Source organism: Aestuariispira insulae, assembly GCF_003385955.1.
Lineage (GTDB): Bacteria > Pseudomonadota > Alphaproteobacteria > UBA8366 > Aestuariispiraceae > Aestuariispira > Aestuariispira insulae.
The window spans coordinates 57,672-115,342 of sequence record NZ_QRDW01000004.1 but is presented as its reverse complement, the minus strand read 5'-3'; the positions used below and the strand labels follow the sequence as shown (position 1 = coordinate 115,342).

Genomic DNA, 57,671 nt, shown 5'->3' with positions numbered 1-57,671 from the left:
AACAGAATGGTCGGAATCTGGGACGGGTCTGCGAACGGTTCATCATAAACGGAAGAAAGGGAGGCCACACAGGCAAGCGCATCTTGCTCCGTCACCGTCAGTTCATGATGGTCGGTCTCCAGATGACGGGCCACGGCCATTGCATGATCAGCTTCATTGAAGCGGCTGTCTTCAAACCGAATGGTATAGGTCTTGAGACCAGGATCCAATTGTCGGGCCAGTGCAACGGTGAGGGAGGAATCGATTCCGCCTGACAAAAAGGCACCTAGTGGAACATCAGAATTCAAACGGCCCTCAACAGACGTTTTCAACAGATTTTCAACCGTCTCGCTATCGGCAGGATTTTTTCTCGTCGCAACAGCTGACGCCTCACACGTGGAACGCCAATAGAATTCCAACTCGGTATCAAGCCCCTCTTCCGTCCATCGAGCCTTCAACACCTCGCCAGCGCGCAGTTTATTAACGCCTTTGAAAATGGTTTGTGGTGCCGGAATATATCGATAGCGGAAAAACTGAGCGATTGCCTTTTCATCCAAATCACCGGAACAAAGGCCCAGCTCCGGCATAGCTTTCAATTCCGAACCGAAATATAGGCATCCACCCTGTAAGCCCCAATAAAGCGGTTTTTCTCCAAACCGATCACGCGCAAAGAACATCGTCCTGTCCCGCCGATCCCACAGCGCAAATGCGAACATCCCGTCAAGGCGCGTCAAGGCGACATCCGGTCCCCAGCAGGCGATCGCCGTTAACAACGTCTCAGTATCCGAATGGCCACGCCATTTCACCTGCACGGTCTGTTCCAATTCCCGGCGGAGGTCCTCATGATTGTAAATCTCTCCATTGAACGCGATCACATAACGTTCACAATGGGATTCCATTGGCTGTCGACCACTTTCAGACAAATCACGAATCGCAAGACGCCGAAAACTCAGCCCCGCCCTTAAATCGGGTTCAAGCCATAAATCCTGGTCATCAGGCCCCCGATGAGCCATTGCCATGCCAGCAGAAGACAAACGGTCAATCCACTCTTCACGGCCGATTTTTGAAGAAGAAGTGACAAAACCAGCGAAACCACACATTTCATTATTCAATCTGTTAAGAAAGGGTCCAAAGGTTGTGCCTCAGATCGGTTAAAATGACAATGACAGGGTTGAGAACTCAACGAGTAGCGACTAAATAGGCAGCTCCCTCTTTGTGGAAGCATATTCATGTCCCGAAAAGCCATCTTCACCGTGATTGTTAACGGCTATGATAAATTGCTGGAGCAGCCTCAATATCCAGGATGGGATTATATCTGCTTCACGGACGGCAAAAGACTTCCCATTTTGGGCAAACTGGGGCTGTCAAACTGGAAGATCGTGAAATATGACGATTGGGGATATGATGGTTTTCGTTATTCGCGTCTGCCAAAAATACTTCCTCACTTATTCCTGCCCGATTATGATTACTCGCTTTACATTGACGGGAATGCCTATCTCGTCAGCAATCCTGACCAGATCCTTAATCGCATTGGATGGCCGGATTTCGTAACTGCACAGCATCCGAAACATCCTTACATGGACACAGAATTTCAGGAATGTATCCGGCATGGGAAATCCGATCCTGTGCTTTTAAGCACGCAACAAAGATCTTATGAAAATCTCGGCTTCCCGGAACAAAGTCCACTGATGGAAAACAATCTGCTTATCCGAAGGCACAATCATCCCGAGGTGGTTGCGCTTTCCAATGCCTGGTGGCAGGAGATAAATCGGGTCTCGCATCGCGACCAGCTCAGCCTACCCTATATTGTTTGGAAAACGGGATTCACGCCCCATATTCTGAGCCAGGAAGAAAAAAGAACTTTCTTTCGGACCAAGAGCCATTTTCGATCTCATCTTTACCGAATTGTCCGGTCACTAGAAAAGCGTTTCAGCCAGTCTTGACGCCCCTACCCCCGGCCGATATTACCCATAGTATCATTCGAACCATTCGAAGAGGCATTGGCGATTTCCCATGACAAAAAACATCCTGATCAACGGCAACATGGGTTATATCGGGCCCCCTCTGACAAAGCATCTGATGTCTTCCAAGGAAGACTATTGTCTCCATGGGTTTGACACCGGTTATTTTGCCCACTGCCTGACGACCAAGGACGGCCTGCCGGAGCGCCAGTTAAAAGCACAGTATTTTGGCGATATTCGTAACTATCCGAATCAAATCATGGATGGCATTGATGCCGTCGTGCATCTTGCCGCGATTTCCAATGATCCGATTGGAAATGCATATGAACAGGTGACGGCCGAGATCAATATTGAAGCCTCGGTCGAGATTGCAAGAGCTGCGAAAGCCGCAGGCGTCAAAAGGTTCGTCTTTGCTTCCAGCTGCAGCGTATATGGAGCCGGACCGGACAAGGCATGCGACGAAAAAGCACCGTTAAACCCGGTTACAGCTTATGCCCGGTCCAAAATCGCCATGGAAGAAGCCCTGGCCGAGCTTGCTGATGATGATTTCAAAGTCACTTGCCTTCGCTTTGCAACAGCCTGCGGCTGGAGTGACCGCCTGCGCCTCGATTTGGTCTTAAACGATTTTGTGGCCTCCGCGATCGCCACGGGCACCATCACCATTCTAAGTGACGGCACCCCCTGGCGACCGCTCATCCATGTTGATGACATGGCACGTGCGATTGAATGGGCCATTCAGTCGGATGCCGATACGCCCTTCCTGGCACTCAATACTGGTTCTGACCGCTGGAACTACCAGATCCGGGATCTCGCCCATGCGGTCGCGGATATCATTCCTGGCGTTGATGTTTCCATTAACCAGGATGCCATGCCGGATAAGCGTACCTACAAGGTGGATTTTTCGAAATTCTCTGAGTTGGCCCAAGGATACACGCCCCAGGTTTCCCTGGAAGATGCAATCCGAGGTTTGCAGGCCGGGCTGACAGCTGTCGGATTTAAGGATGCTGAGTTCCGGGCATCCAATCTCATGCGCCTCAACATGCTGAACAGTCACCAAAACTCAGGCATGCTGAATAAAGAACTCTTTTGGGTCTAAGGCAGGATTGCCAGAGATGACGACAGCCTCTCCGGACTGGTCCCGTGTCACGATCGTCACCGTTACCCATAACGGCGGCCATGTCATCGGCGATTGCCTGCAACAATTCCGTTCCGCCGAGAATCTCATCGTTGTCGACAATGCCAGCCAGGATGACACGTTGGCAATCGTTGCCCGGCAAACGCCCCAGGCGAGGGTCATCCGCAATAGCAAGGGTGTCGGCTATGGAAATGCGGCCAATCAGGGATTGGCCGCCGCCAAAACCGAATTCACTCTTATGGTGAATCCTGATTCGATTGTTACTCCTGCCGATGTTGCCGCCCTGCTGGACGCCGCCGACCGTTACCCGGAGGCAGGCATCATAAGCCCGCAACACAAGAATGCGGATGGCAGTCTGGAATTGACCCATGATGTGGCAATGTTTCACCGAAGGAAATTCCCGGAACCCTTTGATCAGCGCAGCGAAGAACCTGCGCCAGGCGGTGAACTTTGTGCCGAATTCATCTCCGGAGCGGTTAATCTGATCCGCAAGACGGCCTACCAAAAAGTCGGCGGTTTCGATCCTGAGATATTCCTCTATTTCGATGATGATGACATTTGCCTGCGCATGCGACACGCAGGATTCAGTCTGATCCTTGTCCCACAGGCGCAAATTACGCATCTAAATGGCGGATCGGTCCGCCCCAGTCTGCATTACAAATGGGAAAAATTCTGGAATTATGGCTGGGCTAGGCTCTATATCGAAAATAAATACAGGGGTTCCGGTGCCGCCTGGTCACTTGGGCTGCGTCACGCCTTGCGCTTCCTGCCCAAGGCGATAGGATACGGCCTGATTCTAAAAAAGGAAAAAGCGCTGCGCGATATGGCCCGTTTCGCCGGTACAATCGCCTATCTTGCCGGCGCTAAGGCCCTAGACCAGGAACAGCGCTCCGTAGCAAACGGATCAAATGAAATTTTAGCTGGAGACTTAAAACCATGAAGGCGGTTATTCTTGCAGGCGGTCTTGGCACCAGGCTCGCGGAAGAAACATCCCTGCGCCCCAAGCCGATGGTAGAGATCGGCGATCGCCCCATTCTCTGGCATATCATGAAAATATATGCTGCCCACGGCATCAATGATTTCGTTATCTGCCTTGGTTATAAGGGCTATATGATCAAGGAGTATTTCGCCAATTACTTCCTTCATTCCTCCGATCTGCGGGTGGATATGGCGAATAATTCGATCGAATATCTCAACAGTCAGTCGGAACCCTGGAACGTCACGCTGGTTGATACGGGCGCGGAATCGCAAACTGGTGGCCGCCTCGGTCGTGTAGCACGCTATCTGGACAAAGATGAACCGTTCCTTTTCACCTATGGGGATGGTGTCGGCGATATCGATGTTTCGGCCAGCATTGAGTTCCATAAACGTGAAGGTCGGAAATGCACAATGACCGCCGTCTCTCCGCCGGGCCGATTTGGCGCCCTGAAGCTTGAAGGGAACCAGATCACGGATTTCATGGAGAAACCCCAGGGGGATAACGCGGTTATCAATGGCGGTTATTTTGTTTGCGATCCGTCCGTGATTGACCTCATTGACGCCGATGATTGCATCTGGGAACGCAAGCCGTTGGAAACGCTGGCCCGCGAAGGAGAATTATCCGCCTTCACCCATAAGGGCTTCTGGCAGCCAATGGATACCTTGCGTGAAAAACGCTACTTACAATCCCTGTGGGATTCCGGCGAAGCCCCCTGGAAAATCTGGAAAGACTAAGACCGAGTATGTCCGACGTAAAACAGCTTTGCCGTGCTTGCGGCACCGAACTCATCCATGACTTTGCTGACTTGGGGCCCATGCCGCTGGCCAACAGCTATCCAAAAAGCCTGGATGACGCAAAGAATCAGAATTCTTATCCCCTGCATGCACGGGTCTGCTCGCACTGTTTCCTAGTGCAGGTCGAGGATTCGGTTCCGGCTGAGGATATTTTCTCGGACTATGCTTATTTTTCCTCCTATTCGCCAAGCTGGGTCGAACATGCGCGGAAATTCACCGAATATGCCAGGGACCGTTTCGACTTAGGTGCCGAAAGCCATGTCGTTGAGATCGCCTCTAACGACGGTTACTTGCTTCAGCATTTCGTGGCCGCGGGCGTGCCGGTCCGCGGTGTAGAGCCTGCCGCCAATATCGCCAAAGTCGCCGAGGAAAAGGGTATTCCGACCCTGAACGCCTTTTTTGGTGACGAAACCGCCAACGCCATGGTCCAGGACGAAGGCAAGGCTGATCTCATCGTCGGCAATAATGTCCTGGCCCACACACCCTTCATCCGGGATTTTGTCAAAGGCCTCAAAACCCTGCTCAAACCCGAAGGGGTCATCTCCATTGAGTTTCCGCATCTCCTCAAACTGATGGAGGAAGTGCAGTTCGATACCATCTATCACGAACATTTTTCCTACTTGTCCTTAGAGGCAGTGGAACGTCTTTTTGCGGAATTCGGCTTGCGTCTGTTCGATGTCCAGGAAGTCCCAACTCACGGTGGAAGCCTGCGCATCCATGGTTGCCACCGGGAATCCGATCGGGAAGAATGCCTGGGCCTGATCGACGTGCGCACCAAAGAGAAAGCCGCCGGCCTGGACCGGATCGAAACCTATTCGGATTTCTTCCCAAAAATTGAGCACATTCGGAAACAAGTTATTGGTTTCCTCGAAAAAGCCAAACAGGATGGCAAGAAAGTCGTGGCTTATGGGGCTGCTGCCAAAGGATCCACATTGCTGAATTACTTTGACGTTGGTCGGGATGATATTGATTATGCCGTTGATGCAAATCCGCATAAACAGGATCATTTTATGCCCGGTTCCATGCTCGATATTCGCGCTCCGCAAGCTATTCGGGAGACCAAACCCGACTATATCCTGATTCTGCCGTGGAATTTGAAACGGGAAATCACCGAGCAACTATCCTTCATCCGCGAGTGGGATGGAAAATGCTATGCGCCTATTCCGGAGTTGCATGAGGTTCCATGGACATAAAAGAAACCGCCATTGAAGGATGTTTCATTTTGGAGCCATCCCCGTTGCGGGATGATCGCGGTTTTTTTGCGCGCAGCTATTGTCCAAATCTCCTCGCGCAAGCGGGCCTGAGCTATCCCTTTCAGGTCTGTCAGGAGAACATTTCCTTCAATGAACGGCGAGGAACATTGCGCGGCATGCACTGGCAGGCCGCCCCCGTCCCGGACCCGAAGATTATCCGCGCTGTCAAGGGCGCGCTGTTTGATGTGGTCATTGATATTCGGCCGCAATCCAAAAGCTATGGCAAATGGGTCAGTGCGGAGTTAACCGCAGACAATAGGAAATCCTTGATTGTCCCTCCCGAATGCGCCCATGGTTTCCTGACTTTGGAAGACCAGACAGAGGCTCATTATCTGATGGGGGCCTTTTACGAGGCGGATCTAGCACGGGGACTGCGTTGGAATGACCCAGCCTTTGGCGTTAAATGGCCTTTTGAACCATCGGTCATTTCTGAACGGGATGCATCTTACCCCGATCATGCACAGAAGGTATGAGCAATGGGTAGAATTCTTGTCACAGGTGGCTCCGGCATTGTCGGTCGGCATGCGGTTAATGCACTCGCTAGCCAGGGTCATGACCTGCATTTGATCAGCCGTCACCCCGTACAAAATCCGGATCATGAAACCCATCAAGCTGATATTCTCGATATCCCGGCCATGGAACAGCTGCTGAAAGCAGTCCGCCCTGAGAGCATTCTGCATTTAGCATGGGAAACCGAGCATGGCGAATATTGGCACAGCCCGAACAACCTAAATCACGTTGCCGCCAGCCTTCATTTAGCAAAACAGTTTCGGGAGTTGGGTGGAGGGCGATTTGTCGCTGCAGGTACTTGCGCGGAATATAGTTGGGCAGAAAAGGACCTCTCCGCCCCCCTGGATGAGAAAACGGCGCTCTGCCACCCCCATACGCTCTATGGACAAAGCAAGCTGTCTACATTTCGGCTTCTCGGCAAATATGCAGAAACCAGTGGACTCAGCTTTGCCTGGGGTAGGTTGTTCCTGTTATATGGGCCGGGTGAGCAAGCGCGCCGACTATGCCCGGATGTCATCCTCAATCTGACCAATAACCAACCGGTAAAATGTTCATCGGGCAAACAGATCCGTGATTTCATGCATACCGAGGATGCAGGAAGGGCTTTCGCAGCCCTTTTGGACAGTGACGTCCAAGGACCGGTCAACATGGCCACCGGTAGCGCCCTCCCGCTTTCCGGCTTTGTGCAGGAACTGGCCGAACAGCTTGGCCGACCCGACCTTGTCAAGCTAGGCGCCCTTCCCGACCGTCCCGATGATCCGAAGCAGTTGATTGCAAAGACGGACCGCCTTAAGCATGAAGTCGGATATCATCCAGTACATACCTTAGAAAGTGGATTGCGCGACACCATTGCCTGGTGGCGGGCCAATCGATCAGAAAAGAACTGAAAACGCCATGGGCCTCTTCTCCAGATCAAAGAACACTGATGTGCATTTGCCGACCAAAGCCTTGGTTAAAAGGCTGGTTAGTCAATATATGATCCATCACAAGAAAGATATCACGATCGCCGCCTTCTTTCTTGTCTTGTCCGCCTTATTGCAAGGGGCCCAGGCCTTGATCATTCAACCTGCTATGGATGATGCCTTGTTGGGCGGGGAAGAAAACAAAGTGTTTCTGATTACTGGCGTGATTGTCCTGCTCGGCGTTGTCATGGGCATATCAAAATATATCCAGACCGTCCGCATGAATACGATGGGATCCAATGTGATCTCGCATCTCCAATCGGACATGATGAGCAGTATCATCAATGCCGACATCTCCCACATGTTCAAAGACGGCAGCAGTAAGATGGTGGCCCGCTTCATCAGCGACACCTATCAGGTACGCGAAGCCGTGGTTAAGTCCATCACAGGCATCGCCCGCGACCTGGTCCTGGTGATAGTCATGATTGGCGTTATGATCTATCAGGACTGGGAGCTGACCCTAGTGGTCTTCACCATTTTCCCCATAACCGCATTGCCCATTGTTGCAATTGGTAAAAAACTCCGAAGGATTGCCCGGACATCTCAGGAACGCGTTGGCGATATGACGTCCCTGCTGGACGATAAATTCAAGGGTGTTCGACTGGTTAAATCCTTCTGTGCCGAAGAATTTGCCCAGGAAAAGGCCCGGGTAATCTTTGACTGGATCGCGAAACTAGGCGTGAAGGCCATTGAGGTCCGTTCACGTATGTATCCCATGATGGAATTGCTGGGTGGCGCTTCCGTTGCCTTGCTCATCCTCTACGGCAGCTTCAAGATTGCGGAAGGTGAGGCTTCGGTCGGCTCCATCATGTCCTTCATGGGGGCGCTCATGATGGCCTATCAGCCAATGCGTAGCCTTGCCAATCTCAATTCAAACCTTCAGCAGGGATTGGCGGCGGCCCAGCGATCCTTCGAGGTCATCGACATCAAACCCATGATCGTCGAAGCGCCAGATGCTTCGGAGCTGCAACTGAACGAGGGTACGATCCGCTTCAAAGACGTGTCTTTCAGCTACGACAATGAAATCGAAGTCTTAAAAGGGATCAGTCTCGATATTCCTGCTGGCAGCAAAGTTGCCCTTGTCGGTCCTTCAGGCGCAGGAAAATCGACCATTTTCAACCTGCTTCTGCGTTTTTACGATACCACAAAAGGTTCAATAGAGATTGATGGCCAGGACATCAGTGGCCTGACCTTTAGGTCGCTGCGCGATAATATCGCGCTTGTCAGCCAGGAAACCGGGATCTTCAACGATACGGTCCTGGCTAATATCGCTTATGCCGACACCGCTCCAGACCGGGAAAAGGCCATCGCCGCGGCCAAAGCGGCCGAAGCGCATGATTTCATCATGATGCTGGAAGACGGCTATGATTCTGAACTGGGTGAAATGGGCACAAAGCTTTCCGGCGGCCAGCGCCAGCGGCTGGCCATTGCACGCGCAATCTATAAAGACGCTCCCATCCTGTTGCTTGATGAAGCCACATCAGCGCTTGATTCCGAAACGGAGAAACTTGTCCAGAAAGCCTTGAAACGCCTGATCGAAGGCAGGACAGTGCTGATGATTGCCCATCGCCTATCGACCATTGTCGATTCAGATGTGATTTATGCATTGCAGGCTGGAAAGGTTGCTGAATCTGGTACCCATACAGAACTTCTCGCGAGAAATGGGCTTTATGCCAAATTGCATGCCCATCAATCTGAAAATGAGACGTCAGTCAGTTGAGGTTAGGTCATAGACTTCCTCGACATACCCCTGCTCCATCCAATGCCTGAAACGGTGCGTGCGTTTAAATCCGCCAACGGTTTTCACTAATTCCGGCACAATTGTCTGGACCTGATTTATGTGCTGTTTCCGGGCTTCCTGGTTCATGGATAGAAACTGTCCGCGGCAGACCCTCTTGATCTCTTTTAAGTAATCTGCGCCAACATCCACCGGCATCTCGGGGATTGAATCCACATTCACCACAAGGTCGATGGATCTGTCCGGAATCGCGCTGATCGCGACAGGCGGCCCCAGAGCAATATCATATTGCTCCCGTCTTAAGCCCTCGCCCTTTTCGCCATAGACCTGAATTTTATCACTACCGATTACAGCCCCGAGATATCCCAGTTGAAAAGACGAGACATAAGGCAAATCAATAATCGTATAGTTCCGAAGCCCCGCCCGGTGAGACATTAAAGCTGTCATGCCATACCCCCCGCCGATTTCCAGTATGGTTGGGTTCGCCTTATTGCCAAGCAGCTGTTGTATCCGGTGCGCGGTATAGGCATGTTGAACCGGGTCGGGATTCAGACGGTGATCACCAATACGAACAATCGGCGGGTTCCCAACCTGCGGCATATCAAGAGAAAAACCAATTTCCTGCTCAATATCAGCCACGAGTTTTTCGAGATTGGGGTTAAGGTGGTCGATATAGCGTTGCAGATCCATCTGCGCGAAGGAATGCACCGGATAGGTGCCCATAGCCTCTGCAAGGCTGAGCAGCGTATCCGCCAATCTTAGGGTAAAATAGTCAGCCGTATAGGGATTCCTTCCTGCATCAATGACTATGCCATTTGCATGGGCCATGCCCTCTAACAAATCGCCTTTGAGGATCTCGAGAAAGAAAGACCTGACCTCTGCGTAGTCATCCCTCAGCAGGGCATCCGTATAGGGCCTTCTTCTGGCTTCAATTTCCTGCCAGATATCCCCCGCTGTTTCATATGTGTGGGAGAAGCTCTGGTACAGTCTGCAAACGCGTTCCATCAGGGCATCGTTGAAAACATCAACCGGCCCTTCATTCTCAATTACCCGCTTGGGAATGTTAATCAGCGGATGATTGAAGCAGGCATGGGTGAACAAGTGGCGATCCCGGTGCCTAAAGTATTTCGCTTGCAGCTTTTTATAGCGATACCTGAAATAGGACGGATTGGTTTTCCGCAAGATCTCAAGCAGTTTCATGAGCTAGCCTGCCCCGCTATCTGGCACCGGGGATACGCAAACGAGCCCCCTGCTGAAAAACCGTGCTTTCCTTACGGATGTGATCAGGAGAAATCCCAAAGGGAAAATAGACCCTCAGATAAGCCCGATGTACTTTACTAAAGGGTGTTTTTTGCCCTTTTTGGCGTCGTGCCCAGGCCCAGCAACGGCGCAACGCCCGTCGATAGGCTAGGAATTTCTGCGTCAATGGCAGCGGGTTTTCGTCCAGAAAGCTTGCCAAAGCCATGTTCAGGTCATGAAGGATCTGCGCTTCATTACCGGATAGCCGTTCCGGCGCTTCCTTCGGTGGTACAAAGATATTTCTGGAAGTAAACGCAGCTTTTCCCGCTAAATGCATCAAGCGCAATTCAATGGAATAATCCTGGATAAAAATATCCGGGTCGCAGCCCCCCGACCTTTTAACCAGATCCGCCGTCGCCAACCAGGATGTTGGATTGGTTCTTGATCTTTGCAGAGATCGAACCAGTGCGTTTTTATAGAGAATCGGTGCCCCCCCTGGATCCACCTGACGCTCCAGGAACGCTTCTGCTGGTTCTTTTCCCGTCGGGTCAAAAGTCTCCGGTGATACCAATCCATGCGCAATCTCTGTACCGAATTGCTCCATAGCTTCCAACAGGGCTGCAGTGCACCATGGATTAAGCATATCATCGCCATCCACCGGCTTGATCAAATCGCCGGTCGCAACTGCAAATCCATTGTTTGAGGCCATGGATGGCCCTTGGTTTTCCTGCTCCACGATCGTGACGGGATCGGTCCAGTCTTCCGTCAGTTCTTTCAGCAACGCGACCGTGTTATCAGTCGAGCCATCATCAACAAAGACAAACTCCCGCTCAAACGGTCCGGTCTGTGCCTTCAGACCCGCCAGGACAAACGGCAGGAAAACCGCCTTGTTATAAAGTGTGGTTACAAAACTGACGCAGCGGGTCATTGATTTTCCACCATTCCCCACCATCCGTCTTTCAACATGGCATCAAAATAGGAAATGGTCTTTGCCAAACCGTCTTCCCAGGTGGTCTGCGGCTGCCAGTCCAGCAGATTCTGCGCCCTGGTGATATCAGGGCGGCGGCGCACCGGATCATCTGATGGCAAGGGCTTAAAGGAAAGCTCAGAGCTGCTGCCGGTCTGTTCAATCACGGTCTCAGCCATTTCCCGGATGGTAATCTCAACGGGATTGCCCAGGTTGACCGGCTGACCATTGGCCTCATCACAGGCCATTAAACGCAGAAAACCTTCAACCAAATCATCCACATAACAGAATGAACGGGTCTGCTCCCCATCACCATAAATGGTGATAGGCTCATTGCGCAGAGCCTGGAGGATGAAGTTGGAGACAACCCGGCCATCATGCGGATGCATGCGCGGTCCAAAAGTGTTGAAAATCCGAGCAACCCGAATATCCAATCCATATTGGCGATGATAGTCAAAGAACAGCGTTTCGGCGCAACGCTTGCCTTCGTCATAGCAGGAACGTAGCCCAATCGGGTTGGTATTGCCCCAGTAATCCTCCTGCTGAGGATGCACTTCCGGATCACCGTAAATCTCACTGGTCGAAGCCTGGAAGATTTTCGCGCCAACCCGCTTTGCCAGACCCAGCACATTGATCGCGCCATGGACAGAAGTCTTCACCGTTTGCACCGGGTGGCGCTGGTAATGCACTGGTGATGCGGGGCATGCAAGATTGAAGATCTCGTCCACTTCCACATAAACCGGGAAGGTCACATCATGGCGCATCACTTCAAAACGCGGATGGGATTCCAGATGATGGATATTCCGTCGGCTACCGGTATAAAAATTATCCAGGCAGATGACTTCATGCCCCTGGTCGAGAAGCCTCTCACACAGATGGGTGCCAAGAAAACCGGCCCCGCCGGTGACAAGAATATGTTTGGGCAATGAAACCATTGATAGACGTACCTTTCCCGTAATCCGAAGAGGTTATTACCATTGCCCCACGGCCCCTTCAAGGATCATCGCCTTTTCAACGGCCACCAAAAAAGAACCCCGGCCCACAATGGGTCCGGGGTTCGATTTTCTTCATTTTGCAATCCGTCAGGATTGTTTCGCCGCAGCGCGCATTTCCTCGCTATAATCAACGGCAACGCCATATTCGGGATCTTCAATCACCGATACTTCAACAAGCTTGCCCGCTTTTTTCAGCAGAACCTTACAATCCTCACTCAAATGACGGATATGCAGTTTTTTACCGGCCGATTCATACTTATCCGCCAGTGCATCAATGGCCTGCAGCCCGGAATGATCCCAGACCCGAGATTCAAGGAAATCAATGACCACATCATCGGGATCCTGTTTCGGGTCAAACAGCTCATTAAAGCTGCTGATCGAACCAAAAAAGAGCGGGCCGGACAGATGATAGATCTTGGAGCCGTTGGCATCGATTTCCTCTCGGGCAAAAATCCGTTGGGAACTTTTCCAGGCATAAACCAATGCAGAGACAATCACCCCAACCACCACAGCAACGGCAAGATCACTATAAACGGTCACACCGGATACCAGCACCAACACGAATGCATCGGTCAACGGAATCTTGTGAATGATCCGGAAACTGGACCAGGCAAATGTGCCGATCACCACCATGAACATCACACCGACCAAGGCCGCCAGCGGGATAACCTCGATCCAGGGGGCCGCAAACAGAATGAAGGACAGCAGGAACAATGCCGCAGAGATCCCTGAAAGCCTTGTGCGCCCGCCGGAGCTGACATTGATCATGCTCTGGCCGATCATGGCACAGCCGCCCATGCCGCCGAAGAAACCGGTCACCGTATTGGCAACGCCTTGCGCAAAACATTCCTTACTGGCACCGCCCTTGGTGTCGGTGATTTCGGCCACCAGGTTCAGGGTCAACAGGGATTCAATCAGGCCGATTGCCGCCAGGATGATGGAATAGGGTAGGATGATTTCCAGCGTTTTCAGGTTCAAATCAACGTCGGGAATAGAAAACTGCGGCAAACCACCCATGATCTGGGCCAAATCTCCAACACGCGGGACATCAAGATCAAAGGCGATCACCAACCCAGTAACTGCGGCGATGCCGACCAGCGGTGCTGGAACCGCTTTGGTTACTTTGGACATGCCGAAAATAATCAACATGGTCAGCCCCACCAGACCCAGCATGGTGTAGAGCTGCATGCCCTGCATCCAGACCTTCACACCCTCATCATTGGGTACTTTGAACTGACCCAACTGCGCCAGGAAGATCACAATGGCCAGACCGTTCACAAAGCCCAGCATCACCGGATGCGGCACCAGCCGGATGAATTTACCAAGATGCAGCGCGCCCGCCGCAATCTGGATGATCCCCATTAAAACAACAGCGGCAAACAGATATTCAACGCCATGCGTAACCACCAAACTGACCATGACCACGGCCAGCGCACCGGTTGCGCCGGAAATCATGCCTGGACGCCCGCCTATCAAGGCGGTGATCAAACCAACGATAAATGCCGCATAGAGGCCCACCAATGGGTGGACATGGGCGACAAAGGCAAATGCAACCGCTTCGGGCACCAGGGCCAGGGCGACGGTCAGGCCACAAAGAATTTCTGTTTTATAACGACTAACGAACGACAAAACGTCCTCCTTTGCCCAACACAACGGTGTCTCACTGCAAAGCGGAATTCACACAAATGTAGGTCTGGCTGATAGTTCCAGGGGGCGGCCTCACGCCGACCACAGCTGATCGTTTGGCGCGCTTATACGGGAAAATGCCGCGCCTGGCCACCCCCCAATAAGACGGAGGGTCGGAATTCACAGTCTATCAGGGCCGGTGGAATGCAGTATCAGGAAACAGCCTGCAAGCCATCTGCCATCAAAGCCTCGATCGCCCCCCACTCACCGGCATCCATCGCACTATTCGGCGCAACCCAGCTGCCACCAACACAAATCACATTGGCAAGATCCAGATAGGATTTTGCATTGTCTTTGTTGACCCCGCCCGTCGGGCAAAACTGGATATCGGAAATAGGTGCGCCAATGGCTTTCAGCATGGATACCCCGCCGACCACACCGGCCGGAAACAATTTCAAATTATGAAACCCCCGGTCCCGCAAACTCATAATTTCCGAGGCGGTCGAGGCTGCCGGCAGATAGGGAAATTCACTTTCCATGGCTTTTTTGATCAGTTGGCCTGTATGACCGGGACTGATAGCAAAGGCGGCACCGGCATCCATCACCCTGCCAAAGTCAGCAGCAGTCAATACCGTCCCTGCCCCCACCAGGATATCCGGCACCTTATCTGCAATTTCTTCAATGGCCGCCAGGGCACAGCTTGTCCGTAAGGTCACCTCGATGCTGCGGGCACCACCGGCCAGCAGGGCATGCGCCAGCGGCACCGCATGTTCCACGCTGTTTATGGAGACCACGGGCATGATGGGGCAAAGTGAGAGGATCTTGCGCATGTCATCCTGAGCTTTGCCGGATACATTGGCCTCAGTCATATCGTTCATTCCCGTCAACAAATAATGGTCGGATCAATGGGCACGATTGCCCCTTTGGCTGAAATCACTTGGCGGGCGATTTGCTGGCCGGCCTCAACAGCTTGGACAATCTCCATATTTTTGAAGCGGGCATAGAGATAGCCCGCGTTAAAGCTGTCCCCTGCGGCCGTGCTGTCCACCACCTTGCCAACTGTCGGAACTTCGACCTCACGGGTTTCCTCGCCAGTATAAACCACACAGGCACCGGCCCCATTCTTGACCACCACTTCGCAACAGCCCAACCCCGCCAAGCGGTCGATCACATCCGCCGGACGAGCAGAGCCAAAGAGAGACGACTCATCGTCAAAAGACGGTAGAGCCATATCACAATGGCGATAAAATGCTGCGATTTCACGAGCGGCCTCACCTTTATCCTTCCACAGCCGGGGTCGATAGTTGATATCAAAACAAACTTTACCGCCCCTGTGCCGGAAATCGGACAGGGTAGATTTCAACATCTCACGTCCGGCAACGGGCAAGATGGCAACAGAAATACCGGACAGATAAAGCCAGTCCTTTTCCATTAAATTGGCAAGCAGTTGATCCAAATCCGGTCGCTCGAACAGCTTGCGGGCCGGCGCCTGACTGCGCCAATAGGAAAAGCTCCGCTCTCCCTGATCATCCAGATGGATCATATATAGCCCCGGCACGTCACCCACGAACCGGTGAATCAGACCCGATCCGACATTTTCCCGCGCCATCAACTTTATCATCTCAGAACTGAGCAGGTCATCACCCAGCGCCGTCACATAGTCGATTGAAAATTCGCGATCACGGTCACATCTGGCAAGATAGACAGCCGTATTGAATGTGTCTCCGCTGAACGCTTTGTTGAGGGAGCCGTCCGGTCCGTCGGACAGTTCCACCATGCATTCGCCGATGATGCCGATTTTCATCTACAACCCTCTATCAATGCGAATGGCGCGGCACGCGGGACTGGTCAATCACCCGCAAATAGAATGTTGCCGGCTCCAGGCAGGCCCCCTTATCCAATTGGCCAACCATGGAGCGGTAAATTTCCTGCCATGGTGTTTGGCTTTCCAGATTTGGTTCCTCATAGGCCTGCCGTCGCGCGGCAAACTCCTCGTCGGAGATCAACAAATCCACCTGTCGGCTATTCAGATCCACATGGATGCAATCCCCGGTTTGAACAAAAGCCAATCCGCCACCAACCGCCGCCTCTGGCGATGCATTCAGGAAGGATGGCGAGGCTGACGTGCCGCTCTGACGGCCGTCTCCGATGCACATCAGGGCCGAAACCCCACGGCGCACCAATGCATCGGGCGGCAGCATGTTAACCACCTCAGCGGATCCCGGATATCCCACCGGCCCGCAATTGCGGATCATCAAAATGGTTTCTTCATCGATTCCCAGTTCCGGGTCATTGATCCGGTCGTGATAATCCTCCGGCCCTTCAAACACGACCGCCCTGCCGGTGAATTCATTGGGATGATCGGGATGTTCCAGGAAACGTTTCGAAAAGGCCGCATCAATGGCGGAGGTTTTCAGAACCGCCGAATCAAATAGATTGCCCGACATGATCAGGAAACTCGCCTGATCCTTCACGGGCTTTTCCAACGGGAAAATAACATCCGGCTCGCCGGTGAACCGCGCGTGGCAGTTTTCCCCCATGGTCTGTCCGTTGACCGTGAGCGCCTTTTCGTTCAGCTTCCCCGCCTTGATCAGCTCCGCCATCACGGCAGGCACACCGCCCGCCCTATGGAACCCTTCACCGAGATATCGTCCCGTGGGCTGGCAATTGACTATGAGCGGAATGTCCTGGCCTTGTTCTTGCCAGTCTTCCATTGTCACTTCGATGCCCATATGGCGGGCAATGGCGATAAGATGCGGTGGACAGTTGGTTGAAGCGCCCAGCGCGGAGGCCAGTTTGATGGCATTTTCAAAGGCCTCCCTGGTCATGATATCAGAGGGTTTCATCTGATCCCGGACCATCCCGACAATGCGCTTTCCGGTGGCATAGGCCATCTGACCCCGCTCCCGATAAGGGGCCGGAATGGAAGCATTGCCCGGCAATGACATGCCCAAGCCTTCCGCCAGGGCATTCATGGAAAGCGCCGTCCCCATGGTGTTGCAATGACCGACCGACGGGGCCGATGCCGCAGCCATTTCCATGAATTCATCATAGTCAATCTCACCAGCGGCCAGCAATTCGCGGGCTTCCCAGATGACCGAGCCGGACCCGACCACCCTGCCCTTATGATAGCCATCCAGCATAGGGCCACCGGAAAGCACAATCGACGGCAAATTGGTGGTTGCCGCCGCCATCAGGCAGGCCGGTGTGGTCTTGTCACAGCCTGTGGTCAGGACCACGCCGTCTATGGGATAACCATGAAGAACTTCCACCAGCCCCAGATAGGCCAGGTTTCGATCCAGTGCGCCTGTCGGACGGCGGCCCGTCTCCTGGATTGGATGGACCGGGAATTCAAAAGGAATACCGCCTGCTTCCCGAATACCGTCTTTCACTCGGCTGGCCAGGTCTTTGTGATGGCGATTGCATGGGGTGAGATCCGAGCCGGTCTGGGCAATGCCGATGATCGGTTTGCCGGACTGTAACTCCTCGCGGGTCAGGCCATAGTTGAAATAGCGCTCGATATAAAGCGCGGTCATACCCGGATTTTCACTATCGTCGAACCAGGCCTGGCTGCGCAGTTTCAACGGATCTGATGGATTTTTGCTCATGATGTCACCTGACCCTGGGGCCTTCTAAATTTCAGGATTCCGCAATCTTGTTACGGCCGATCAACGGATACTGCTCGACTTCGTAGACGCTGCCATTAACCGGAGCTGAGCGTTCAGACAGCCAGAATACCACGTGATTGGCGATATTCTCCGGCACCAGCAATGTGCCCGAGGGCGCAAAGGCGGATGGCACCTGCGAGAGCCAGTCTTCCGGGCGGCCTTCCGACAATTGTGTCTGATGCTCCATCTCCGTATAGGTCCAGCCGACATTTAACTGGTTAACCCGAATTTTTTCCGGTCCCAAGGCATCGCCCAGATTGCGGGTCATGGTCTGCAATCCGCCTTTGGACATGGAATAGGCCAAAAGGTTGGGCTGGCCGCAATGAGCATTGATCGAACCGATATTCACAATGGTGCCCGGATAAGACCGCGTGCGCCAGTGGCGCACCGCCGCCTGGGCCAGCAACATAGGCGCGCGCATATTGACCGCGACAATCCAGTCAAAATCCTCGGCTGTCACCGTTTCAACATCATTGCGCGGAAAGACGCCCGCATTATTAACAAGACCATCCAGGGACCCCAGTTCGGTAACGCAGGCCTCCACCAGTTCTTCCGCCGCTTCCGGTTTGGTTAAATCGCATCCATGGACTGCGACTTGTTCACCAAAACCCTCAACCTCCAACTGATGCCGGGCCTCTTTCAGCTTGTCCGGGTTTTGGCCATGCACCATGACATTGGCGCCCTCTGACAAAGCCTGCTTCACAATCCCGAAGCCAATGCCTGCAGTTGATCCTGTTACAAGAATATTTTTATTTTTCAACAACATATTTTCTATTCTTTCACTGTCGCTTCAGGTAGGCCAACAACGCCGGGTTTCAGAGCAAACAGCGTTCCCGCTGCAGGGTTTTCCGCAAGCTCGTCCTCAGTGAACCGTGTGCAGGCAGAAGTCACAAAAAGCGTTTTGAGATCCACGCCACCAAAACAGAGCGAGGTCGCGCGCTTGACTGGCATACTGATCACCCGGTCAATTGCACCATCCGGCCGATACCGCGTAATCCGCCAGCCATCCCAATGGGCATTCCAAAGACAGCCTTCGGCATCGACGGTCATGCCATCGGGATAACCATCCCCCTCTCCCAGCCGGGCAAATTCCTCCCGCGCCGAAATGCAGCCGGACTGTGGATCGTAATCCGCACGGAAAATCACCTGGCCCGGGGAATCGGTGAAATAGATAGTCTTTCCATCCGGCGAGAAAGCCGGACCGTTAAAGACTGTGAATCCCTCCATCACCGGCTTGATTGCCTGGCCATCATACCGCCAGACCGATGCGACAGGACTGTCTTCCGACAGATCCTTGGCACCGGCCAGGAAACGCCCATGGCGATCCACCTTGCCGTCATTCATCAGACAGCCGACAGCCTCAACCTCACCATCAGGCAGCAGTTCGCACGTGCCTTTTGCAAATTCAACAGAATAGAAACCACGACCGATAGCAGCCAGCAGGCGGTATTCCCCCAACAGCGCGACCGACCCAACCATAGAAGGCGTCTCCAGGCTATCGACGTCGCCGCTGACCGGATCAAACCGGTGGATCAGGGATTTCTCGATATCGACCCAGTATAAGACACCGGCACGGTGGTCCCAGAGCGGCCCCTCGCCTAAAAGGTCATTACCGCTCCAGATATGTTCAAGCCCGAGATCTTCCGCCCGCTCCATCACCTGTCCCCTTAAATCCTCTGTTCTGTTTTCGGATCAAAAAGGCTGGCTTTATCCATGTCGACCATGAAATCCATGGTCTCACCCGGATTGCTGGTATTGTGCGGGTTCACACGGGCAATCACTTCCCGGCCACCCAGTTCAATGTAGGTCAGTGTATCTGCACCGGTCGGTTCCAGGACATCAACCTGGCAATCAAAATGCTGGAGATTGCGTGTGCCGTTCAATTCGGCCTCGGATTTATGGGTAACCGATTCCGGCCGGATGCCCAGCACCAGTTCGCGCCCGACCCAATCAGCCAGTTCCTTGCGCTCATCATTCAGCGCCAGGAAAACATCGCTGCGGTTCCCCTTGGCGGTACGCTGCATGCTGACCCCCAGCTTGCCGTTCTCCGCCACCAATGTGGCCGGGATAAAATTCATCGCCGGTGCGCCGACAAACCCCGCCACATACATATTGGCCGGTTTCTCATAAACCTCCTGCGGTGGGGCGAATTGCTGCACAATGCCGTCTTTCATGATCGCAATCCGACTGGCCAGGGTCATGGCCTCGATCTGGTCATGGGTCACATAAACCATGGTTGTGCCCAAACGCTGATGCAGCTTCTTGATTTCTGTGCGCATCTCCACCCTTAATTTTGCATCCAGGTTGGAAAGCGGCTCATCAAACAGGAAAATCTTTGGGTCCCGCACCAGGGCACGGCCCATGGCCACGCGCTGGCGTTGGCCACCGGACAATTGCGCTGGTTTCCGGTCCAGAAGATGATCGATCTGCAGCATTCTTGCCGCATCCTGTACCTTCTGGTCGCGCTCAGCCTTGGCGACTTTGCGCATTTCCAGGCCAAAACCGATATTCCTACCGACCGTCATGTTCGGATAAAGCGCATAGGATTGGAATACCATGGCGATATCGCGATCCTTGGGATGCACATTGTTAAGCACCCGTTCATCGATGGTGATCTCGCCACTGGTAATGGAATCAAGACCCGCGATCATATTGAGCAGAGTCGATTTACCGCAACCGCTCGGCCCCAGAAGCACCAGGAATTCACCATCGTCCAGGTCCAGATCGATACCTTTCAGAACCTCCATGGGCCCGAAGGCTTTTTTGACGTTGCGAATATTCAGGGAAGCCATTGATTATTCTCCTGTCGATCAGCCCTTGACCGCGCCGGCGGTCAGGCCCCTTACGAAATAACGACCGGCGAAGATGTAGACCAACAGGGTCGGCGCCGCTGTCATCAGGGCAGCCGCCATGTCCACATTGTAGCGTTTGACGCCGGTGGTGGTGTTGACGAGATTGTTGAGCGCGACCGTTACCGGCTGGTTTCCGCCGCTGGTAAAGCTTGCGCCAAAGAGGAAGTCATTCCAGATCTGGGTGAACTGCCAGATGATGGTCACGACGATGATCGGCAGTGACAGCGGCAGCATGATCTTCCAGAAGATGGTGAAAAACCCGGCACCGTCAATGGTCGCCGCCTTCACCAGGTCATCCGGGATATTTACATAATAATTCCGGAAGAACAGCGTGGTAAAGGGAAGCCCGTAAACCACATGGACCAGAACCAGCCCCGGTATGGTGTTAGCCACCCCCAGATAGCCGAGCGAAGTTGCCATCGGCAGCAGGATCACCTGAAACGGGATAAAGCAGCCGAACAGGATCATGGCGAAAATGACATTGGCTCCGCGAAACCGGAATTTGGTCAGCGCATATCCGGTGATCGCCCCTAACATGATGGAGATCAAAACCGCTGGCACTGCCATGGCAAGGGAGTTCCAGAAATAGGGTTTCAAGCCCGTACAGGTCACCCCAATACAGGCCTCGCTCCAGGCAAAGGTCCAAGCGTCAAGATTGATCTGGGCCGGCAGGGACAGAAGATGCCCGGTCCTGATTTCGTCCAGATCCTTCATAGAGGTCGAGACAATCACGATCAGCGGCATAATATAGTAGAAGGCGAAGACCGCGAGCAACGTGTAGATGCCGATCCGGCCAATCCGGTGCCACAAGGTGCGGTCAGAGGTGAAAGCGATGGAATCAGCCATGTTTCTTCTCCCGCAATTCGGAATAGAGATACGGCACAATAATGGCCAGAACGGTCGCCAGCATGATCATCGCACTGGCCGCCCCCTGGCCGATCTGGTTACGCCGGAAAGTCATCTCAAACATGAAATTAGCCGGCAGCCAGGAGGCATTGCCCGGTCCGCCACCGGTGAGCGCCACCACAAGGTCAAAGCTCTTGATCGCCATATGGGTCAGGATCACAAACGAGCTAAGGAAAACCGGTCGCAGGGTCGGCAGAATGATCACCATATAGATGCGTGAGATTGAGGCGCCATCGAGCTGAGCCGCTTTGATGATCTCACCATCCACCCCGCGCAGCGCGGCCAGAAACAGCGCCATAACAAAACCGGATGCCTGCCAGACGGCGGCAATGACCAAGGTGTAGACCGCATAATCGGGATCGACGAGCCAATCAAATTCAAAATTCTCAAAACCAAAACTCTGGACCAGTTTTTCAATGCCGGAGCCTGGATTCAAAATCCATTTCCAGGCCGTCCCCGTCACAATGAAAGAAATAGCCATTGGATAGAGATAGATGGTCCGCAGGGCCCCCTCACCCCGGATTTTCTGATCCAGGAAGATCGCCAGGATGCAGCCGAATGCAATCGCGACCGCAATGAACAATGAACCAAAAACAAAAAGGTTTTCAAAGGATGCCAGCCAGGTCGGCTGTTTCCAAAGTTTCACATATTGAAGAATGCCTTCAAAATTATAGATCGGCAGCATCTTGGATTTCGTGAAGGACATATAGCCCGTCCACAGGATGAAGCCGTAAACAAAAAACAAAATCATAAGGAATGACGGCGCCACTACAAACTTGGACAGGTGCCAGCGGAACCAGTCGCCAACGCCCTTCACCGCATTCTGATTGTTGGTATCCATAATAACCGTACCATGCTCGATGACAGAGTGGGTCTCATGCTGAAAAAACCCGGAGGTGACAAAACACCTCCGGGCCAGTGGATCGAGTTAGAGAGCCAGTTCGATCGCTTCAGCAAGCTTGTTGACGGCATCGTCGGAAGACATGTCGGAATTGAAATGCTCCGTCACGACATCCATGATCGCGCCGCGCACCGCGCCAGCCGTTGAAATTTCATGAGCAGCGGACCCGACCAAGGTCCCTTTGGAAGAAGCTGCTTCAAGATCATTCATGGATTTGATCGCACAATCATCGAACTTCGCCTTGGCAACCCCCATCCGCGCCGGGATGGACCCTTTATAAACATTAAAGGTCTCCTGGAACTTCTCACCCAGGATCAGCTTTGCCAGCAGGGCCTGACCGGATTTGTTGTCATCGCCCTTAACGTCAAACATCGCGAAACTGTCGGAGTTCAGGATATAGCCGCCTTCGGAGGGAGTCGGAGCACAAACGAAATCCACACCGGGTTTTTTGCCGGCTGCCAGGAACTCACCCTTGGCCCAGTCGCCCATAATCTGCATACCCGCTTTGCCATTCATAACCATGGCGGTGGCCAGGTTCCAGTCTCGGCCGGAGAAGTCGTCATCCACGAAACCGCGGATGATACGCATCTGGTCAAACACCTTTTTCATGGTGTCGGAGCGTAAGGTGTCCAGATCCCGGTCAACAAAGGCTTTGTTAAAGAAATCCGCACCGCCGATACCTAGAACAACGGTTTCAAAGATGGTGGCGTCCTGCCAGGGCTGTCCACCATGGGCCAACGGGGTGATCCCCGCCGCTTTCAGCTTCTCAGCGGTTTCATTAAACTCTGCCCAGGTGGTCGGAACATCGGCACCGACCTTGGCCAATACTTCCGGGTTTGCCCAGATCCAGTCCACCCGGTGAATGTTAACCGGTACCGCCACATAATGGCCGTCAAACTTCACGATGTCCTGCAAAAGCGGCGGCAGAATGTCATCCCATCCTTCCTCTTTGCCGATCGCGTCAAGATCGGCCAGCGCGCCGGCCTCGGCCCAGTTGCGGATGTTCGGGCCTTTGATCTGCACAGCCGCCGGCGCATCGCCAGACAACACACGGGACCGCAGCACGGCATTCTGGGCATCACCGCCGCCACCGGCAACCGGCGCGTCGACCCATTTGCCGCCATTGGCTTCAAAATCTTCCTTCAGTGCCTTGACCGCCTTGGCCTCACCGCCGGAGGTCCAGTAATGCAATACTTCTGCTGTCGGCTGAGCCTGCGCCGCAGAGGCACAGCCCAGGACCACCCCACCCAGCAACAAGGCCTTGAGTGTGGAATTTCTCTTGAAAGAACTCATCAGACATCTCCCTAACGTCACGTTGACAAAACGGATAGGCTCGCCCCTATTTGTTATTGTTATTGGCCTACAGGGGGTTGCTTTCCTGTTTGTTATGCACCGCTATTTAATCGGATGGAGTGTGGCCGTGCGATTGGAATAGGGTAACAGATTTTTTCAACCGGGCGACCTTGCAATAAAGTGATAAAAACTCCCGTTAGATATGTTTATTTACATAACCTTACCGCAATTGCGAAATGTTACAGTTAAATTGAGACACCATAATGAGCACGGTAAAACATCTCCTGATTGTTGATGATGATTGTGACATCCGCGATCTTCTTTTCGACTTTTTCTCAACGCGCGGTTACCGGGTTTCCAAGGCGGAATCAGGCAAGCAGATGCGCGAGGAGATGGCCCGCTGGTCCATTGATCTGGTCATTCTCGATCTCATGCTACCGGGCGAAGATGGCTTGAGCCTTTGCCGTGAGATTCGTGACAAATCCGACATCCCGATCATCATGCTGACCGCGGTCACCGGCGAAACCGACCGGATCATCGGCCTTGAGATGGGTGCGGATGACTATATGGAGAAACCTTTCAACCCCAGAGAGTTGCTCGCCCGGATAAAAGCGGTCTTCCGCCGCCTAGGGAACCAGGATGATCAAAGCGGTGATCCGCATATTGCGCAAAACCGAGTGTTTCAGTTTTCCGGCTGGCGGCTGGATGAGGGCAAACGGGAACTTAGATCCCCGACAAAACTGGTCATTCCCCTTTCCAGCGGCGAGTTTTCCCTACTGGTCTCCTTTTTGGAAAAACCACAAACCATTCTAAGCCGCGAAGACCTGGTTAATATCACCAGAGGCCAGGAACCTGCCGCCTTTGACCGCAGCATCGATATCCAGGTAAGCCGGTTGCGCAAAAAACTAAGCCAGGAAAAACAGTCCGAACAACCGATCAAGACCGTGCGCGGGCAAGGCTATATCTTCACTCAAAAAGTCTCCGTTAGCTCGAACCGGGTTAAACGCTGATAGTAAAGGGACGCTGAAGCTTTGCAGAATTGGTTGGCCACAGTCGTGGACATGATTGTTCCCAAAAGCCTGGCGCGCAGAATGGTTTTCTGCGGCATGATTTGCGGGGCGATTGCTGTCACCGCTGTTTCATGGGGAATGCTCCAAATCCTGGAACGCAGAGTAGAAGTGGCCGAAGCCGCAAGGCTCGGAACCACAATGGCCGCCATTTTCCGGCGTCTGGATGCAGGCCAGAGCATTCATGCAGAAGCCGAGCTGGATCCAGAGGATTTATCCTTCAGCCTGGCCGGCTCCGTACCGTTACGAAACGCACAACTATCGGTGAAGAAGCTGCCTGGCGCCGGCAAACGCTTTCCTGAAATCACCCTCCTCCTCGAACGGGGTACCTTGCGTGAAAGCCTGTTTGCCGGAACAACGACTTTTGCCAGTCTGGAGACCCTCATGACCGATATCGCGGTCGGTCTGGCAAAACATGATCGACAGGCCGCGGTCTATTTACGCCTGAGAGATGGTTCTTTGTTACGTTTTGAAAGCCGACGTTATTGGGCCGACAGAACCAGTGAAACCATCTGGTTTCTGGCTATTTTGATCATTGTCACGCTGTGCGGCTGCACGTTCCTGATCCTGGCCCGCGCCCTTGCCCACCCTTACCGGGCCATCGCAACCTTGCCGCCCGGCGATGATACCGCCCTGCCCGCAACTGACTGGTTCTGGACACGGGAAGCGCGCTCAACCCTCAAGACTATCCAGAATGAACGTGAAACCCGTCAGGAAATGCTTGAGGAACGCACCCGCATGCTGGCTGCTATTTCCCATGATTTGCGCACGCCAGCAACCCGAATCCAGCTGCGCGCCGACTATATCGAAGATGATGAATTGCGCGCAAAAATACTGGCTGATCTGGAGTCCATGCTCGGCATGATCCGGGACGCTATTGATTTCCTGAAAGGGTCGATCATTCAGGAACCAATGGAGCGGCTGGATTTTCCGTCCCTTGTGCAAAGCATATGCGATGATTATGCCGATACCGGTGCACCGGTCAGTTTTCTGGAACCGCAATTCATGACGGTCACCACCATGGGCACGGTCTTTGGTGGCTTCACCCGAGAAGTTGAATTAAAGGACGTCCTGACCGGCTATATCTCCGGACAGCCAGTAGCCCTGGGGCGGGTCTTTGATAATTTAATCGGCAATGCGGTGAAATTCGGCGGCCAGGCGCGCGTGGAAATGCAGGTGAAGCCCACCGAAATCATCGTTGAAATCACCGATAAAGGTCCTGGGATTCCTGACGAGGAATTTTCCAATGTTTTCAAACCGTTTTACCGGTTGGAAAAATCCAGGAACCGCCAAACCGGCGGCAGCGGCCTGGGACTGAGCATCGCAAAATCAGTCATTGATCTCCATCACGGCATGATTGATCTCTTGAACCTGCCCCAGGGCGGTCTGCTGGTTCGGGTCATTTTGCCGCGAAACATTCCCAATCAGGAAATGCCGCTGGAATAAACCCGAACATCATCATTCGCCAAAAACCGCATCGCGCATGGTGGTGTCATTATAGCTTTCACGGAATTCCAGCGCATGTTCCAGCACCGCCTGGTTGCTGTCATTGGTTGGCGTAAACCCCTCCAGTTGGACGGCCGCTTCCCTGAAAACTTCAAACGCATCAACAGATCGCAGGAAGCGCGTTGCTCCGGGCCGTCTCGTCCCCTGTGCCGTGCCATCCCGACCAAACCGGCTGTATGCCTCCTCAATCTGGGAAAAAACCGGAAGGAAATCGGCTTTGATTGGCCTTGGTGCACCACTGCCACCCTCGTCACGATGAAGGTTGTAGAGAATATTGCCGATATGCCCCTGGCCCGGATCAACCTGCGCATAAACAACATTCTCGACATTAGCCAGATCCATGATCCCGCTGCATTGGGAGCAGGATTCAAGACTGGTATATACCGTATGGCCCTTCAGCACTTTCCAATAGCCGCTATTGCCCTGACCCGTTTTGAAATTCTTGCGGTTATAGAGCCGCAATGCCTTCCGTATCAGGCGGGTTTCCGCGTGTTCCGTGCTGTTATTATGCAAATGATTGTTGTTAAAGGCATATGTAACAATTGCGTTATCCTGGTTCACCAGCAAGGCGCCAATATTATGGCCAACATATTCGCTGAATTCCCGACCGGGTGCCGCCTGGCTATAGTCGGCCAATACCCGTGCGTCATTTTTGTATATGCACCAATTGTCATACACCAAAGTCAGAGTCAGCAGCATAAATATTTGATGCCGTTCTACCTCAGTATCCGTTAACGCAATATCCCAGATTTCGGTTAGTTCCGATACCGGCGTGGCAGCGGTCAGTTTAATCATTTCTTCCCCATATGAGTTACTCATCCCAGGCAGCAATCCCGTAAAACGAGAATTACCCAATTCCTCTCGGGGTTCAACCGGTAAATGGCCGGATTAATTGTTACTCGACTATGGGACGCAAAATCAGCGGTCGTACATCAGGCTGCCATTTCATTCCGGCTGACCGGGATTGAGAAACTAAACGCTGCACCGCCAAGGTCTCCCTCCTCCACCCAAATCCGCCCACCGAAAAAGGTGATGATCTGCCGGCAGATCGCCAGCCCCAGACCGGTTCCATGCGGCGCTTTATTCGATTCACCTGGCGAACGGTGAAACTTATCAAAGATCCTATCCCGGTTGGCGGCCGGAACGCCCTTGCCGTTATCCTGGACCGTCACCTGCAGGCCCGTTTCAACGACGGCAAGGGTAACCGCGATCCTGCCCTCCGGCTGGCCACAGAATTTCACAGCATTGGAAACCAGATTGATCAGAACCTGCATGAATTTGTCGCGATCCACCCGGACCATTGGCAGATTTTCAGGAAGATCCAGAATCAGATCCACATTCTTATCCTGCAGCAAACCATCCATCAGGGTCATTGTATCGCGCACAACAATGGCGGGATCCACATCTTCAACCGTCCATTGCATACGCCCGGCCTCCATCTTCGCCAAGTCAAGGATCTGATCGATCAACCGGGTCAGCCGTTCGCTGTCTTTAGCAATGACCGAAAGGAAATGATGCCGCTCCTCATCCGGTACATTCGGATTGTCGGAAAGAATCTCACTAAAGGCACGGATGGAGGTCAGCGGTGTCCGCAATTCGTGGCTGATCGTGGAGAGGAAATCATCCTTGAGCGCATCCAGTTCCTTCAATCGGTCATTGGCACGTTGCAACTGTCGGGTCGTATCCTCCAGTTCAATGGATTTCTGTTCCAGTTTTTTCGAATACTCAATGGCCTGGCTGGTTTCATCAATGATCCTATAGACCTCATCGATCCCGACGATTTCCCCTTTGACAATGGAACCGATCATCACCCGCGCGGTTGCCGATCCGATCGCTCCGGCCAACAGTTTTTCGGCATAATTCATCAACCCGCTATCGGCCACCTGCCCGCGCTTGAAAACCGTATCGTTGCGCCTGGCAAATTCTTCGAAAGCTTTTTGTGCCCGGGCTGAACCGACAAATCTGGATACCAGCTCTTCCAAATCGGCGACCGTCACTGTGCCTTCCCAATAATGGGATCCAGTCCGCCCTTCTGTATGTTTGAAAACATCAACAAACAACGTCCCCTGGATCCGTTCCAAGGGGCTTTGATGGGTCAGCAGGGAAATAATCACATAACTGCCGATATTGAGCAGCATACTCCAGAACAAAGCGTGGGAGAGCTGATCAAACCCTTCAAGGCCAAAAAGAGCATAGGGTTTCAGCAGGCCGATTTCCCAGGGGCCCTGTTCAATAAAACTGATTGGCAGCCAGCCGGACTGGGCAAAGGATGGCAGCAAGAGGGTATAGCACCAGGCCAAGAACCCCAGCGCCAACCCAACCATGGCACCGCGCCGCGCCGCGCCGGTCCAGAAAATGCCACCAATGATGGCTGGCGCGAATTGGGCCGCGGCCGCAAAGGAAACCAAGCCAATTGTCACCAGGGAATAGCTTTCACTGGCGATCCGGAAATAGCCATACCCCAGCAGCATGATCAGCAATATGCTGGTGCGCCGAATGATCAGCAGCAGCCTGGAAACGTCGCCCCCTTCGCGGACATGAACCCGTCCCCTATGGATCAGCAGGGGCATCACCAGATTGTTGCAAACCATTGTGGACAAAGCGATGGCAGCGACAATCACCATTGAGGTCGCAGCCGACAGGCCGCCAATAAAGGCAAACAGTGCCAAAGCCATTTGGTCATGAACGATCGGCAAGGTCAGCACGAACATATCCGCATCCGCCTGACCGCCGGAAAACAGCATCTTTCCACTCAGGGCGATCGGTAGGACAAAGATATTGATAACAAGCAGATATAGCGGAAACAGCCAAACAGCCTTTCGCATATGGCTTTCATCGACATTTTCAACAACCGTGATGTGAAACTGCCGCGGGAGACAGATGATAGCCGCCATCGACAAGAGGATCATGGTGATCCAACGACCATAGCCCCCTTCCCCACCGACAACCAGGTTTTGAGACAATTCGGGAATGGCCGCGGCTTTTTCAAACAAATCAGTGAAACCATTATGGATCCCATAGGTCACAAACAAGCCAACCGCGAGAAAAGCACATAGCTTCACCACCGATTCAAAAGCAATGGCCGCGACCATGCCATCATGATGTTCGCTGGGGTCGATATGGCGTGTACCAAACAGAATGGCGAATACCGCCAGCGCCAGCGCCACCACCAATGTAGTGTCAAAGGCAAACGGCCCGCCCGCTTCCAGTCCGGGCGCAACGCTTGGATAATTGAGCAGCAGAGTGAAACTTGTCGCGATGGATTTCAGCTGCAGAGAGATATAGGGCATTGTACCAAGCACCGCGATGATCGCCACAAGCCCGCCAAGAGCGGTACTTTTACCATAACGCGCTGAGATGAAATCCGCGATCGATGTGATCCGGTTCACCTTACAGATCCGGATGATCTTGATCCAGATGAAGGACCAGAGGATGAAAACCAGGGTTGGCCCCAGATAGATCGGCAGAAAATCCAATCCTGATTGCGCAGCCAAGCCCACGGAACCGTAAAAGGTCCATGAGGTACAGAAGACAGCAATAGAAAGCGTATAGATATAGGGGTTTGCCGCCAGGCTGCCGCCCATCTCAGCGCGCTTGTCTCCATAAAAGGCAATGGCAAACAGCAGCCCCAGATAGGCAAAGGAAACGCCGACAACCAGCCAGGTGGTGACCATCAGCTTTCTCCGCTTCGATCAGGCCCGGCTGTAACGCCGTCCTGATCCGGAATAACCATGCCCCGGCGTTTTTTGGCACTGATCGCAACCGCCAGAATAATGATTGCCCAAACGCCGAACAGGAACAAATAGGAGAGCGGAAATCCACCAACCAGCAGAGGACGATCAAACAGTTCCAGGATCGGCGGAAAAAAAGCCAACAGCCCAAAACAGAAGAGGGTTATCGACCATTCTTTTTTCCGACCGGTTCTTTTCATCTTAGGGCGTCCCGACCCATTTTATCCATCAGGAGGCCTGCGCGGAATCTGTCGTCAGCCCCAATAGCTGTCGGACCCGATCCCCCAGTTCCCGTGTCGAAAAAGGCTTGGTAATAAAATCATCCGCACCCAGTGCCAGCGCTTTTTCACGGTCCGCATCACGGCTTTTGGCGGACAGCATAATGATTTTTACTTTTTTGCAGCGCGGATCGGATTTGATCGTTTCACAAACCGTGAAGCCATCCGTCTTGGGCAGCATAATGTCCAACAGAACGATATCCGGCACCTTGCGGGTCACTTCTCGGACCGCTTTGTCACCATCTTCCGCCACCCGGACCGCAAAGCCAGCCTGTTTCATAATGAATTGCAAAGACAAGACGATATTTGGTTCATCTTCAACAACTAATACTGAATGCGACATCTGGTCGTCATCTCCCATCCCGCCACAGGGGCAACACCTGCTAGAAATCAGCCTTCCTGCCGTGACGGCGCATTTTGCGCCCTGGGGCTTAAGCGCCCTCTCTTCATGCCCGCATTTTAATGCAGCTGCATCCGTTCTGTCACGTCCTGTTGTCACCCATTCCCGCCAGCCTCACGGGCGGCCGTGCGGGTTGCGAGGCCCGGCACGCCATCTTGTTAGTCCTTCCTGTTCATCCGATGCGCGATCAAATCATCCACAACTGCCGGATCGGCCAGCGTGGATGTATCCCCCAGATTGCCGAAATCATCTTCAGCAATCTTACGCAGGATCCGGCGCATGATCTTGCCGGACCGGGTTTTCGGCAGACCTGGCGCCCATTGCAACAGATCCGGTGTTGCGATCGGGCCGATCTCATGGCGCACCCATTTTACCAATTCACCGCGCAGCCCATCAGTGGGCTCGATACCGGCCTTCAAGGTGACATAGACATAAATCCCCTGCCCCTTAAGATCATGCGGGTATCCAACCACGGCCGCTTCCGCCACTTTTTCATGGGCAACCAATGCGCTTTCAACCTCTGCCGTGCCCATCCGATGGCCGGAAACATTGATCACATCATCCACCCGGCCCGTGATCCAGTAATAACCGTCTTCATCGCGTCTTGCTCCATCGCCGGTAAAATAACGGCCCGGATAGGTGGTGAAATAGGTCTGGATGAAGCGCTCATGGTCACCATAGACGGTCCGCATCTGACCGGGCCAGCTGTCTTCCATGCAAAGATTACCCTCGCAGGCACCCTCCAGGGGATTACCGTCATGATCAACCATCAAGGGCTTTACCCCAAAAAACGGCCTGGTCGCCGACCCCGGTTTCAGATCGGTCGCACCCGGCAAGGGCGTGATCAGGATACCGCCGGTTTCCGTCTGCCACCAGGTATCGACTATCGGGCAGCGTTCATCACCCACCACCTTGTGATACCAGGACCAGGCCTCCGGATTGATCGGCTCGCCTACCGACCCCAGCAGCCGGATCGAAGATCTGTCCGTGCGTTTGACAAATTCCTCGCCTTCGCGCATCAGCGCCCGGATCGCCGTCGGCGCAGTATAGAAGATGTTCACTTTATGCTTCTCGCAAACCTGCCAGAAGCGCGATGCATCCGGATAGCTGGGCACGCCCTCGAACATGAGGGTAGTCGCCCCATTGGCCAGCGGCCCATAGACAATGTAGCTATGACCGGTGATCCAGCCCACATCCGCCGTGCACCAATAGATATCGCCATCATGGTAGTCAAAAACATACTGGTGGGTCATGGCGGCATAAACCAGATACCCACCGGAAGTATGCAGCACCCCTTTGGGCTGGCCGGTCGACCCCGATGTATAGAGAATAAAAAGCGGATCTTCCGCCTGCATTTCCACCGGTGGGCAGTCGGCAGAGGCCTTTTCCATTGCCTCGTGATACCAGACATCACGCCCTTCCACCCACTGGATATCCCCACCCGTGTGGCGCACAACGATACAGGTTGCACAATCCGGACAATGGGTCAGGGCCTCATCCACATTGGCCTTCAAGGGGATATGTTTGCCGCCGCGCACCCCTTCATCCGAGGTGATCACCGCATGGGAATCGCAATCGTTGATCCGTCCCGCCAGGGCATCAGGTGAGAATCCGCCGAACACAACGGAATGAACTGCGCCGATGCGCGCGCAAGCCAGCATCGCAACAGTCGCCTCCACAATCATCGGCATATAAATCGTGACCCGATCGCCTTTCCCAATGCCCTGCCCCTTCAGGACATTGGCAAATTTACAAACTTCCTCATGCAATTCACGATAGGTGACATCACGATGCTCTGAAGGATCATCCCCTTCCCAGATGATAGCGACCTGATCTCCACGTGTTTCAAGATGGCGATCCAGGCAATTCGCTGAGACATTCAGCGTACCATCATAAAACCAGCGAATATGCAGATCGTTGGCATCAAATGATACGTCTTTGACGTTGTTATAGGGCTTAATCCAATCCAGGCGCATGCCTTCGCGCTCCCAGAATGCCTCGGGATCCTCAATCGATTGACGATACATTTCCTGATATTTTTCATCATCAATCCAGCTTCTCGACCGCACATCAGCAGGAACTGGAAAACGATTATCGTCCAACATGAGTAGATTAACTCCCTACAAGAAATCCAACAAACAGCCGTAGCCCCCGGGGTGCCTGCGCCCCCGATTGGTCAAATCATTTGGTATCCGGCGAAAATCGTCGCCCTGCAGACATAAGATCCATGCCAGGAGCGTCGACAGCCCCAAAGCCCTTTTCTAAACAAGCCTCTCCCCTGTTCCGCCCGGAGACCTCATTATCTCCAGACGGACACAGAGGGACTTGGAAAGAGCGAACGTCTTTTCCGGCAAATCTGGCGCGGGATGATCTGCGGCCTTTTGGATCTGCCGATGTGAAACTCCCAAAATCAATCCGGAATGCCGAGTTCATTCTCTGTCTTTAGAAATCCCGATCGATTTGAGGATACGCTATCGGCAATATGTGAACATCTCAACAATGCATTGTTATTATTATATTATTTTGTTAATTTCTTTACGAAAAATTGGTATTATTTGTAAAGTTGTAAAGATATCCTACAAGAATGGTGCTTGCAGCTCATCCGCAGCCTGTTGATGACTGTGTAACAGCTCTTCCAAATCAAGACCTGGAATGCATCCGTCAATCACCCGCCAGCGCCCCTGCACCATGACACGGTCCGCCCTGTCGGCCCCGCAAAGCGGCAGCGCAGCAAGCGGATCGCCATTGCCGGAGAAACGCAGCTCATCAAGCTTGAACATAGCGAGATCCGCCTGACAACCAACCTCAAGACGGCCCAGATCCCTTCGCCCCAAACAATCCGCAGATCCGGCTGTTGCCCAACGGAAAGCATCCTTGTGACTGACACGGCCGGAGCCATAGCGCAAACGCTGGATCATGAGGGCCTGACGTACTTCCTGGATCAAATTGGAACCATCATTGGATGCAGAACCATCAACCCCCAGCCCAACAATGGCACCTGCGGCCTCCAGCTCCAGGTTACGGCAGATGCCGGATGCCAGCACCATATTGGATGACGGGCAGTGGGTGATGCCGACGCGCGCTTTCCCAAGCCTTGCAATCTCCTCATCATTGAAATGAATACCATGGGCCAGCCAGACATCATCTGCCATCCAGCCCACATGCTCCAGATAGTCCAGCGGTCGCATGCCGAAGGTTTTCAGGCAAAATTCGTTCTCATCCTCGGTTTCCGCCAGATGGGTATGCAGGCGCACGCCATGACGCCTAGCCAACCGCGCTGTTTGCCGCATCAGTTCAGTGGTGACGGAAAAAGGCGAACAAGGGGCCAGAGCAATCTGAACCATCGCCCCTTCCCCCGGCTCGTGATAGCGGGAAATTAGGCGTTCACTATCAAAGAGGATTGTCTCATCGCGCTGGACCGTGCTTTGCGGCGGCAAACCGCCATCCTCTTCGCCCAAGCTCATAGAGCCGCGTGTCAGTAACACGCGCAGGCCCAGCTGAGATGCTTCAGAAACCTGAATATCAATTGCTTCTTCCATGCCTTTGGGAAAAAGATAATGGTGATCCGCTGTTGTGGTACAGCCGGAAAGCAACAGCTCCGCCATCGCAAGCCGGCTGCCAAGCTGCATACGTTCCGGTGTCAACCCCGCCCAGATCGGATAGAGCGCCTTGAGCCAGGGAAACAATTCCTTGTCCAGCGCCGGCGGGCAGGCGCGGGTTAAAGTCTGATAAAAATGATGATGGGTGTTGATCAAACCCGGCAGCACCACATGCTGGCTGGCATCAAACACCTCCAGCGCTTCATTCGGCTCCAGGCAAGTTGGCTCCGCCCCGGCCGGAACAAGTTCCGCAATCCGGTCGCCCATGAGCAGCAAGCCGCCCCGCGCCTCCTCTTCGAGAATTGCCAGAGGGTTCCTGATCCAAATCGCCATAATGCTAATGTCCTGTCCTTATGTAAGCTTCCCCGACAAGATATTGGATAGAATAGCGTTTCGAATATTGCCAAGTTGCTAACAAAGCGTTGCAGAAAACGGTACAGCCTTATTCATTCATCATCAGCGCTTCCAGACGGCCTATAATCCGTGCCAGCACGGCATCTCGATCAAACAATAATTTCCTGTTCCGGGCAACGCACAGGGACAGCGGCTCGGTCAGCGGCATCTCGGCGTCAATTGCCCGGAAATGAAGCTCTTTCAATGTTAATTCACGATAAACATCCAATCGGGTCAGGATGGCCGCCCCCCGCCCACGCCGAACCAGACCTTTCACCGCTGCAATGGAATTGCATTGGCCAATTAGGCGTGGCTGGAACCCTTTGCGGTTCATCATTTCCGTCAGGGAAGCCTGCACCCCGAAGCTTTGCTCCAGCTGGACCAGAGGCAAATTTGAAACCTCTTCAAGAGCAATATCCCCCTCTCCCGTTTTCTGGTGAGAGACCAGACCCACCGGCCAATGGCTGATATGTTCGGTGATGATTTCCGCAAATGTCGGCACGTTGAAGGCCAAAATCACATCCAGCTCGCCCTTGGCCAGCCTGTCGGACAGTTCCGCTGTCCGGCCAATGCGCAAATCAAAGGACAGTCCTGGAAAGGCTGTGGCCAGATCGGCCAGCAAATCAGGGGCAAAATCCGCCGCGAGACATTCCACCACGCCCAAAATCACATGGCCGCCCTGCATACCTTTGAGCGCGGATATGGCATTGCGGGCCCGGTTATGGCCCAGCATAGCCTCCTGCAGGTCCGCCAGCAGGATCTCGCCGGCAGCGGTCATTTGCATGCCATCCGGTTTCCGGTCGAATAGTTCGACCTTCATCTCATATTCCAACTGCTTGATCTGCCGGTTGACCGAAGAGGGCGATGTGTTGAGCAGCCCTGCCGCCTTGCGGATGGAACCGGCCTGGGTGACGGCGATGAAACAGCGGGCGGATTGCGTGAATATCGGCATACAAAGAGAATTGCCGAGCCGATATCAAACTGCAACCACAAAGAAAAAGGACGCCCGGTCAAAGGCGTCCAGTTTGCGGCATCTGTGGGATGCTACAAGGTCGATTATGGTCTGGGGTCAGTCCGCCGCGTTGGACAGGCTGCGGTCCACAGCGGTCGGTTTATTCAATTCGGCCCGTTTTTTCATCGCTTCATAGTGAGTCGGGAATGGCGGCCGGTCCACGTAGCGGCCAGCGCCTTTCACCGCGCGCAGCTCCCCTTCCTTATAGGTGACCACGCCCCGGCTGATGGTGTGGGATGGATTGCCGGTCACTTCCATGCCTTCGAATATGTTGAAATCGATATTCTGGTGATGGGTTTTGGCGGAAATGGTCCTGGTTGCCGCCGGATCCCAAACCACGATATCCGCATCCGCACCAACCGAGATCGATCCCTTGCGTGGATGGATGTTAAAGATCTTGGCCGCGTTGGTGGAGGTGGCCGCGACAAATTCAGACGGCGTCAAACGGCCGGTATTGACCCCATGATGCCACAGGACCGCCATACGATCCTCGACACCGGCAGTGCCATTGGGAATCTTGGAGAAATCATCCTTGCCCGCCGCCTTCTGCTCCGCACAGAAACAGCAATGGTCCGTGGCAGTTGTCTGCAAGTTCCCGGACTGAAGCCCTTTCCAAAGCGCTTCCTGATGGCCTTTCGGGCGGAAGGGCGGCGACATGACATGGGCGGCCGCAAATTCGAAATCCGGATGGCGGTAGACACTGTCATCGATCAAAAGATGCCCGGCCAAAACCTCGCCAAAGACCCGCTGACCTTCGTTGCGCGCCCGGGTGATCTCATCCAATGCCTCTTCCGCCGAAACATGCACCAGATAGACCGGTGTGCCGATCACCTCCGCCAGTTTGATGGCCCTGTTCGCCGCCTCGCCTTCCGCTGCCGGCGGCCGTGAGAGCGGATGCGCCTCCGGCCCTGTAATGCCTTCGGCCAGCAGTTTTTTCTGCAGCTGGAAGACCAGCTCGCCATTTTCCGCATGACAGGTCGGGATCGCGCCCAGACTCAAGGCCTTGGTAAAACTGTTATAGAGGATCTCATCATCGGCCATAATGGCATTCTTATAGGCCATGAAATGCTTGAAACTGTTCACCCCATGGTCTCGCACCAGAGTTTCCATATCCTGATCCACGGTTTCATCCCACCAGGTCACCGCCACATGGAAAGAATAATCAGCCGCCGATTTTTCCGCCCAACCCATCCAGGTTTCATAGGCCTCCATCAGGCGCTGCTGCGGGTTGGGAATGACAAAATCAATGATCATGGTGGTGCCGCCCGCCATGGCGGCCGCCGTGCCGGTATAGAAATCCTCCGACGCCACGGTCCCCATGAAGGGAAGCTGCATATGGGTATGGGGGTCAATGCCGCCCGGCATCACATATTGCCCCCCGGCATCCACGATCTCTGCCCCGGCAGGCGCTTCCAGATTTTCACCGACCGCAACGATCTTGCCCGCTTCACAATAGACATCCGCGCGGCTTTCGCCTTCGGCGGTCACCACCGTGCCGCCCCTGATCAGAATGGACATGATCCTGTCTCCTTCCCCTTGGTTATGATTACTTTAACTCGAAAGGTACGGCCGGAATCCAAGGGTGAGAATCCGGCCAGCCCTCTCTTACAATCAGCTCCGTTTACCGCTCATCATGGCGAAATAGACAATCCCGGCGATGAGAAGCCCTACAAACCAGGCAAAATCATAAATTCCGGTGAAGAACGATGGTACGCTTTCAACAAAACCGGCCGCATTCAGGAAACCCGGCAGGTTGGGCAGGATACCAATGATAAGCGCGGTGATACCCGCCATGTTCCAGCCATTTCTACCGCCATAAATCCCATCATGCCGAAACAGATCGTCCACTTTCAGTTCGGTTTTGCGGATCAGGAAATAGTCCACGATCAGGATGCCTGCGATCGGTCCCAGCAAAGCTGAATATCCGATTAGCCAAGTAAAGATATAACCCTGGGTGCTTTCGATCAGTTTCCAAGGGAAAATCGCAATACCGATCGCTGCTGTGATATACCCCCCCATCTTGAAGGAAATCTTCTTAGGGCTGAGATTGGAAAAACCATGGGATGGAGCCACAACATTGGCTGCCAGATTTGTAGTCAGAGTGGCCACAACCAACGCAAACAGGGCAACCACTATACCAAAGCCTTCCATGCGCTCCGCAAGCTTAACCGGATCCCAGATCGCCTCACCATAGATCACCACGGTTGCGGAGGTTACTGCTACGCCGATGAATGCAAAGAGCGCCATCGGGATCGGCAGGCCGACTGCCTGGCCGAGGATCTGATCCTTCTGGCTTTTGGCATAACGGGTGAAATCCGGAATGTTCAAAGCCAGTGTAGCCCAAAACCCGACCATTGCAGTCAAACCCGGAATGAAAGCGCTCCAGAATTGGCCTTCCTTCTCCCCACCGGGGCCAAACGCACTCGGTGCAGACAACATTTCACCGAAACCACCCGCCTTCACATAGGCCCAGGCCAACAGCGCCAGCCCCATAAGCAGAAGGAACGGTGCCGCGTAGGTTTCCAGCCAGCGGATCGATTCCGTACCATGCCGAATGAACCAGAGATGCAACGCCCAAAACGCAAGAAAACTCAAGGTTTGTGCTGCATCAATACCGAGAAATGGAAGCGGTTCACCAGCAAAAGCATTACCAGATACGGCATTTAAGATTACATAAATGGCTGAGCCGCCTACCCAGGTTTGGATTCCGAACCAGCCGCATGCCACCAGACCACGGGCAACACCTGGAATCTTTGCACCGACTGTACCAAAGGATGACCTAAGCAGAACCGGGAATGGAATCCCGTGTTTCGTACCTGCGTGGCCGATTAACATCATGGGAACGGCTACAATCACGTTGCCGAGCAACACAGTGATTACCGCCTGCCACCAGGACATTCCGTCAGCCACCAGACTGGCGGCAATGAAATATGTTGGAACGCAAACCACCATACCAACCCATAAGGCGGCAATTGCTTTCCAGTCCCAAGTACGAGCCTCGGCCGACGCGGGCGCAAGGTCTTCGTTAAATAAATCCGGATCTGCACCCGCTATTTGTGAATGCGTCACCCCATATTCATCTGTAACAGTCCCTTGTCCTGCTACCGAAGCATTATCAGTCACGTGTCTATCTCCCAGATATGCGCGGACCTGTTTTCCCCGGACTTGCCTGTTGTCAGGTCTCTTCCCGAACATGTCCCGCCTTGCCGCACCGGTCCCCTCTTTGTCACCCCGCCGGTGTATCGGGGCGGGCCGGATGCTGCTCCCCGCATATGTTTTCTTGTTAGAGCAACCGGCCAGAAACGATTGAAACTGTTATACGATTCTCAAATTTGTCACAGTCCGGTCAGCGGCCCGTAAGTATCCGGCCTCCGATCCCTGAAAAACTGCCAGCTGTTACGAACTTCCTTGATCATGTCCATATCCATGTCATGGACGATCAGCTCATCCTTGTCGCGACTTGCGATCGCTTCAATCTGGCCGCGCGGGTTGACGAAATAGCTCTGGCCGTAAAACTCACCAATGTCCCAGGGCTGTTCGCGCCCAACCCGGTTGATCGCGCCGATATAGACCCCATTGGCCGCCGCCGACGCCGGTTGTTCCAGCTTCCAGAGATATTCGGAAACGCCAGCGACAGTGGCTGACGGATTGACGATATATTCCGCCCCGTTCAGCGCCAGCGCTCGCCAGCCTTCCGGAAAATGGCGGTCGTAACAGATATAGACACCCAATTTGCAATAGGCGGTCTCGAAGACCGGCCAATCTGATGCACCGGGCTTAAAGAAGAATTTCTCCCAGAAACCGGCAACCTGCGGGATATGGGTTTTGCGGTATTTACCAAGATATCGGCCATCCGCGTCAATCACGGCAGCTGTGTTGTAATAGACCCCGGTGATGTCTTCCTCATAGATCGGCACCACAATGACCATGTTATGTTTCTTAGCCATCTCGCACATGATCTGGGTCGTAACACCGTCGGGAATTTGTTCCGCAGCCGCATACCATTTGCTGTCCTGGCTGGGGCAGAAATAAGGCTGGGTGAAGACTTCCTGGAAACAGAGCACTTGGACGCCTTTGCGGCCAGCCTCTTCAACCAGCGGCAAATGAGCCTCCAGCATCGCATCGCGGATTTTTTCCGGACTGTCCGCCGTATCCCCTTTCAACCCCATTTGTATCAGACCGCCGCGCAACATCGTCATAAGCGAACTCTCCCCAAAACAGGCCTGCACAATCAGGCAGGCAAAGGAAAACGGTTCGGGCAATCAAGCCCGCGAAAAACTTCTTGATACTGCGGGGATGCGGACGATATCCGCCTGCTCTCCCCGGATACTCTTGGATGCTGAGAGGAATATGGAGGCTTAAACGCACTCCCTATCAAATCTTCCCTTTCATCCTGTTCTTGCAGGCCCTTTTCCGGTGTCTATTTGCTTGTGCAACCCGCACCGGTTTCATTTTTCACAGATGGACCTTGTGAATCAGGTTACACCCCTACTGACCAAACGGTCAACAATATTACAACCGATCTCCATTCCCTCAAACCGGGAAAAACGGGACCGCGGGATAGTCCCGCAGGTCCCAGTCGGGGTTGCCTCTATCCTTTTGAAATATTGAGTATTGTTTCATCTGCCTTGGCGATCATCGCCTGCAGCAGCACCTGGCCGCCGGCTTCTACCCATTCGGGTGTCGCATCCTCGATCTCGTTGTGGCTGATCCCGTCGACACAGGGGATGAAGATCATGCCTGTCGGCGTGACTTTGGAGAGATAACAGGCATCATGGCCTGCGCCGGAAACCATGTCCCGGTTGCTGTAGCCCATGATCTCCACCCCGTCGCGGACAGCCTGGACACAGGATGCTTCAAATTTAATCGGTGCATAATACCAGATCTGTTCAAAATCCATCTCCAGCCCGATTTCGTCACGGATATCCTCGACCGCTTCACGCAATTGCCCATCCATTTTAGCCAGGATCTCATCATCGGGATGGCGGAAATCAACGGTCAGGAAAACTTGGCCCGGGATCACATTCCTGGAATTGGGATGAACCTGCATCATCCCGACTGTCGCACAGGCATAGGGCTGGTTCGCCATGCCGATTCGATTGACCGCATCGACAATCCGGGCCGCCCCCAACAATGCATCTTTGCGCAAATTCATCGGGGTCGGCCCGGCATGGGCCTCCACCCCTGTTAAGGTAATTTCATACCAGCGCTGGCCCTGGGCATCAGTCACAACGCCAATGGTCTTTTCCTCATCCTCGAGTATCGGTCCCTGCTCGATATGAGCTTCGAAATAGGCACCGACCGGATGACCGTCAATGGTCGGCTCATCGGGGCCGTCATAGCCGATGCGCTTGATCTCTTCCCCCATGGTCTTGCCATCGACATCAGCCCGGCTGAGACCATATTCCAGGTCAAACACCTTAGCAAAAACGCCCGAAGAAACCATGGCTGGCGGGAAGCGCGAGCCTTCTTCATTGGTCCAAACGGCCACCTCCACCGGGGCTTCCGTTTCATAGCCCGCATCATTCAACGCGCGCACCACCTCCAGACCGGCCAGCACGCCATAGACCCCGTCAAAGCGGCCGCCGGTCGGCTGGCTATCCAGATGGCTGCCGGTTAGGATCGGCGGCAGGTCATTATTGCGGCCGGCACGCCGGGCAAAGATATTCCCCATCTTGTCAGTACGGATGGTGCATCCTGCATCCTCGCACCATTTAACGAAAAGATCGCGGCCCTCCTTATCTACATCAGTCAGGGCCAGGCGGCAGACACCGCCTTTTTCCGTCGCCCCGATCTTGGCCATTTCCATCAGGCTGTCCCAAAGGCGCTGTCCATTGATGCGCAGGTTCCTTGACTTTGCTTGTACGGTCATGATTTTGCCCTTCCCTATTCTGCCGCCTGTTTCATCGGATTAAGCGGATGTTCCGGCCAGGTGAGAGCCGGTTTGCCCGCACTCACTTCTTTCATGCTGATACAACCTTCCACCGGGCAGACATGCAGGCAGAGGTTACAGCCCACACATTCATCATCCACCACCTCAAACAGCTTGCCGCCGTCTTCCCTGGTTTTCATCAAGATCGCCTGATGGGAAGTGTCTTCACAGGCAATATGGCAGCGCCCGCATTCAATGCACTGATCCGGGTCGATCACCGCTTTGATGTCATAGTTCATATTCAGCTCGTTCCAGTCCTTGACCTGCGGAACGGCAGCCCCGGTGAATTCGGCGACGGATGTATAACCCTTTTCATCCATCCAGTCGGACATGCCGTCGATCAGGTCTTCAACAATGCGGAAGCCATAAACCATGGCCGCAGTGCAGACTTGGACCGCATTCGACCCCAGGGTCATGAATTCAACCGCGTCTTTCCAGTCGGTGATACCGCCGATGCCGGAGATATGCATATTGCCGGTATCCGGGCTCTTGGCGATCTCGGCCACCATGTTCAGCGCGATCGGCTTGACCGCCGATCCGCAATAGCCGCCATGGGTGCCGACACCATCCACAGTCGGTGTCGGAGCCATCTGATCCAGATCGACCGAGATGATGGAATTGACTGTGTTGATCAGCGAGACCGCATCCGCGCCGCCTTTATAAGCTGCTTCCGCAGACCAGAGAATATTGGTGATATTGGGAGTCAGTTTGGTGAAGACGGGAATGTCGACAGCCTCTTTCACCCATCGGGTCACCTGTTCCACCATTTCCGGCACCTGCCCGATGGCGGATCCCATGCCGCGTTCACACATGCCGTGCGGACAGCCAAGGTTCAATTCCAGCCCATGAACACCAGCATCCGCCACCTGACGGGCCAGATCCTGCCAATAGTGTTTTTCGACCGGCGCCATGATGGAACCGATGATCACCCGATCCGGCCATTCCTCGCGCACTTCCCGGATTTCCTGAAGGTTCACCTCCAGCGGCCTGTCGGTGATCAGCTCGATATTATTGATCCCCATGACCCGGCGCTTATGGTCATGATGCACGCCGTAGCGACTGGAAACATTGATCACCGGCGGATCAATCCCAAGGGTCTTCCAGACAACACCGCCCCAACCAGCTTCAAACGCACGGACAACATTGTATTTCTTGTCCGTGGGCGGTGCAGAGGCCAGCCAGAAGGGGTTGATGCTCTCAATACCGGCGATGGTGCATTTCAAATCAGCCATAGTCTCTAATCCCCTTCTCTCACATACCGGACAGATATTGGTCGATCGCATGGGCGGCCTGCTTGCCGTCCTCAACCGCCTGAACCGTTAGATCTTCGCCCGAGGCAACCGCATCACCACCAGCAAATACCCCGCCCATCGTGGTTTGGAATTTTTCATCAAGCACCAGTTTACCCCGATTGAGCTCAATACCATCCAATCCGGAAGGCAATAGTTTCTGGCCAACAGCTTTCAAAACCATGTCGGCTTTGACCTCATAGGTCTCTCCTGTGCCCATCAGTTTACCACCATCCAGCTCGGCCTTTTCAAAGACCATGCTCTCAACCTTGCCATTGCCCTTGATGCCGGATGGCATGGACCAATAGCGCACGATGACATCATTCAGTTTGGCCAGGTCCTGTTCAAAATCCGTTGCCCCCATCTGTTCGGCTCCGCGACGGTAGACCAGGGTGACCTCACCGGCCCCCAGCCGTTTTGCCTGAACCGCGGCATCAATGGCCGTATTACCGCCACCAATCACGATCACATTGTCACCGACCGCGACATCGCGCTTGTCCGGTGCCTGACGAATTTCTTCAATGAAGTCGATCGCGCTGTGAATGCCGTCCTTGTCTTCGCCTTCCAGCCCCAAATCATTCACATCGCCAAGACCAATACCGATAAAGACAGCATCATAATCCCGGCTCAGATCGGCAAGCAGCAGATTGTCGCCAAGGCGTTGTTCGTACTGGATGGTGATACCACCAATCTCCAATAAGAAATCCACTTCCTTCTGGGCAAAATCATTGGTCATTTTATAGGCGGCAAGACCATATTCATTCAGCCCCCCCGCCTTCGCCTTAGCCTCAAAAACAACCGCATCATGGCCTAACATCGCCAGGCGATGCGCGCAGGCCAGGCCCGCAGGCCCGGCCCCGACAACCGCAACCGTTTTGCCGCTCGAGGGTTTCCGGCCAAACGGGTGCGGCTTGTCCGCCTCCATGAAATGATCAACCGCGTAACGCTGCAACCGGCCAATCGGGACCGGCCCGCCCTCCAACTCATTGCAGACGCAGGCCTGTTCGCACAGGGTTTCCGTTGGACAGACACGTGCGCAGGTACCACCGAGGATGTTTTCTTCCAGAATCGTCTTTGCCGCGCCGTTGGGGTTGCCGGTCGAAATCTTCCGGATGAATGCCGGAATATCAATGCTGGTTGGGCAGGCAGTGGTGCAAGGTGCATCATAGCAATAAAGGCAGCGATTACTCTCGGTCATCGCCATCATTTCATTATAGGGCGGATGCAAATCATCAAAGCGGGCGGCCATTTCCGCCGCCGTTTCCGGTTTGCCGCTCAATCCCATGCGCTTGGTCGTCATTGTCGTCTCCCAAAGGCCGTCTTTAGCCAGATCCTGATATGCCCCCAGCGTGGAGACCAGACGAAATTTGGGAAAAGCGATCCCGACGACACCAACCAATGCGGGTGCCTGAGAATTTTCACTTATGGAGGTGCGATCCGGAGCTTTTGCCCTCTGTCTTGCGCCTCGATCCCGTTCGTCTCGCCTCTTGCTTGTGAATCATGCCTGTTGTCCATTTGGCATGAAGGGCGAATTTTCTACTTATGAGGAAAGTCTGACCTATGTTGATCATATGGTCAAGATGAATCTGACTATTTGGTCAGGAATAATTTCTTAATTCCACCAATACAGGACATTTTATTACCTCGACCCTAAAACAAATGGAAACTCCCCGATGCGCTTTACTCGTGACCTCTTACGCAAAAATCCTTATAAGCCTGTCCAGCCAGTAACTTTAAATAGACCGGAAAAACCTTGGAACAATTCCATACAATCATCGTCGGCGCTGGTGCAGCCGGTCTGTTCTGCGCCGCAACTGCGGGCCAGCGCGGCAGGAAGGTCCTGTTGCTGGACCATGCCAAGAAAGCCGGTGAGAAGATCAGAATCTCGGGCGGTGGCCGCTGCAACTTCACTAATTTGAATGCGGCCCCAGACAAATTCCTGTCCGGTAATCCCCATTTTTGCGTTTCCGCCCTGAAACGCTATACCCAGTGGGATTTCATCGACATGGTTCAAAACCATGGCATTGCCTATCATGAAAAAACGTTGGGCCAGCTGTTTTGCGACGGTTCCTCGCAACAAATCATCAATATGCTGCTCAAAGAATGCCGGAACGGATCCGTAGAGATCCGCCTGGAGCACAGCGTCATGAATGTCGAGAAGACAGATACTGGCTTCCTCCTTCAGACCAACCTGGGAAGGTTGGCGTCGGAAAGCCTGGTCATTGCAACCGGCGGAAAATCAATTCCCAAGATGGGTGCCACGGGATTCGGTTATGATATTGCCAGTCAGTTCGGCCTGGATGTGGTTGATACCAGGGCCGGTCTTGTCCCTTTGCGTTTCGGTGAAGACCTCTTGGATCAAACAAACGGCCTTTCCGGTGTCGCCACCGAGGCTGTCGCGAGTTGTAACAAAAAGTCCTTCCGTGAGGCCCTGCTCTTCACCCATCGCGGCTTAAGCGGTCCGGTCATTTTGCAAATCTCGTCCTATTGGCGTCCGGGAGAAGCCATCACCATCAATCTCGCCCCGGACATAGATATGTTCCAGCGTTTTAAGATTGCAAAGGAATCCAATCCAAAACAGTCCCCACAGACGATACTGGCAGAAACCCTGCCAAAACGATTGGCACAGAAATTTGCAGAAATGCACAATTGCAGCCAGGTCTTGGCCGAAACGCCGGATAAGAAACTGCGCGCCCTTGCCGGCCAGGTGAATGATTGGTCGATCAAGCCATGCGGCGATGAAGGCTATCGGACGGCAGAAGTGACCCTTGGTGGAGTCGACACAAAGGAATTATCATCCAAGACTTTCGAGTCCCGCAAAATACCCGGTTTGTTTTTCATCGGCGAAGTTGTTGATGTGACGGGTCATCTGGGCGGATACAATTTCCAATGGGCCTGGTCATCCGGCCATTGTGCCGGCCAGTTTATATAATCTTACCCAGCGGCTTTTTTGTTGGAATGCCGGGCGCGGCTCCCCGCAGACGCTGCGGTAGTCTCCAGGGCCTTCTTGTGGAACTTTTTCTGACAGTCCAAGGCTTTTTCAAGCCTTTGAAGGAACGTTTCATACAGTTTCCATTGGATGATTGGAATATCGGCCAGGATTCTGGCGGGTATCCTGTAGGCGACGATATCTTCCTCGACAATGAACTGATAGGTTTCAGGTGCTTTGAAAACCGCCTGATCCTCGCCGAAGAAATCACCTTTGCGGATTTCAGCAATATCCTCGCCCGCGCATGTCAGCCGGGCCCGTCCGGATCGTAGAATTGTCAGCGGCGTGGTTTCATCCACCTCGATCACCTGGCCTTGCTTCAAATCCATCAGTTCCAGAGTCGCGGCTACCCGGTTTTGAACCGCATAGCTTAAAGCTTCTCCCAACAGCCAGGTTTCGCGCATGAATTCTCGACCTTCCATTAGGGTCGATATCGATTCGAACAGATTATTTTTCTTCACAAGATCCAGATACAGATCGCATGGAATTTCAAGGGCTTCGACAAAGCTAAGAGCCCGGTAGGTACCCATGGTCGGTACCTGATGCAAGCCGGAGATTTCACCGACCAGAGATCCCGCCGACATTGGATGGGCAATATCGTCACTGGAAAAGATCACCTCAACATTCCCTGTCAGCAGGAGATAGATATTCTCAATCCGCTGCCCCTCTTTGAGCAAAATCGTCTCAGGAATGAAGGTCACGATATCATGGTTCAGCAACGTGTTGACCATATGATCGGGCGCGTCCGGCAGGTAACCGCGCAGAAACGAGTCCGCAAATTGCCGGACATAGTTAGACCTGGTTTCCAGAAGCGAGTCTCTTGTGCCAAAAGAAGCCCCTGAACCGATCCGCCGCTGTTCGGGTGTCAAAGGAAGCGCCGTGTGGGACAGGATAATCTTATCCGACTGATCATCGGTGAAATCCAAGGCATTGCCGTGGATCATCCCGCCACCGATATCCAGCTTTTTCAAGGTCGCCGGGGTCAGATAATCCGCCTTTACTTTCTTCAGCATTTTCGCAGAAATTCCCGGCGCATCGGGATCATCGGTCACCATAGCCTCCAAAACCTTGAAAGAGGCGATATCAGCAAAATGTGCATAGGTCTTGTAACCGTTCCGGCCCAAAGCCCGGAATTTGAAGACTGTGGTTTCAACCGGATGGGGCGAGAGTATCGGCATGACTTCCAGCCCGTCAATTTCGTTCCAGTCGCCCATTTCCAAATCATGGACATGGAAGAAAGTTGTAAAGCGTCCTTCCGCCATGGACATCAAAGCCGCGATTTTCTTGGTCACCGACGCCCGCACCATCGGCGTCGCAAAAAACTTCACCTTGTGATCCGACCGGATAAAGGATAGCAGCCCGGCAAAATGATCATCATGGGAATGGGTCTGGAAGATGCCTTCCACTTCGTTGATGCCGATGCCCAGAGCAATCAGAATCTCACGCATATTCGGGCCCGCATCCACCAGATAGACCTTGCCCTGATAAATGATCACACTCGACATGGACGGTCGGTTAACATCCCAACCATCGCCATTGCCGGAATGCACGACGGAGAAGGCCTCACGCTTGACCTTGTGATGGTCCAGCGGATAGGCGGTTTCATATTTTTCATCACTTTTCAGATTCAGGTTCACCTGAACCTTGTCTTCTAAGTAACTGACTTCAAATATGTTATTCTCCAGCCTTTCAATCATCACGCCGTCGCGGATCTCAACCTTTCGGGTACCGATAAACTGATTGTCCAGCAGGTCGCGCGGGCTTCGGATTTCTCCAAAGGCAAAGCGCAGTTTCAACCGCATCAGGTCGTGGGCCAGTTTGGGTGAAATGCCAGTAGCCATGATTTCTTCTTTTGAAATCAAGCCGTAGTTACCTCGATAGATATATTCCATCTGCGCGGTAACCTGCTCGCGCGAACCGATCAATAAGGGCTTCACACCCTTGTTATTCGGATGCCCTGGCAAAATCATGCCCTGGCGGTAGAGCATCTGCAGAACCGGGAATTCTCCCATGTTGCAGAAATTTCCCTTCTGGATCATGGTATCGGACAGAAGGATCACATTGGGGCCGGTCTCAAATTCCACACCGTCCTTTTCGGTCGGCACGATCAGGCCACGGCGCATCAAATGTTTGACACTATCCGCCGGGCAGCCGCATAGCATCCGAAGTCCGACTTCCGGGACTTCGACCCAATCTATGCCGGTCGACACCTTGATTTTCCTCAGTCCCGTCATGCGGTTCCTGTTTTTCTATACCCTGCAACCATTTCTAACGCCAATCCGGCGGGAGTTTGCCCCTTTGATCCTATTCCAGGTTATCTCAATAAATCCCTAAAATATTGTGAGTTTTATCAATCGCGCCGGCATCCTCAATAATAGAGGATGCCGGCGCAACCCGATGATCACACGGCCATTTTCTGTTGGCTGAGGCGAAATGAAACCAGATCTTCGATCGAAACGACGGGCATTTCATGGGTTTTCCCGAACTGAACGATCTCCGGCAGGCGGGCCATGGTGCCATCTGGGTTGGTTAACTCACACAAGACACCTGCTGGTGTACGCCCGGCCATGGCCACCAAATCAATGGTGGCTTCGGTATGCCCGCGCCGTGTCAAAACACCGCCGGCCTGTGCCCGCAACGGAAACACATGGCCCGGCCTTGCCAGGTCATCCGGACGGCAATCAGCAGCGATCGCGGTTTTTACGGTGGTGACCCGATCTGCAGCTGAAACACCGGTCGTCACCCCCTTTTTGGCCTCAATGGTGACAGTGAAAGCAGTCCCCATGGAGCTGTCGTTATGTTCCACCATTGGCGGAAGTTGCAAACGGCTGGCGGTTTCATCTGTCAGGCAAAGACAGACAATGCCACTGCATTCCCGGATAAGCACAGCCATTTGCGCCTCGGTCAGGCTATCTGCGGCAAAAATGATATCGCCTTCATTTTCCCGGTCTTCGTCATCCACAACCAAAACACCCCGGCCCGCACGCAGGGCTTCAAGGGCCAGTTCCACGCGTGTGAATGGATCACCGAACTGATCAAGAAGGGATTGGTTTTCTGCGATCTGACTCATGGTTGGTACTCCATACCTATCGTTAACCAGAATCAGGGCATTTTGGAGAGTCGTCCGTAACAGAATCGTCACATGACAATTGGCAGGACCAGGCCATAAAGCCCGGTTCCTAAAAACCCATTCTCTACCATCCGGACTATTACCGTCGGCTCCGGCCTCTCACCGGATCTGCTGACCCTGTTGCAAAATGCATCAGGCGCTCGCGGGCTCTCCGGCTCAAATCCGGAATACCGCCGGTCAGGAATTGCACCCTGCCCTGAGAATAAGCTGCCCCCTATTGGGAACGATTTCGAGACTAGAGAGAGGATCACGCTTCTTCAATGGAAATAACGACCAAAACTGGAAGATCTGCGCTCTGGGGACCTAAACCTCTGCCGGGCTGGTCGCTTTCAACCTAATATGGTCACGCTGTTACCGATTTCATTATAACTCAGCTCCTTGAAGGCCATATTGACCGCAATCGCAATCCCTCGCCCATGCCGCTCTTCGGATTGCTGTATGCCCCCTTCCAGAAAGGGCTTCCAATCAAACCCCTCACCTTCATCAGATATGACCACAAGGGCCTGACCGTCTTTTTTACGATAATCCACGGTCACCCATCTTTGGTTAAAGGGCGAACTGTGCAGACGCCGCTCAATCTCCTGATGCCATATACCATCGGCCAACAATTTGGTTTTCAGACCGAAATCAATACCGAGATTGCCATGTTCAATTGCATTGTAAAACAGCTCCACCAGCCCAATCCCTGCTGTCTCAGGGTCTTCAAACCCATGGGAAAGAAAAACCGCGACACTTGAAGCCTCTTTCGGGCTCTGAAAACGAAAATGCGCCTCTTCCAGAAAAGGGGTGAGCTTGCGCGGCAAACTCGCCAACTTCAGAAATCTTTGATGGCGCCCGGCCAGGTCTGTTAAGAACTCATCCTTGTCGACATCGGCATTGTTCTCCGATTGCAGGACAAAAAATTCGTTCACACGATCGCGGAAATGCTTTTGGATATTCTTATGCAGCCCAAGCTGACTATTGATCGCTGCAATCAGGATCTTGAAATCACATGGTTTTTTAAGAAAATTGATTGCGCCGGCAGAGCGCAATGTCAGCTCGGTTCTCTTGTCGGACATAGCCGTCAGCATGATGACTGGCACTGTCGAAAGCCCGCTGCCTTCCTGTTGCAAAGCCTTAACCAGTTCCGCGCCATCCATTACCGGCATGGAGAAATCAGACAGGATCAAATCCGGACTATTTTGCTTAGCCAGTTCAAGCGCCTGCTGGCCGTTTTCGGCCATAATGACCTCAAAACCGGAATCAACCAATTCTTCGGCCAGGATATCGCGAAGAATTTCTTCATCTTCCGCAACCAAGATCCTCGGCATCAGATTTTCCTCATCAGCGTTTCAGGGGGAGACGCACGGAAAAAACACTGCCCTTCCCCTTTGTACTTTTGACCGACACATCCCCCTTGTGCTTTTGCGCCAGTTTCCGGACCAGGTAGAGCCCAAGGCCGGTGCCGCTTATCCCGGAAACATTGCTGCCTCGGTAAAATTGCCGAAAAATATTCCCCTGATCATTATCTTCAATTCCGATCCCATGATCGCGCACGGAAATTATGATGGCATTTTCATCGCTGCGACCGGAAATCTCTACGGGCTTGCCGTCCGGTGAGTATTTCAGAGCATTGGAAATCAGGTTGGAGACAATGTGGTTCAATGCCTCACGATCTGCGCTGATATGGTCCGGCAGACCATCTATATCTAATTTCAGTTCTCGATCACTATCCATGTCGGCGAATTTGGAAACCAGCCGGGTCAGTTCCGCCTTGAGGTCCAGATCCACTGGATGAAAGTCCAGCATATCCCCATCAAGCGCAGCCCCGGCATGCAACAGTTCCAGACATTCTTCCAACCGGGCAATCGCGCTGCGGATCTGATCATATTTTTTTACGGCATAATCGGTAGAGCTTTGCCCTACATTCCGGATCAACCTTTGAACCAGGCCGTCGATGATCGCGACCGGCGTTCGGATTTCATGGCTGGTGACGGAAACAAACTGGCGCAGTGCGTTGGTCATTTCCTTTTGTTGTTTTAACGCACTTTCCAGTTTCGCGTTTTTAATCATCAACTGCTGCTCCGCTTCCAGCAACTGATGCTCCTTTGCCTGCCGCATCTCAATCTCAGATTTTAAGCCACGGGTCTGGTTTTCCACCAGATCTTCCAATTTTTCTTGATATTGCCTCAGGTTAACCAAGTCTCGATAAGAGCGCAGCACCGACACCATCATGGTAAACATCTTACGATAGCTTAAGTCGGTCTTTTCCTTGTAGTCGTTGATATCATATTTAATCACGACTTCTCGCTCCGGAGCCTGGCCCGGCTGTCCAGTGCGCAATACAATCCTGACTTCCTGGTTTTCAAGAACTTCCCTAATCCATCGGGCGACATCCAGCCCCTCATGTTCGCTTTCCATCGTCACATCAAGCAGAACCAGGGCAATGTCATTCTCGCGACTGAGAATCTCGCGGGCCTCACGCCCGGAAGTCGCGCTTAAAAATTCGAGGCGGCGCCCTTCAAAAACGAAATCATTCAACGCCAGCTTAGTCGCCGAAATCACATTAATCTCGTCATCCACCACAAGAATTTTCCAAACCCCATCTGATACGGCATCCGTTCCGGCACCGTCCTCATCATCGATCAGGAAATCCTCTTCCAATGGATCATTCATCGAAACGTTATTCTTCCAGCGCGAGCTGTTTGCTGATTTCGGTATATTTCAACATCTTGGCTACCTGACCCTGCGGTTTCAAAAAGGTCAGGGTCCAACCGTTTTTCTTTGCCCGATCCGTAAGCAGAAGCAAAAGACCCAGGCCGGAGGAATCGATAAATTCAAGCCCGCTAAGGTCACATGAAATGTTTGACGTACCGCCCGTCGAGAGTTCCTCAATCAAATCGTTAAAGCTGCCATGGTCGTTGAACGTAAGCTCCCCGTATAGCTTTACAGCTTTAGCACCGTTTTCATCATCCGCGTCGTAATACATCCTGGACCCTTCAAATTTAATCAGTTTAACCCAACCCTCATCCCGCATCTTAGACCGCTTTGATTAACAATAGGTAACTCCACGAATGAACTGGCACATCATAAAAGCGTCCCAACAAGTCACCGCAATATATAGCACAATTCAGTTTTGGTTTTATATTATCCCTAAAATTCGCCATCATCGGACGAATAAATGGTAACAGCGAGGACGGCATGACAATTTACGAAAATGATCTAGGCCGAAATTCCGTCAATCATGTCCCGTTAAGCCCGCTCTCCCTGATCCGGCGCACTGCCAAGGTCTATCCCAACCGATTGGCCGTCATTCATGGCTCCCTCCGCCGTACGTGGCGCGAAACCTATGAGAGATGCGTGAGACTGGCCTCCAGCCTGACTGATTTGGGTATTGGCAAAGGAGATACCGTTGCAATCATCGCCGCCAATATTCCGGAATTTCTGGAGGCGCATTTTGCCATTCCAATGTGCGGGGCGGTCCTCAATTCCCTCAATACCCGTCTTGATGCCAATGCCCTCAGTTATATGCTTAGACATGGGGAGGCAAAACTCTTCCTAGTGGACAGCGAGTTTTCCGACTTGGCCAGGGAAGCGGTGAGCAACCTGGAAAATCCTCCGACCATCATTGATATCCAAGATAATGAAGGCCCTGCAAGAGCACCCTTTGGTGAAACAGATTATGAAACCCTCATTTCCAAGGGAGATCCCAACTTTCCTTGGCACATGCCCGATGATGAAGAAAACGCCCTAGCGTTGAACTATACCTCCGGCACCACCGGCAACCCGAAGGGTGTCGTCTACTCCCACCGGGGAGCTTATCTGAATGCCATGGGCAATGCCGTTACCTGGCCCATGCCCCATTTTCCGGTCTATCTATGGACGTTGCCTATGTTCCATTGCAATGGCTGGTGCTTTCCCTGGACGATCACTGCGCTTGGCGGCACACATGTCTGCCTGCGTAAGGTTGACGGCAACAATATCCTCGCGGCAATTGAGGAGCACCAGGTTACGCATTTCTGCGGGGCGCCGATTGTCATGAGCATGCTGATCAGCGCCGCAGCAGATCAGAAAACGCGGTTCAGCCAGAAAGTTTCCATGATGACGGCCGCAGCGCCGCCCCCCGCCTCGGTGATGAGCGCACTGGAAGAACTCGGCATTGACGTCACCCATGTTTACGGCCTGACGGAAGTATATGGCCCTGCGGTAATCTGCAGCTGGCACCCTGAATGGGACTCCCTGCCCCCGGCGGAACGGGCGGCCAAAAAGGCCCGCCAGGGGGTGCCTTACGAGGTGCAGGAAGATCTTTATGTCGCAGATCCTAAGACGATGGAACCTGTTCCGACCGATGGCAAAACCATTGGCGAGATCATGATGCGCGGTAACATCATGATGAAAGGTTATCTGAAGGATAAAGCAGCAACCGAAACGGCTTTTTCAGGCGGCTGGTTTCATACCGGCGACCTGGCCGTCATGCATCCAGACGGCTATGTGCAGATCATGGACCGGTCCAAGGATATCATCATATCGGGTGGGGAAAACATATCATCAATCGAAATCGAGAATGTCCTTTATGATCATCCCGATATTCTAACCGCCGCCGTGGTCGCAAAACCGGATGAAAAATGGGGGGAAACGCCTTGTGCCTTTATTGAGCTGAGATCGGGCGTAACTATTGACGAAAACGAGATCATCGCATTCTGCCGTGAACGGCTGGCCCATTTCAAATGCCCGCGCCATGTGATTTTCACCGAAATCCCAAAGACTTCCACCGGCAAGATCCAGAAATACGCCTTACGTGAAAAGGCGGGCAGCCTATAAGACTGCCCGGTTCTTGTTCAGCCGCGCATTCTTTCCCCTTTGGGGTCGAAGGGAGCCTCCGGTAAAATTGTAGCAGAACATTCCCGGCCAAGAATTTCGATGCTGAATTCTCCGGCTCCATATTCACCTGAAAGCGCCGTTGGCACATATCCAAGCGCCAGCGATTTTTTCAGATAATGGGCGTATCCACCGGAAGTCACCCAGCCAATAACCTCCCCCCGATGCCAGATTGGTTCATCCCCAAGAACATCCGCGTCCGTCGCGGCAACATCCATCAGGACCAGTTTTCTTGTCGGCCCCTCTTCCTTTTCCCGGACAGCCGCATCCCGTCCGATAAAATCGCCTTTATTCAGGTTCACAAACCGCCCCATGGCCGCTTCATAAGGGCCATAGATCGGCCGATATTCAGTTGCCCAGGAACCAAAGGCCTTTTCCAGGCTGAGCGAGCGCAGAGCCCGGCTGCCAAACAGGGTGAGACCAAAATCCTCGCCCTTGGCCGTCAGCAGGTCATAGAGCGCCGTCAAATAGTCAGCTTTCACCCATATTTCAAACCCCAGATCACCGGTAAAGCTGACACGCCCCACATAAGCCGGAATCATGCCCACATCCATCTTCGCAAAATCCATGAATTTAAAAGCCTCGGCACTGACATCGCCGCCCGCAACAGTGGTCATCAGATCCCGCGATTTGGGCCCTGAGAGCGAAAGCCCGACCAGATCCAGCCCCAGACAGCGGATTTGAACGCCGGTTTCCGGCAAATGCTCCTCAAACCAGCGCATATGGTAGTCTTCTGCAACACCGGTTCCAAAGATAAGGAAATGCCCCTGTGCCACCTTCGCTACGGTGAAATCACCAATAAGCTTACCCTCCCGGTTCAACATAGGTGCCAAAACCATGCGGCCTATTGCAGGCATTGTGTTGGCCAGCATATGGTTCAGCCAACCTTCCGCCTCAAGCCCGGTGACTTCATATTTGGCGAAACCGGAAATTTCGAACAGTCCCACCTTTTCACGCACCGCCCGGCATTCCGCCGCCACGGCATCAAAGGCGTTGGACCGGTGAAAACTGACTTGCTCCACAGCTTCCGTCCCGTCCGGCGCAAACCACATAGCGCTTTCAATTCCGCAGGAATCGGCAAATACCGCGCCCTTCTCCTTCAGCCGGTCATAAATCGAGGTCATACGCAGCGGCCGCCCTGCCGGCAGGGTTTCATTGGGGAAAGCGATCCGAAAACGCCTTGAATAATTCTCGCGAACCTTGGCATTTGTATAAGCCATGGTCGTCCAGTCGCCATAACGCGCCACATCCATACCCCAAACATCAAAGCCCGGATCGCCGTTGATCATCCAGTTGGCCAGGGCCAGGCCCACGCCGCCGCCCTGGCTGAAACCGGCCATCACCCCGCAGGCCGACCAATAGTTCTGCAGGCCCCTTACTGGCCCAACCAATGGATTGCCGTCAGGCGCAAAAGTGAAGGGGCCGTTGATGATCTGTTTGATACCGGCCTGGGCGAAGGCGGGAAAATGTTTGAACCCGACCTCCAGAGATGGCGCAATCCGATCGATATCGGGCTGCAGCAGTTCATGACCGAAATCCCAGGGAGTGGTCTTTTCCGACCAGGGCACCCCGGCACGTTCATAGGTTCCCATCAACATGCCTCCGCGTTCCTGGCGGAGATAGAGCTCTCCTTCAAAGTCAATGCAGTGCGGCACTTCCTTGCCGGTGTCTTTGTTGATCGCCGCCACCTCCGGCATATCCTCGGTCAGGAGATACATATGTTCCATTGCCAATACCGGCAGCTCGATCCCGACCATGCGGCCGACCTCGCGAGCCCAAAGGCCGCCGGCATTGACCACATGCTCGGCATGGATCGTGCCCTTCTCGGTGATCACATCCCAACTGCCATCCGGACGCTGGACCAGCTCCTCCACCTTGTTGCGCAGATAGATCTCAGCCCCATTGACCTTGGCCGCCTTGGCATAGGCATGTGTGGTGCCGCTGGGATCAAGATGCCCCTCAATCGGATCATAGAGTGCGCCTTCGAAATGCTTCTTATCCATCAGCGGGAAGATTGCCGCCGCCTCATCCGCAGTGATCAGCTGCAAATCATCCATCCCCAGATAGCGGCCTTTCGCCTGGGCCAGGCGCAGGAAATCCATACGCTCCCTTGTCCCGGCCAGCATGACCCCACCGGTCAAATGCAATCCACAAGACTGACCAGATTTTTCCTCGATCTCTTTATATAAATCAATGGTATAGGACTGCAGCTTGGCCACATTGGGATCTCCATTGAGGGTATGGAACCCACCCGCCGCATGCCAGGTGGAGCCGGAGGTCAGTTCCGACCGCTCCACCAGAACCACATCTTTCCAACCAAGCTTGGTCAGATGATAGAGCACCGAACAACCGACCACGCCGCCGCCGATAACAACAACCTGAGTATGGGTTTTCATAATCTACTGTCTCCCGAATACGGGGACCGCCATTAGAAGTTGGACGGTGCCCCTCCCTCTTCTTTGCGCTTTGCCACAAAGGCATCCAATTCCTCTTCTACTGCCGGATCCAGGGGTGGGGCCTGGTAGTCCTCCAAGACCTGCCGGTAGATTTCATGAGCGCGCTGGGCCGTGTCCTTGGCCCCGGCCTCGCACCAGGTCTCAAAATTCCGCCAATCGGCGACCAACGGCGCATAAAACGCATCCGAATAGCGTTCCTGGGTATGGGCGGTGCCGAAATAGTGGCCACCAGGCCCCACCTCGCGCATGGCGTCAAGAGCCAGACTGTCAGGATCGGTTGCCACCGGTTTCATATATTCCGCGACCTGCTGTAACAGATCCACGTCGAGGATGAATTTCTCAAAAGAGGCACAGAGCCCACCTTCCAGCCAGCCTGCCCCATGCATGAGGAAATTGGTGCCGCCCATGATGGCCCCGAACAGCGCCATTTGAGATTCACTGGCCGCCTGGGCATCGACACAGTTCGACGCATTCACATTTGAAGAGCGGAATGGGAGTTGATAGCGCCTGGCCAGCTGGCCGCTGATCTGGGCCGCTTTCACATATTCGGGTGTGCCAAAGGCGGGCGATCCGGTTTTCATATCCACATTGGACGTGAAACCGCCATAAACGACCGGTGCCCCCGCCCGGACCACCTGGGTGAAGACGATCCCCGCCAGGGCTTCCGCATTCTGCTGGGTGACAGCCCCAGCCAGGGTGATCGGCGCCATCGCACCGGCCAAGGTAAAGGGCGTCAGCACCACCACCTGATTGCGGCTGGACATCTCAATGATACCCTGCAGCATCGGTTCATCCATGGTCAGCGGGGAGTTGGCATTGATAATGGTGAAAAGACTTGGCTCCGCCTGCAATATCTCTACGGAAATGCCACGCGCAATACGGGTGATCTCCAGTCCGTCCAAATTGCGTTCGCGCCCCAGGGAATAGGCATGAAACACTTTGTCGCTCAGCTTCACGAAATCGGACAGGCAATCCAGATGACGGGTAGAGGGCGGCAGATCCACCGGTTCCACCGGATACCCGCCATAAAGATGGATGATGTTAAAATACTGCCCCAGTTTCAGGAAGTTGCGGAAATCCTCTTGATTGCCACGCCGACGGCCGCCGGTCAGATCCGAGGCATTGGGCGCGCTGGCAACTGTGCAGAAATTGAGATGATTGCCGCCAATGCGCAAGTTCCGTTCCGGGTTGCGGGCATGAAGGGTGAATTCCGCCGGAGCCTTGGCCAGATGATCCATCACCATGCTCCGGTCGAACCGGACACGGCCGCTGCC

General features: G+C 53.6%; 46 protein-coding genes and 1 riboswitch (2 of these 47 cut by a window edge). Of the genes, 12 read left to right on the top strand and 34 right to left on the bottom strand.

From position 1 onward, the window contains the following. A protein-coding gene (gene asnB, locus DFP90_RS11410; RefSeq protein WP_115936622.1) for an asparagine synthase (glutamine-hydrolyzing) crosses the window boundary here: on the bottom strand, positions 1–1,079 show its 5' portion. Its footprint begins 817 nt before the window's first position; the window shows 1,079 of its 1,896 coding nt (coding positions 1–1,079); the start codon lies at positions 1,077–1,079; the stop codon falls past the left edge of the window. Between the two features lie 129 nt (positions 1,080–1,208). Between asnB and DFP90_RS11405 the strand changes: the two genes are divergently transcribed. The 8 genes from DFP90_RS11405 to DFP90_RS11370 all read left to right on the top strand — a co-directional run bounded on the left by DFP90_RS11405 (position 1,209) and on the right by DFP90_RS11370 (position 9,293). Beyond that, positions 1,209–1,922: a glycosyltransferase domain-containing protein gene (locus DFP90_RS11405; RefSeq protein WP_115936621.1), complete on the top strand. Its 714-nt coding sequence runs from the start codon at positions 1,209–1,211 to the stop codon at positions 1,920–1,922. Positions 1,923–1,992: 70 nt separating this feature from the next. Next, positions 1,993–3,036, top strand: a complete 1,044-nt coding sequence (locus tag DFP90_RS11400; protein WP_115936620.1) for an NAD-dependent epimerase/dehydratase family protein — start codon at positions 1,993–1,995, stop codon at positions 3,034–3,036. A gap of 16 nt (positions 3,037–3,052) precedes the next feature. Beyond that, positions 3,053–4,015 (top strand): glycosyltransferase family 2 protein, encoded by a 963-nt coding sequence (locus DFP90_RS11395; protein WP_115936619.1) that lies wholly within the window; start codon positions 3,053–3,055, stop codon positions 4,013–4,015. Beyond that, complete coding sequence (rfbF, locus tag DFP90_RS11390; protein WP_115936618.1) at positions 4,012–4,788, top strand: glucose-1-phosphate cytidylyltransferase; 777 nt, start codon at positions 4,012–4,014, stop codon at positions 4,786–4,788. Before DFP90_RS11395 ends, rfbF begins: the two co-directional genes overlap by 4 nt. 8 nt (positions 4,789–4,796) lie before the next feature. Beyond that, positions 4,797–6,041, top strand: a complete 1,245-nt coding sequence (locus DFP90_RS11385) for a class I SAM-dependent methyltransferase (RefSeq protein ID WP_115936617.1) — start codon at positions 4,797–4,799, stop codon at positions 6,039–6,041. Beyond that, entirely contained in the window at positions 6,032–6,574 is a 543-nt protein-coding gene (gene rfbC / locus DFP90_RS11380; protein WP_115936616.1) for a dTDP-4-dehydrorhamnose 3,5-epimerase, read from the top strand. The genes DFP90_RS11385 and rfbC overlap by 10 nt, the downstream gene beginning before the upstream one ends. A gap of 3 nt (positions 6,575–6,577) precedes the next feature. Then, entirely contained in the window at positions 6,578–7,498 is a 921-nt protein-coding gene (locus DFP90_RS11375; RefSeq protein WP_115936615.1) for an NAD-dependent epimerase/dehydratase family protein, read from the top strand. A gap of 88 nt (positions 7,499–7,586) precedes the next feature. After that, positions 7,587–9,293 carry an ABC transporter ATP-binding protein gene (locus DFP90_RS11370; RefSeq protein ID WP_181905311.1) on the top strand — a complete coding sequence of 569 codons (1,707 nt, stop codon included), beginning with the start codon at positions 7,587–7,589 and terminating at the stop codon, positions 9,291–9,293. Here DFP90_RS11370 and DFP90_RS11365 read toward each other — a convergent pair. The 13 genes from DFP90_RS11365 to DFP90_RS11305 all read right to left on the bottom strand — a co-directional run bounded on the left by DFP90_RS11365 (position 9,282) and on the right by DFP90_RS11305 (position 23,758). Then, positions 9,282–10,511 (bottom strand): putative sugar O-methyltransferase, encoded by a 1,230-nt coding sequence (locus DFP90_RS11365; protein WP_115936613.1) that lies wholly within the window; start codon positions 10,509–10,511, stop codon positions 9,282–9,284. The genes DFP90_RS11370 and DFP90_RS11365 overlap by 12 nt on opposite strands. Before the next feature lie 16 nt (positions 10,512–10,527). Next, on the bottom strand, positions 10,528–11,478 hold the full coding sequence (locus DFP90_RS11360) for a glycosyltransferase family 2 protein (RefSeq protein WP_181905310.1): 951 nt from the start codon (positions 11,476–11,478) through the stop codon (positions 10,528–10,530). Further along, positions 11,475–12,452, bottom strand: a complete 978-nt coding sequence (locus tag DFP90_RS11355) for a UDP-glucuronic acid decarboxylase family protein (protein WP_115936611.1) — start codon at positions 12,450–12,452, stop codon at positions 11,475–11,477. The genes DFP90_RS11360 and DFP90_RS11355 overlap by 4 nt, the downstream gene beginning before the upstream one ends. Positions 12,453–12,599: 147 nt before the next feature. After that, positions 12,600–14,141, bottom strand: coding sequence for a SulP family inorganic anion transporter (locus DFP90_RS11350; protein WP_245957042.1), 1,542 nt, complete (start codon positions 14,139–14,141; stop codon positions 12,600–12,602). 209 nt (positions 14,142–14,350) lie between these two features. Next, on the bottom strand, positions 14,351–15,007 hold the full coding sequence (eda, locus tag DFP90_RS11345) for a bifunctional 4-hydroxy-2-oxoglutarate aldolase/2-dehydro-3-deoxy-phosphogluconate aldolase (protein WP_115936610.1): 657 nt from the start codon (positions 15,005–15,007) through the stop codon (positions 14,351–14,353). 14 nt (positions 15,008–15,021) lie between these two features. Beyond that, positions 15,022–15,942: a sugar kinase gene (locus DFP90_RS11340; RefSeq protein ID WP_115936609.1), complete on the bottom strand. Its 921-nt coding sequence runs from the start codon at positions 15,940–15,942 to the stop codon at positions 15,022–15,024. Positions 15,943–15,955: 13 nt separating this feature from the next. After that, entirely contained in the window at positions 15,956–17,746 is a 1,791-nt protein-coding gene (locus DFP90_RS11335; protein WP_115936608.1) for an IlvD/Edd family dehydratase, read from the bottom strand. Between the two features lie 31 nt (positions 17,747–17,777). Then, positions 17,778–18,572 carry an SDR family NAD(P)-dependent oxidoreductase gene (locus DFP90_RS11330; RefSeq protein ID WP_115936607.1) on the bottom strand — a complete coding sequence of 265 codons (795 nt, stop codon included), beginning with the start codon at positions 18,570–18,572 and terminating at the stop codon, positions 17,778–17,780. Positions 18,573–18,577: 5 nt separating this feature from the next. Beyond that, entirely contained in the window at positions 18,578–19,462 is an 885-nt protein-coding gene (locus DFP90_RS11325; protein WP_115936606.1) for an SMP-30/gluconolactonase/LRE family protein, read from the bottom strand. Between the two features lie 11 nt (positions 19,463–19,473). After that, the gene (locus tag DFP90_RS11320; protein ID WP_115936605.1) at positions 19,474–20,598 is read right to left on the bottom strand and encodes an ABC transporter ATP-binding protein; all 1,125 of its coding nucleotides are present in this window, start codon (positions 20,596–20,598) and stop codon (positions 19,474–19,476) included. 18 nt (positions 20,599–20,616) lie between these two features. Further along, complete coding sequence (locus DFP90_RS11315; RefSeq protein WP_115936604.1) at positions 20,617–21,504, bottom strand: carbohydrate ABC transporter permease; 888 nt, start codon at positions 21,502–21,504, stop codon at positions 20,617–20,619. Continuing rightward, the gene (locus DFP90_RS11310) at positions 21,497–22,405 is read right to left on the bottom strand and encodes a carbohydrate ABC transporter permease (protein ID WP_115936603.1); all 909 of its coding nucleotides are present in this window, start codon (positions 22,403–22,405) and stop codon (positions 21,497–21,499) included. Before DFP90_RS11310 ends, DFP90_RS11315 begins: the two co-directional genes overlap by 8 nt. A gap of 87 nt (positions 22,406–22,492) precedes the next feature. Next, positions 22,493–23,758 (bottom strand): ABC transporter substrate-binding protein, encoded by a 1,266-nt coding sequence (locus DFP90_RS11305; RefSeq protein WP_115936602.1) that lies wholly within the window; start codon positions 23,756–23,758, stop codon positions 22,493–22,495. 263 nt (positions 23,759–24,021) lie between these two features. On the opposite strand from DFP90_RS11305, the gene DFP90_RS11300 reads away from it, so the two are divergent. Further along, positions 24,022–24,768 carry a response regulator gene (locus DFP90_RS11300; RefSeq protein WP_115936601.1) on the top strand — a complete coding sequence of 249 codons (747 nt, stop codon included), beginning with the start codon at positions 24,022–24,024 and terminating at the stop codon, positions 24,766–24,768. 21 nt (positions 24,769–24,789) lie between these two features. Beyond that, positions 24,790–26,271 carry a sensor histidine kinase gene (locus DFP90_RS11295; protein ID WP_115936600.1) on the top strand — a complete coding sequence of 494 codons (1,482 nt, stop codon included), beginning with the start codon at positions 24,790–24,792 and terminating at the stop codon, positions 26,269–26,271. A gap of 12 nt (positions 26,272–26,283) precedes the next feature. Here the strand turns inward: DFP90_RS11295 and DFP90_RS11290 are convergent, their stop codons facing one another. From DFP90_RS11290 to DFP90_RS11230, 13 genes are all read right to left on the bottom strand, one after another. Beyond that, on the bottom strand, positions 26,284–27,150 hold the full coding sequence (locus tag DFP90_RS11290) for a nucleoside deaminase (RefSeq protein ID WP_115936599.1): 867 nt from the start codon (positions 27,148–27,150) through the stop codon (positions 26,284–26,286). 113 nt (positions 27,151–27,263) lie between these two features. Continuing rightward, the gene (locus DFP90_RS11285) at positions 27,264–30,005 is read right to left on the bottom strand and encodes a sensor histidine kinase (protein WP_115936598.1); all 2,742 of its coding nucleotides are present in this window, start codon (positions 30,003–30,005) and stop codon (positions 27,264–27,266) included. After that, positions 30,005–30,262, bottom strand: coding sequence for a hypothetical protein (locus DFP90_RS11280; protein ID WP_115936597.1), 258 nt, complete (start codon positions 30,260–30,262; stop codon positions 30,005–30,007). Before DFP90_RS11280 ends, DFP90_RS11285 begins: the two co-directional genes overlap by 1 nt. A gap of 28 nt (positions 30,263–30,290) precedes the next feature. Further along, positions 30,291–30,683 (bottom strand): response regulator transcription factor, encoded by a 393-nt coding sequence (locus DFP90_RS11275; protein ID WP_115936870.1) that lies wholly within the window; start codon positions 30,681–30,683, stop codon positions 30,291–30,293. A 215-nt stretch (positions 30,684–30,898) separates the two neighbouring features. Beyond that, positions 30,899–32,845: an acetate--CoA ligase gene (acs, locus tag DFP90_RS11270; RefSeq protein ID WP_115936596.1), complete on the bottom strand. Its 1,947-nt coding sequence runs from the start codon at positions 32,843–32,845 to the stop codon at positions 30,899–30,901. 471 nt (positions 32,846–33,316) lie between these two features. Further along, complete coding sequence (locus DFP90_RS11265) at positions 33,317–34,672, bottom strand: 8-oxoguanine deaminase (protein WP_181905308.1); 1,356 nt, start codon at positions 34,670–34,672, stop codon at positions 33,317–33,319. Between the two features lie 109 nt (positions 34,673–34,781). After that, complete coding sequence (locus DFP90_RS11260; RefSeq protein WP_115936594.1) at positions 34,782–35,684, bottom strand: LysR family transcriptional regulator; 903 nt, start codon at positions 35,682–35,684, stop codon at positions 34,782–34,784. Positions 35,685–35,801: 117 nt separating this feature from the next. After that, positions 35,802–37,262 carry a dihydropyrimidinase gene (gene hydA / locus DFP90_RS11255; protein ID WP_115936593.1) on the bottom strand — a complete coding sequence of 487 codons (1,461 nt, stop codon included), beginning with the start codon at positions 37,260–37,262 and terminating at the stop codon, positions 35,802–35,804. Between the two features lie 93 nt (positions 37,263–37,355). After that, entirely contained in the window at positions 37,356–38,867 is a 1,512-nt protein-coding gene (locus DFP90_RS11250) for an NCS1 family nucleobase:cation symporter-1 (protein WP_245957041.1), read from the bottom strand. A gap of 212 nt (positions 38,868–39,079) precedes the next feature. Then, entirely contained in the window at positions 39,080–39,943 is an 864-nt protein-coding gene (locus DFP90_RS11245) for a nitrilase-related carbon-nitrogen hydrolase (protein ID WP_115936869.1), read from the bottom strand. A 392-nt stretch (positions 39,944–40,335) separates the two neighbouring features. After that, on the bottom strand, positions 40,336–41,616 hold the full coding sequence (locus DFP90_RS11240; protein WP_115936591.1) for a Zn-dependent hydrolase: 1,281 nt from the start codon (positions 41,614–41,616) through the stop codon (positions 40,336–40,338). A gap of 14 nt (positions 41,617–41,630) precedes the next feature. After that, positions 41,631–42,908 carry an NAD-dependent dihydropyrimidine dehydrogenase subunit PreA gene (gene preA, locus DFP90_RS11235; protein WP_115936590.1) on the bottom strand — a complete coding sequence of 426 codons (1,278 nt, stop codon included), beginning with the start codon at positions 42,906–42,908 and terminating at the stop codon, positions 41,631–41,633. A gap of 19 nt (positions 42,909–42,927) precedes the next feature. After that, positions 42,928–44,265: an FAD-dependent oxidoreductase gene (locus tag DFP90_RS11230; RefSeq protein WP_115936868.1), complete on the bottom strand. Its 1,338-nt coding sequence runs from the start codon at positions 44,263–44,265 to the stop codon at positions 42,928–42,930. 453 nt (positions 44,266–44,718) lie between these two features. Between DFP90_RS11230 and DFP90_RS11225 the strand changes: the two genes are divergently transcribed. Then, positions 44,719–45,897: a BaiN/RdsA family NAD(P)/FAD-dependent oxidoreductase gene (locus DFP90_RS11225; protein ID WP_115936589.1), complete on the top strand. Its 1,179-nt coding sequence runs from the start codon at positions 44,719–44,721 to the stop codon at positions 45,895–45,897. A 2-nt stretch (positions 45,898–45,899) separates the two neighbouring features. On the opposite strand, the gene DFP90_RS11220 is transcribed toward DFP90_RS11225, so the two are convergent. From DFP90_RS11220 to DFP90_RS11200, 5 genes are all read right to left on the bottom strand, one after another. Continuing rightward, positions 45,900–48,188 (bottom strand): cyclic nucleotide-binding domain-containing protein, encoded by a 2,289-nt coding sequence (locus DFP90_RS11220; protein ID WP_115936588.1) that lies wholly within the window; start codon positions 48,186–48,188, stop codon positions 45,900–45,902. A 167-nt stretch (positions 48,189–48,355) separates the two neighbouring features. Continuing rightward, positions 48,356–49,024 (bottom strand): 3,4-dihydroxy-2-butanone-4-phosphate synthase, encoded by a 669-nt coding sequence (gene ribB / locus DFP90_RS11215; protein ID WP_115936587.1) that lies wholly within the window; start codon positions 49,022–49,024, stop codon positions 48,356–48,358. 115 nt (positions 49,025–49,139) lie between these two features. Continuing rightward, positions 49,140–49,292, bottom strand: a riboswitch (FMN riboswitch). Positions 49,293–49,413: 121 nt separating this feature from the next. After that, on the bottom strand, positions 49,414–50,394 hold the full coding sequence (locus tag DFP90_RS11210; RefSeq protein WP_115936586.1) for a response regulator: 981 nt from the start codon (positions 50,392–50,394) through the stop codon (positions 49,414–49,416). Positions 50,395–50,407: 13 nt separating this feature from the next. Next, the gene (locus DFP90_RS11205; RefSeq protein ID WP_115936585.1) at positions 50,408–51,739 is read right to left on the bottom strand and encodes an ATP-binding response regulator; all 1,332 of its coding nucleotides are present in this window, start codon (positions 51,737–51,739) and stop codon (positions 50,408–50,410) included. A gap of 7 nt (positions 51,740–51,746) precedes the next feature. After that, positions 51,747–52,052, bottom strand: a complete 306-nt coding sequence (locus DFP90_RS11200) for an STAS domain-containing protein (RefSeq protein ID WP_181905307.1) — start codon at positions 52,050–52,052, stop codon at positions 51,747–51,749. 212 nt (positions 52,053–52,264) lie between these two features. Here DFP90_RS11200 and DFP90_RS11195 point away from each other — a divergent pair, with 212 nt between their 5' ends. Next, complete coding sequence (locus DFP90_RS11195) at positions 52,265–53,884, top strand: acyl-CoA synthetase (protein WP_115936583.1); 1,620 nt, start codon at positions 52,265–52,267, stop codon at positions 53,882–53,884. 17 nt (positions 53,885–53,901) lie between these two features. On the opposite strand, the gene DFP90_RS11190 is transcribed toward DFP90_RS11195, so the two are convergent. Then, positions 53,902–56,337: a GcvT family protein gene (locus DFP90_RS11190; RefSeq protein ID WP_115936582.1), complete on the bottom strand. Its 2,436-nt coding sequence runs from the start codon at positions 56,335–56,337 to the stop codon at positions 53,902–53,904. A gap of 32 nt (positions 56,338–56,369) precedes the next feature. Beyond that, positions 56,370–57,671 carry the 3' portion of a trimethylamine methyltransferase family protein gene (locus DFP90_RS11185; RefSeq protein ID WP_115936581.1) on the bottom strand. 249 nt of this gene lie beyond the right edge of the window, so only the last 1,302 of its 1,551 coding nucleotides appear in the window; its start codon lies off the right edge, out of view; the stop codon is at positions 56,370–56,372.

Bases quoted from the DNA above. Each gene is read 5' to 3' on its own strand.
- DFP90_RS11335 (WP_115936608.1), bottom strand. From the start codon at position 17,746: ATGAGCAAAAATCCATCAGATCCGTTGAAACTGCGCAGCCAGGCCTGG.
- preA (WP_115936590.1), bottom strand. From the start codon at position 42,908: ATGGCTGATTTGAAATGCACCATCGCCGGTATTGAGAGCATCAACCCC.
- rfbC (WP_115936616.1), top strand. From the start codon at position 6,032: ATGGACATAAAAGAAACCGCCATTGAAGGATGTTTCATTTTGGAGCCA.
- DFP90_RS11315 (WP_115936604.1), bottom strand. From the start codon at position 21,504: ATGGCTGATTCCATCGCTTTCACCTCTGACCGCACCTTGTGGCACCGG.
- DFP90_RS11200 (WP_181905307.1), bottom strand. From the start codon at position 52,052: ATGTATTACGACGCGGATGATGAAAACGGTGCTAAAGCTGTAAAGCTA.
- DFP90_RS11330 (WP_115936607.1), bottom strand. From the start codon at position 18,572: ATGTTGTTGAAAAATAAAAATATTCTTGTAACAGGATCAACTGCAGGC.
- DFP90_RS11405 (WP_115936621.1), top strand. From the start codon at position 1,209: ATGTCCCGAAAAGCCATCTTCACCGTGATTGTTAACGGCTATGATAAA.
- DFP90_RS11360 (WP_181905310.1), bottom strand. From the start codon at position 11,478: ATGACCCGCTGCGTCAGTTTTGTAACCACACTTTATAACAAGGCGGTT.
- DFP90_RS11320 (WP_115936605.1), bottom strand. From the start codon at position 20,598: ATGGCTTCCCTGAATATTCGCAACGTCAAAAAAGCCTTCGGGCCCATG.
- DFP90_RS11340 (WP_115936609.1), bottom strand. From the start codon at position 15,942: ATGAAAATCGGCATCATCGGCGAATGCATGGTGGAACTGTCCGACGGA.
- DFP90_RS11305 (WP_115936602.1), bottom strand. From the start codon at position 23,758: ATGAGTTCTTTCAAGAGAAATTCCACACTCAAGGCCTTGTTGCTGGGT.
- hydA (WP_115936593.1), bottom strand. From the start codon at position 37,262: ATGTCCATTCTGATCAGGGGCGGCACGGTGGTGACCGCCGAAGGCGAA.
- DFP90_RS11365 (WP_115936613.1), bottom strand. From the start codon at position 10,511: ATGAAACTGCTTGAGATCTTGCGGAAAACCAATCCGTCCTATTTCAGG.
- DFP90_RS11260 (WP_115936594.1), bottom strand. From the start codon at position 35,684: ATGCCGATATTCACGCAATCCGCCCGCTGTTTCATCGCCGTCACCCAG.
- DFP90_RS11280 (WP_115936597.1), bottom strand. From the start codon at position 30,262: ATGAAAAGAACCGGTCGGAAAAAAGAATGGTCGATAACCCTCTTCTGT.
- eda (WP_115936610.1), bottom strand. From the start codon at position 15,007: ATGACTGAGGCCAATGTATCCGGCAAAGCTCAGGATGACATGCGCAAG.
- DFP90_RS11220 (WP_115936588.1), bottom strand. From the start codon at position 48,188: ATGACGGGACTGAGGAAAATCAAGGTGTCGACCGGCATAGATTGGGTC.
- DFP90_RS11290 (WP_115936599.1), bottom strand. From the start codon at position 27,150: ATGAGTAACTCATATGGGGAAGAAATGATTAAACTGACCGCTGCCACG.
- DFP90_RS11205 (WP_115936585.1), bottom strand. From the start codon at position 51,739: ATGAATGATCCATTGGAAGAGGATTTCCTGATCGATGATGAGGACGGT.
- DFP90_RS11325 (WP_115936606.1), bottom strand. From the start codon at position 19,462: ATGGAGCGGGCGGAAGATCTCGGGCTTGAACATATCTGGAGCGGTAAT.
- DFP90_RS11275 (WP_115936870.1), bottom strand. From the start codon at position 30,683: ATGTCGCATTCAGTATTAGTTGTTGAAGATGAACCAAATATCGTCTTG.
- ribB (WP_115936587.1), bottom strand. From the start codon at position 49,024: ATGAGTCAGATCGCAGAAAACCAATCCCTTCTTGATCAGTTCGGTGAT.
- DFP90_RS11285 (WP_115936598.1), bottom strand. From the start codon at position 30,005: ATGGTCACCACCTGGCTGGTTGTCGGCGTTTCCTTTGCCTATCTGGGG.
- DFP90_RS11210 (WP_115936586.1), bottom strand. From the start codon at position 50,394: ATGCCGAGGATCTTGGTTGCGGAAGATGAAGAAATTCTTCGCGATATC.
- DFP90_RS11240 (WP_115936591.1), bottom strand. From the start codon at position 41,616: ATGACCGTACAAGCAAAGTCAAGGAACCTGCGCATCAATGGACAGCGC.
- DFP90_RS11195 (WP_115936583.1), top strand. From the start codon at position 52,265: ATGACAATTTACGAAAATGATCTAGGCCGAAATTCCGTCAATCATGTC.
- DFP90_RS11300 (WP_115936601.1), top strand. From the start codon at position 24,022: ATGAGCACGGTAAAACATCTCCTGATTGTTGATGATGATTGTGACATC.
- DFP90_RS11395 (WP_115936619.1), top strand. From the start codon at position 3,053: ATGACGACAGCCTCTCCGGACTGGTCCCGTGTCACGATCGTCACCGTT.
- DFP90_RS11370 (WP_181905311.1), top strand. From the start codon at position 7,587: ATGATCCATCACAAGAAAGATATCACGATCGCCGCCTTCTTTCTTGTC.
- DFP90_RS11190 (WP_115936582.1), bottom strand. From the start codon at position 56,337: ATGAAAACCCATACTCAGGTTGTTGTTATCGGCGGCGGCGTGGTCGGT.
- DFP90_RS11310 (WP_115936603.1), bottom strand. From the start codon at position 22,405: ATGGATACCAACAATCAGAATGCGGTGAAGGGCGTTGGCGACTGGTTC.
- DFP90_RS11375 (WP_115936615.1), top strand. From the start codon at position 6,578: ATGGGTAGAATTCTTGTCACAGGTGGCTCCGGCATTGTCGGTCGGCAT.
- DFP90_RS11400 (WP_115936620.1), top strand. From the start codon at position 1,993: ATGACAAAAAACATCCTGATCAACGGCAACATGGGTTATATCGGGCCC.
- DFP90_RS11245 (WP_115936869.1), bottom strand. From the start codon at position 39,943: ATGACGATGTTGCGCGGCGGTCTGATACAAATGGGGTTGAAAGGGGAT.
- acs (WP_115936596.1), bottom strand. From the start codon at position 32,845: ATGTTGGACGATAATCGTTTTCCAGTTCCTGCTGATGTGCGGTCGAGA.
- DFP90_RS11230 (WP_115936868.1), bottom strand. From the start codon at position 44,265: ATGACGACCAAGCGCATGGGATTGAGCGGCAAACCGGAAACGGCGGCG.
- DFP90_RS11385 (WP_115936617.1), top strand. From the start codon at position 4,797: ATGTCCGACGTAAAACAGCTTTGCCGTGCTTGCGGCACCGAACTCATC.
- DFP90_RS11355 (WP_115936611.1), bottom strand. From the start codon at position 12,452: ATGGTTTCATTGCCCAAACATATTCTTGTCACCGGCGGGGCCGGTTTT.
- DFP90_RS11265 (WP_181905308.1), bottom strand. From the start codon at position 34,672: ATGGCGATTTGGATCAGGAACCCTCTGGCAATTCTCGAAGAGGAGGCG.
- rfbF (WP_115936618.1), top strand. From the start codon at position 4,012: ATGAAGGCGGTTATTCTTGCAGGCGGTCTTGGCACCAGGCTCGCGGAA.